This is a genomic window from Klebsiella sp. 141153, assembly GCF_032601995.1.
Classification (GTDB): Bacteria; Pseudomonadota; Gammaproteobacteria; order Enterobacterales; family Enterobacteriaceae; genus Klebsiella; species Klebsiella aerogenes.
The window spans coordinates 57672-115342 of record NZ_JAQIRJ010000006.1 but is presented as its reverse complement, the minus strand read 5'-3'; the positions used below and the strand labels follow the sequence as shown (position 1 = coordinate 115342).

Annotated in this window: 54 protein-coding genes, 3 tRNA genes and 1 other annotated feature (1 of these 58 only partly in view); of the genes, 25 read left to right on the top strand and 32 right to left on the bottom strand. The window is 48.7% G+C overall.

The features are described from left to right. Positions 1-2 precede the first annotated feature (2 nt). Positions 3-935: a nucleoside recognition domain-containing protein gene (locus PGS10_RS13645; protein WP_316423097.1), complete on the top strand. Its 933-nt coding sequence runs from the start codon at positions 3-5 to the stop codon at positions 933-935. Here the strand turns inward: PGS10_RS13645 and PGS10_RS13640 are convergent. After that, entirely contained in the window at positions 846-2423 is a 1578-nt protein-coding gene (locus tag PGS10_RS13640; RefSeq protein WP_316423096.1) for an alpha/beta hydrolase, read from the bottom strand. The two genes, PGS10_RS13645 and PGS10_RS13640, sit on opposite strands and share 90 nt — an antisense overlap. Positions 2424-2571: 148 nt before the next feature. Here PGS10_RS13640 and PGS10_RS13635 point away from each other — a divergent pair, with 148 nt between their 5' ends. Together PGS10_RS13635 and PGS10_RS13630 are read left to right on the top strand one after the other, a co-directional pair. Continuing rightward, positions 2572-2811, top strand: coding sequence for a histidine kinase (locus PGS10_RS13635; protein ID WP_045390193.1), 240 nt, complete (start codon positions 2572-2574; stop codon positions 2809-2811). Between the two features lie 128 nt (positions 2812-2939). Further along, positions 2940-4394 carry an AMP nucleosidase gene (locus PGS10_RS13630; protein ID WP_045390191.1) on the top strand — a complete coding sequence of 485 codons (1455 nt, stop codon included), beginning with the start codon at positions 2940-2942 and terminating at the stop codon, positions 4392-4394. Positions 4395-4486: 92 nt separating this feature from the next. Here PGS10_RS13630 and PGS10_RS13625 read toward each other — a convergent pair. The 3 genes from PGS10_RS13625 to PGS10_RS25105 all read right to left on the bottom strand — a co-directional run bounded on the left by PGS10_RS13625 (position 4487) and on the right by PGS10_RS25105 (position 6313). Further along, positions 4487-4562: transfer RNA gene (locus PGS10_RS13625), tRNA-Asn, on the bottom strand. 123 nt (positions 4563-4685) lie between these two features. Continuing rightward, complete coding sequence (locus PGS10_RS13620) at positions 4686-6125, bottom strand: EmmdR/YeeO family multidrug/toxin efflux MATE transporter (protein ID WP_045390189.1); 1440 nt, start codon at positions 6123-6125, stop codon at positions 4686-4688. Between the two features lie 95 nt (positions 6126-6220). Next, on the bottom strand, positions 6221-6313 hold the full coding sequence (locus PGS10_RS25105) for a DUF5951 family protein (protein ID WP_221694692.1): 93 nt from the start codon (positions 6311-6313) through the stop codon (positions 6221-6223). A gap of 5 nt (positions 6314-6318) precedes the next feature. Between PGS10_RS25105 and PGS10_RS13615 the strand changes: the two genes are divergently transcribed. The 3 genes from PGS10_RS13615 (at position 6319) to PGS10_RS13605 (ending at position 7647) form a co-directional block, all read left to right on the top strand. Further along, positions 6319-6394: transfer RNA gene (locus tag PGS10_RS13615), tRNA-Asn, on the top strand. A gap of 260 nt (positions 6395-6654) precedes the next feature. Continuing rightward, positions 6655-7296 carry a hypothetical protein gene (locus PGS10_RS13610; RefSeq protein ID WP_316423095.1) on the top strand — a complete coding sequence of 214 codons (642 nt, stop codon included), beginning with the start codon at positions 6655-6657 and terminating at the stop codon, positions 7294-7296. A 275-nt stretch (positions 7297-7571) separates the two neighbouring features. Next, positions 7572-7647: transfer RNA gene (locus tag PGS10_RS13605), tRNA-Asn, on the top strand. A 43-nt stretch (positions 7648-7690) separates the two neighbouring features. On the opposite strand, the gene PGS10_RS13600 is transcribed toward PGS10_RS13605, so the two are convergent. The 4 genes from PGS10_RS13600 to PGS10_RS13585 all read right to left on the bottom strand — a co-directional run bounded on the left by PGS10_RS13600 (position 7691) and on the right by PGS10_RS13585 (position 12538). Next, entirely contained in the window at positions 7691-9046 is a 1356-nt protein-coding gene (locus PGS10_RS13600; protein ID WP_047078076.1) for a NosD domain-containing protein, read from the bottom strand. 136 nt (positions 9047-9182) lie between these two features. Further along, on the bottom strand, positions 9183-10589 hold the full coding sequence (locus PGS10_RS13595) for a glycoside-pentoside-hexuronide (GPH):cation symporter (protein WP_047078077.1): 1407 nt from the start codon (positions 10587-10589) through the stop codon (positions 9183-9185). A gap of 94 nt (positions 10590-10683) precedes the next feature. Next, positions 10684-11694 carry a LacI family DNA-binding transcriptional regulator gene (locus PGS10_RS13590; protein ID WP_045391623.1) on the bottom strand — a complete coding sequence of 337 codons (1011 nt, stop codon included), beginning with the start codon at positions 11692-11694 and terminating at the stop codon, positions 10684-10686. Positions 11695-11965: 271 nt separating this feature from the next. Further along, complete coding sequence (locus PGS10_RS13585) at positions 11966-12538, bottom strand: hypothetical protein (RefSeq protein WP_047078078.1); 573 nt, start codon at positions 12536-12538, stop codon at positions 11966-11968. Between the two features lie 131 nt (positions 12539-12669). Here PGS10_RS13585 and PGS10_RS13580 point away from each other — a divergent pair, with 131 nt between their 5' ends. Beyond that, the gene (locus tag PGS10_RS13580; RefSeq protein ID WP_047078079.1) at positions 12670-13560 is read left to right on the top strand and encodes a LysR substrate-binding domain-containing protein; all 891 of its coding nucleotides are present in this window, start codon (positions 12670-12672) and stop codon (positions 13558-13560) included. Between the two features lie 46 nt (positions 13561-13606). On the opposite strand, the gene PGS10_RS13575 is transcribed toward PGS10_RS13580, so the two are convergent. From PGS10_RS13575 to PGS10_RS13560, 4 genes are all read right to left on the bottom strand, one after another. Continuing rightward, positions 13607-13945, bottom strand: coding sequence for a DUF1869 domain-containing protein (locus tag PGS10_RS13575; RefSeq protein WP_047078111.1), 339 nt, complete (start codon positions 13943-13945; stop codon positions 13607-13609). 9 nt (positions 13946-13954) lie between these two features. Further along, positions 13955-14287, bottom strand: coding sequence for a DUF1971 domain-containing protein (locus PGS10_RS13570; RefSeq protein WP_045391632.1), 333 nt, complete (start codon positions 14285-14287; stop codon positions 13955-13957). A gap of 214 nt (positions 14288-14501) precedes the next feature. Then, positions 14502-16418, bottom strand: a complete 1917-nt coding sequence (locus tag PGS10_RS13565) for a putative bifunctional diguanylate cyclase/phosphodiesterase (protein ID WP_045391635.1) — start codon at positions 16416-16418, stop codon at positions 14502-14504. A 10-nt stretch (positions 16419-16428) separates the two neighbouring features. Next, positions 16429-16926: a molybdopterin-dependent oxidoreductase gene (locus PGS10_RS13560; RefSeq protein ID WP_045391638.1), complete on the bottom strand. Its 498-nt coding sequence runs from the start codon at positions 16924-16926 to the stop codon at positions 16429-16431. A 287-nt stretch (positions 16927-17213) separates the two neighbouring features. On the opposite strand from PGS10_RS13560, the gene shiA reads away from it, so the two are divergent. Both shiA and PGS10_RS13550 read left to right on the top strand, forming a co-directional pair. Continuing rightward, the gene (gene shiA / locus PGS10_RS13555) at positions 17214-18533 is read left to right on the top strand and encodes a shikimate transporter (protein WP_316423094.1); all 1320 of its coding nucleotides are present in this window, start codon (positions 17214-17216) and stop codon (positions 18531-18533) included. A 12-nt stretch (positions 18534-18545) separates the two neighbouring features. Beyond that, positions 18546-19286: a lipoyl protein ligase domain-containing protein gene (locus PGS10_RS13550; RefSeq protein ID WP_409977443.1), complete on the top strand. Its 741-nt coding sequence runs from the start codon at positions 18546-18548 to the stop codon at positions 19284-19286. Between the two features lie 8 nt (positions 19287-19294). Here PGS10_RS13550 and PGS10_RS13545 read toward each other — a convergent pair whose 3' ends face one another. Beyond that, on the bottom strand, positions 19295-20029 hold the full coding sequence (locus PGS10_RS13545; RefSeq protein ID WP_047045907.1) for an HPP family protein: 735 nt from the start codon (positions 20027-20029) through the stop codon (positions 19295-19297). Positions 20030-20228: 199 nt separating this feature from the next. Between PGS10_RS13545 and PGS10_RS13540 the strand changes: the two genes are divergently transcribed. Then, positions 20229-21338, top strand: coding sequence for an adenosylhomocysteinase (locus PGS10_RS13540; protein ID WP_047045910.1), 1110 nt, complete (start codon positions 20229-20231; stop codon positions 21336-21338). Between the two features lie 38 nt (positions 21339-21376). Here PGS10_RS13540 and cobT read toward each other — a convergent pair whose 3' ends face one another. The 7 genes from cobT to dacD form a co-directional block, all read right to left on the bottom strand. After that, positions 21377-22435, bottom strand: coding sequence for a nicotinate-nucleotide--dimethylbenzimidazole phosphoribosyltransferase (cobT, locus tag PGS10_RS13535; protein WP_047045913.1), 1059 nt, complete (start codon positions 22433-22435; stop codon positions 21377-21379). Between the two features lie 27 nt (positions 22436-22462). Continuing rightward, on the bottom strand, positions 22463-23203 hold the full coding sequence (gene cobS / locus PGS10_RS13530; RefSeq protein WP_047045915.1) for an adenosylcobinamide-GDP ribazoletransferase: 741 nt from the start codon (positions 23201-23203) through the stop codon (positions 22463-22465). After that, positions 23200-23742, bottom strand: coding sequence for a bifunctional adenosylcobinamide kinase/adenosylcobinamide-phosphate guanylyltransferase (gene cobU / locus PGS10_RS13525; RefSeq protein WP_047045919.1), 543 nt, complete (start codon positions 23740-23742; stop codon positions 23200-23202). Before cobU ends, cobS begins: the two co-directional genes overlap by 4 nt. 172 nt (positions 23743-23914) lie before the next feature. Next, positions 23915-24238 carry a DUF496 family protein gene (locus PGS10_RS13520; protein WP_015365834.1) on the bottom strand — a complete coding sequence of 108 codons (324 nt, stop codon included), beginning with the start codon at positions 24236-24238 and terminating at the stop codon, positions 23915-23917. Between the two features lie 168 nt (positions 24239-24406). Then, positions 24407-25465, bottom strand: coding sequence for an FUSC family protein (locus tag PGS10_RS13515; protein WP_045391654.1), 1059 nt, complete (start codon positions 25463-25465; stop codon positions 24407-24409). Between the two features lie 101 nt (positions 25466-25566). Further along, positions 25567-26037 carry a DNA gyrase inhibitor SbmC gene (sbmC, locus tag PGS10_RS13510; protein ID WP_047036583.1) on the bottom strand — a complete coding sequence of 157 codons (471 nt, stop codon included), beginning with the start codon at positions 26035-26037 and terminating at the stop codon, positions 25567-25569. Positions 26038-26188: 151 nt separating this feature from the next. Next, a complete protein-coding gene (gene dacD / locus PGS10_RS13505) occupies positions 26189-27355 on the bottom strand; it encodes a serine-type D-Ala-D-Ala carboxypeptidase DacD (protein WP_015365831.1) in 1167 nt (388 codons plus the stop codon). Positions 27356-27741: 386 nt separating this feature from the next. Here dacD and PGS10_RS13500 point away from each other — a divergent pair, with 386 nt between their 5' ends. The 4 genes from PGS10_RS13500 (at position 27742) to sbcB (ending at position 33825) form a co-directional block, all read left to right on the top strand. Further along, a complete protein-coding gene (locus PGS10_RS13500; RefSeq protein WP_316423093.1) occupies positions 27742-28890 on the top strand; it encodes an acyltransferase family protein in 1149 nt (382 codons plus the stop codon). 383 nt (positions 28891-29273) lie between these two features. After that, positions 29274-30536 carry an O-antigen ligase family protein gene (locus PGS10_RS13495; protein ID WP_052667984.1) on the top strand — a complete coding sequence of 421 codons (1263 nt, stop codon included), beginning with the start codon at positions 29274-29276 and terminating at the stop codon, positions 30534-30536. Positions 30537-30553: 17 nt separating this feature from the next. Next, the gene (locus tag PGS10_RS13490; RefSeq protein ID WP_155960287.1) at positions 30554-32233 is read left to right on the top strand and encodes a hypothetical protein; all 1680 of its coding nucleotides are present in this window, start codon (positions 30554-30556) and stop codon (positions 32231-32233) included. Between the two features lie 170 nt (positions 32234-32403). Next, positions 32404-33825, top strand: a complete 1422-nt coding sequence (gene sbcB / locus PGS10_RS13485; RefSeq protein ID WP_316423092.1) for an exodeoxyribonuclease I — start codon at positions 32404-32406, stop codon at positions 33823-33825. 38 nt (positions 33826-33863) lie between these two features. Here the strand turns inward: sbcB and fusA are convergent, their stop codons facing one another. Further along, positions 33864-35966 carry an elongation factor G gene (fusA, locus tag PGS10_RS13480; protein ID WP_047045925.1) on the bottom strand — a complete coding sequence of 701 codons (2103 nt, stop codon included), beginning with the start codon at positions 35964-35966 and terminating at the stop codon, positions 33864-33866. Positions 35967-36204: 238 nt separating this feature from the next. Between fusA and PGS10_RS13475 the strand changes: the two genes are divergently transcribed. Further along, the gene (locus PGS10_RS13475) at positions 36205-36516 is read left to right on the top strand and encodes an ArsR/SmtB family transcription factor (protein ID WP_015365828.1); all 312 of its coding nucleotides are present in this window, start codon (positions 36205-36207) and stop codon (positions 36514-36516) included. Between the two features lie 104 nt (positions 36517-36620). On the opposite strand, the gene plaP is transcribed toward PGS10_RS13475, so the two are convergent. The 4 genes from plaP to PGS10_RS13460 form a co-directional block, all read right to left on the bottom strand. Further along, on the bottom strand, positions 36621-37979 hold the full coding sequence (plaP, locus tag PGS10_RS13470; RefSeq protein ID WP_015365827.1) for a putrescine/proton symporter PlaP: 1359 nt from the start codon (positions 37977-37979) through the stop codon (positions 36621-36623). Further along, the gene (gene yoeI / locus PGS10_RS25100; RefSeq protein WP_098949253.1) at positions 37969-38031 is read right to left on the bottom strand and encodes a membrane protein YoeI; all 63 of its coding nucleotides are present in this window, start codon (positions 38029-38031) and stop codon (positions 37969-37971) included. The genes plaP and yoeI overlap by 11 nt, the downstream gene beginning before the upstream one ends. A gap of 236 nt (positions 38032-38267) precedes the next feature. Beyond that, positions 38268-39149, bottom strand: a complete 882-nt coding sequence (locus PGS10_RS13465; protein WP_316423091.1) for a LysR family transcriptional regulator — start codon at positions 39147-39149, stop codon at positions 38268-38270. Positions 39150-39185: 36 nt separating this feature from the next. Continuing rightward, positions 39186-40010 carry an SDR family oxidoreductase gene (locus tag PGS10_RS13460; protein ID WP_316423090.1) on the bottom strand — a complete coding sequence of 275 codons (825 nt, stop codon included), beginning with the start codon at positions 40008-40010 and terminating at the stop codon, positions 39186-39188. A gap of 176 nt (positions 40011-40186) precedes the next feature. Here PGS10_RS13460 and hisL point away from each other — a divergent pair, with 176 nt between their 5' ends. The 9 genes from hisL to hisIE all read left to right on the top strand — a co-directional run bounded on the left by hisL (position 40187) and on the right by hisIE (position 47427). Next, a complete protein-coding gene (hisL, locus tag PGS10_RS13455) occupies positions 40187-40237 on the top strand; it encodes a his operon leader peptide (RefSeq protein WP_009654477.1) in 51 nt (16 codons plus the stop codon). Next, positions 40213-40335: a sequence feature (His leader region), on the top strand. It overlaps the preceding gene by 25 nt. A gap of 48 nt (positions 40336-40383) precedes the next feature. Then, on the top strand, positions 40384-41283 hold the full coding sequence (hisG, locus tag PGS10_RS13450) for an ATP phosphoribosyltransferase (RefSeq protein WP_045379285.1): 900 nt from the start codon (positions 40384-40386) through the stop codon (positions 41281-41283). A 39-nt stretch (positions 41284-41322) separates the two neighbouring features. Then, the gene (gene hisD / locus PGS10_RS13445) at positions 41323-42627 is read left to right on the top strand and encodes a histidinol dehydrogenase (protein ID WP_063414436.1); all 1305 of its coding nucleotides are present in this window, start codon (positions 41323-41325) and stop codon (positions 42625-42627) included. Further along, a complete protein-coding gene (hisC, locus tag PGS10_RS13440) occupies positions 42624-43685 on the top strand; it encodes a histidinol-phosphate transaminase (RefSeq protein WP_316423089.1) in 1062 nt (353 codons plus the stop codon). Before hisD ends, hisC begins: the two co-directional genes overlap by 4 nt. Further along, positions 43682-44749: a bifunctional histidinol-phosphatase/imidazoleglycerol-phosphate dehydratase HisB gene (gene hisB, locus PGS10_RS13435; protein WP_047066723.1), complete on the top strand. Its 1068-nt coding sequence runs from the start codon at positions 43682-43684 to the stop codon at positions 44747-44749. Before hisC ends, hisB begins: the two co-directional genes overlap by 4 nt. Next, positions 44749-45339 carry an imidazole glycerol phosphate synthase subunit HisH gene (gene hisH / locus PGS10_RS13430; protein WP_045391767.1) on the top strand — a complete coding sequence of 197 codons (591 nt, stop codon included), beginning with the start codon at positions 44749-44751 and terminating at the stop codon, positions 45337-45339. Before hisB ends, hisH begins: the two co-directional genes overlap by 1 nt. Next, positions 45339-46076 carry a 1-(5-phosphoribosyl)-5-[(5-phosphoribosylamino)methylideneamino]imidazole-4-carboxamide isomerase gene (gene hisA, locus PGS10_RS13425; protein ID WP_047045942.1) on the top strand — a complete coding sequence of 246 codons (738 nt, stop codon included), beginning with the start codon at positions 45339-45341 and terminating at the stop codon, positions 46074-46076. Before hisH ends, hisA begins: the two co-directional genes overlap by 1 nt. Then, complete coding sequence (gene hisF / locus PGS10_RS13420; protein WP_316423088.1) at positions 46058-46834, top strand: imidazole glycerol phosphate synthase subunit HisF; 777 nt, start codon at positions 46058-46060, stop codon at positions 46832-46834. The genes hisA and hisF overlap by 19 nt, the downstream gene beginning before the upstream one ends. Then, positions 46828-47427, top strand: coding sequence for a bifunctional phosphoribosyl-AMP cyclohydrolase/phosphoribosyl-ATP diphosphatase HisIE (gene hisIE / locus PGS10_RS13415; protein ID WP_045391776.1), 600 nt, complete (start codon positions 46828-46830; stop codon positions 47425-47427). Before hisF ends, hisIE begins: the two co-directional genes overlap by 7 nt. 75 nt (positions 47428-47502) lie before the next feature. Here the strand turns inward: hisIE and PGS10_RS13410 are convergent, their stop codons facing one another. After that, on the bottom strand, positions 47503-49107 hold the full coding sequence (locus PGS10_RS13410; protein WP_063447760.1) for a phosphoethanolamine transferase: 1605 nt from the start codon (positions 49105-49107) through the stop codon (positions 47503-47505). A 295-nt stretch (positions 49108-49402) separates the two neighbouring features. On the opposite strand from PGS10_RS13410, the gene PGS10_RS13405 reads away from it, so the two are divergent. Further along, positions 49403-50581: an acyltransferase family protein gene (locus PGS10_RS13405; protein ID WP_316423087.1), complete on the top strand. Its 1179-nt coding sequence runs from the start codon at positions 49403-49405 to the stop codon at positions 50579-50581. A gap of 51 nt (positions 50582-50632) precedes the next feature. Here PGS10_RS13405 and PGS10_RS13400 read toward each other — a convergent pair whose 3' ends face one another. The 6 genes from PGS10_RS13400 to glf form a co-directional block, all read right to left on the bottom strand. Beyond that, positions 50633-52117: a glycosyltransferase gene (locus PGS10_RS13400; RefSeq protein ID WP_049061320.1), complete on the bottom strand. Its 1485-nt coding sequence runs from the start codon at positions 52115-52117 to the stop codon at positions 50633-50635. A gap of 4 nt (positions 52118-52121) precedes the next feature. Beyond that, positions 52122-53291, bottom strand: a complete 1170-nt coding sequence (locus PGS10_RS13395) for a glycosyltransferase family 2 protein (protein WP_316423086.1) — start codon at positions 53289-53291, stop codon at positions 52122-52124. A 165-nt stretch (positions 53292-53456) separates the two neighbouring features. Further along, positions 53457-55211: a glycosyltransferase family 2 protein gene (locus PGS10_RS13390; protein ID WP_316423085.1), complete on the bottom strand. Its 1755-nt coding sequence runs from the start codon at positions 55209-55211 to the stop codon at positions 53457-53459. A gap of 22 nt (positions 55212-55233) precedes the next feature. After that, positions 55234-56370, bottom strand: a complete 1137-nt coding sequence (locus PGS10_RS13385) for a glycosyltransferase family 4 protein (protein ID WP_045391794.1) — start codon at positions 56368-56370, stop codon at positions 55234-55236. A 6-nt stretch (positions 56371-56376) separates the two neighbouring features. After that, entirely contained in the window at positions 56377-57267 is an 891-nt protein-coding gene (locus PGS10_RS13380; RefSeq protein WP_047045964.1) for a glycosyltransferase, read from the bottom strand. Further along, positions 57264-57671, bottom strand: partial view of a UDP-galactopyranose mutase gene (glf, locus tag PGS10_RS13375; RefSeq protein WP_045391800.1) — the 3' end only. It continues 744 nt past the right edge of the window; 408 of the gene's 1152 nt are visible here — the last part of the coding sequence; its start codon lies off the right edge, out of view; it ends in the stop codon at positions 57264-57266. Before glf ends, PGS10_RS13380 begins: the two co-directional genes overlap by 4 nt.

The window sequence follows — 57671 nt, the reverse complement described above, 5'->3', positions numbered from 1 at the left end:
AAATGGATGTCATCGGCATCATTATGTCAGCGGGGAAATCCTCCGTCGACGTAGCGCTTTATACCTTATTACCCATTATGGTCGTCATGCTGATCATAATGAAATATCTCGAAGTCCGCGGAATTCTCGACATCATCGTGCGCTGGCTGGCGCCGCTGCTAAAGCCCTTTGGACTGACCGGCATGAGCGCCTTCGCGCTGATTCAAATAAATTTCGTCAGCTTTGCCGCCCCGCTCGCCACCCTGGCGATTATGGATAAACGTGGTGTTTCCGACCGACAAATGGCCGCCACCCTGGCGATGGTGTTCGCCATGGGCCAGGGCAACGTTTTCTACCCCTTAACGCCGTTCGGCCTGCACTGGCTGGCCGCAATCACCATTTCGATTGTCGGTGGACTCTGCGCCGCAGCGGTCTGCTGGTACGCCACCGGGCGTAAGTTATCCATTGTCGAGAGCAGCCGGGCAGAAGCGCTCCCGGAAAGCGAACAAAATAATCACGGGCTGATCGCGGTCATCAATAGCGCCGGCGCCGACGCTATCCGCCTGGCGCTTGGCGCCGTGCCGATGCTAATTTTATCATTGACTATCGTCGGACTGATGCAGGCGGCTGGCGTCATCGAGATGCTGCAGCGCGTACTGATGCCGCTGCTGCTATGGCTACATATCCCTGAAAACTTCGTCCTACCCGCGCTGGTGAAATGCGTGGCGGGCGGTACCGCCTATTTTGGGGTTATCTCCGAGCTGGCGCAGCAGGGTAAAGTGACGCTCAGCCAAATTAACGCCTCCGCAGGGCTCCTCATCCAGACCTTCGACCTACCCGGCATCGGCATTTTCCTTGGCGTCAGCTCAAGATTTGTGCGTCTTTTCCGCTTCGTCGCCCCTGCCGCCCTCATCGGTATTGCGCTGCGGACGGTACTGCACATCCTGTGGTTCTGAGAACGACGGCAGACGCTGATTGATCCGCTGCAGCAGATAGGGGAAAAACGGGTTAGAAGTAGCACGCATCAACGTATCAAGGCCGACGCTCAGCGTCGCGGTCTCGCCGCGTAGCGAAATGGTGCCAAGGCTAATACCGCTAAGGTTTTTCTCCGTCGGCTCGCGGCCATACAGCGAATCGGTGATGGGGAATGGCACCGCAATATGCGAAAGCGAGTACATATCCTGCGGCCAGGCCAGATACAGCGCCTGCGTTCTCTCTGCGGTTTGCCCCGCCAGCGTTAGGCGCGCGACGGTATCGAGGGTGTGCTCAGTCGCGTTCGTCACGATAGTCGTAGAGTACGGACGCGGCGCCGGAGGTAACAAGGTATTCACCGCTGAGTAGGTCGCCGGGCGAAACAGCGCCCGCAGGTTCGCCGCCTGATTAATATCGAAAATCACCAATTCGCTGCCGTTGTCCGGCAAATAGCGGTACAACGAATCAACCACCGCCCGGGTGCTGACTGTAGAATCAATCACCGATTGAAAGGTTAACACCGGGGCGAGAGAGGTTAAGCGTTGGCTCTGCGCCGCCGCAAGAATCTGTTTTTGCAAGGCCTGGGTCAGCAACCACGACTGGCGCGCCGCCTTAACCGGAAAGGAATTGTACTTATAGGGGTTAAACTCCGGAACGACGTTTAGCCACGCCGCACGCGCAAAGGCGGGAAACACCGAGGGTAGCCCGGCAAGTCCTGCGAAACGGGCAAAAGCGGTTACGCCAATCATCGGCGATAACAGTATTATCTGCTGCGGCCTGACCAGCGATTTATCGGTCAGTTCATCGAGCGCATACTTCAGCGCCAGCGCGCCGCCGTTAGAATATCCCACCAGATGCAGCGGCACATCCCCACCGGCAAGTCGCGTCGCTTCCCGAACCGCCAGGCGCGTTGTCGCCAGCCACTGTTGCCAATCAACGTGGGTTAATGCCCCCGGGGCGGTACCGTGGCCGGGTAAGCGCGGCGCCACTGCAATAAACCCCTGCCGTTGATACTCTTCCGCCAGATAGCGCACGCTGTAGGGGGAGTCGGTTAAACCATGCAGTAGCACCACCGCACCACGCGGTTTGCCGGATGGCAATAGTATAAAGGAGCGATTCCAGTCAGGCTTAAAGCGTGGTGGATAGACCAGGCTGTCGCGATAAAAGCGGTTTATCGGCGTTTTGTCAGCGGCAGGCAGTTGGTCACTGACCACACGCCGCAAATCGGCGAAAATCTCATCTTCCCGTTTGAGATAGCTGGCAAAACTGGCGCGATCGATTTCATCAGCAGTCATCTCATCGCCAGACCAGGTATGCCAGCGCTGCAATGCAGGTCCACGTTCAGATTCATATATTCGTCCGATGAAAAATACCACCACCACAATAACCGCCGCTGCCAGCGTTTTTTTTGCTAGCGAGACTATTCTTAATCCAGAATAATTCAGAAACTTGTTAAGCCGCATCAAAGCCATAAGCGTTATTTGCCTGTCCCGCTGCATCGCAGAGTTAAGATTTAACAACGTGAGCTAAACGTAAATTAAACCAATGGGTAGTTTCAGTTGTCTTTAAAGCGATAACACGTCAATTATCATGCCGAGTGTATCAAGCCAGGGTGAAAAAATGGAATGGTGGGTAAAAAAAGTACGGAAAAATTCATCTCCAGCAAGAACTTGCGTGGTTCTACAGAGCGGTCAGATCGTGGTGATTGCTGAAATCGAAAGCCGATGCAAACTGCAGGAAGGCGATAAGTTAACGCCTGGTCCTAATGCGCTTTATTACATCAACAATAACAGCGCGGCGACATTAAGAGTGATAAGCGCAAGTAATTTTAGCGCCGAACGCTGGGCACAGACTGCCTGACCCTGCGCGGCTAAGCTTTTATTATCAACGCGTTTGAATATTTACCCGGGACAGTAATTTTCCTTCGCCATTTTCACGCTGTAGCATACTATCGACAGTATCAGCAGACCTGAAACAAGGAGCGAATGATGAACCAGAAGGCCGTCAGTCTAACCCCGGAGCAGGCGCTTTCCCAGCTGGAAGCGCAGTATGAAAGAGCGGTTAACGCGTTGCGTAAGGCCATTGGCGAGTACATTCACCACAATATCCTTCCTGATGAAATAGCCCGTGCTGAAGGCTTATTCGTCTATCCTCAACTGTCTGTTTCATGGGATGGCGCCGAGCACAAAGCCTTAAAAACCCGTGCCTGGGGGCGATTCACCCATTCGGGCTGCTACACCACCACCATTACTAACCCAAAACTCTTTCGCGCTTACCTGCTGGAACAATTAACTCTGCTGTATCAGGATTACGGCGCGCATATTAGCGTTGGCCATTCGCAGCACGAAATTCCCTTTCCTTACGTGATTGATGGCTCAGCCCTGACGCTGGATCGCTCAATGAGCGCTGGATTAACACGTTATTTTCCGACCACCGAACTGTCGCAGATTGGCGATGAAACCGCCGATGGTCTGTTCCACGCTACCGAGTATTATCCGCTGTCGCATTTTGACGCCCGCCGCGTCGATTTTTCGCTGGCACGTCTGAAGCATTATACCGGCACGCCGGTTGAGCACTTCCAGCCGTATGTATTGTTTACCAACTACACTCGTTACGTCGATGAGTTCGTCAGCTGGGGCTGTAGCCAGATCCTCGATCCGGATAGCCCGTACATTGCCCTCTCCTGCGCAGGCGGGATTTGGATCACCGCCGACACGGAGGCCCCGGAAGAGGCGATTTCCGATCTGGCGTGGAAAAAGCACCAGATGCCGGCCTGGCACCTGATCACTAACGACGGTCAGGGCATTACGTTGATCAACATCGGCGTCGGCCCGGCGAATGCAAAAAATATTTGCGATCACCTCGCGGTGCTGCGTCCTGACGTCTGGCTGATGATTGGCCACTGTGGCGGCCTGCGTGAGAGCCAGTCGATAGGCGACTACGTGCTCGCGCACGCCTATTTACGTGATGACCACGTGCTGGATGCGGTGCTGCCGCCGGATATTCCCATCCCGAGCATCGCCGAAGTGCAGCGCGCGCTGTATGACGCCACTAAACAGGTTAGCGGCATGCCGGGCGAAGAGGTCAAACAGCGTCTGCGTACCGGTACGGTGGTGACGACCGATGACCGCAACTGGGAGTTACGTTATTCCGCCTCGGCGCTGCGCTTTAATCTCAGTCGGGCGGTGGCTATTGATATGGAAAGCGCCACTATTGCCGCACAGGGCTACCGTTTCCGCGTTCCTTACGGCACGCTGCTGTGCGTCTCCGATAAACCGCTGCACGGTGAAATCAAACTGCCGGGACAAGCGAACCGCTTTTACGAAGGGGCGATTTCCGAGCATCTGCAGATAGGGATCCGCGCCATCGATCTGCTGCGCGCCGAGGGCGACCACATGCACTCCCGCAAGCTGCGTACCTTCAACGAACCGCCGTTCCGTTAATCCCAGGAGAGCCCTGCGCGCTATGTGCGCAGGGAAAAATTGTATGGATGCAGAAAAGCAAAAAGCCTGCTCGAAAGCAGGCTTTTTAAATTTGGCTCCTCTGACTGGACTCGAACCAGTGACATACGGATTAACAGTCCGCCGTTCTACCGACTGAACTACAGAGGAATCGTGTGAACGGGGCGAATATTAGCGAGCACGCTCAGCCATGTCAAAGATGTTTTTTATAATGGCGATCGTTTGCCTATTTATTCCTCACTTCGTCTAAAAAGTAACGCTTTTTCAGTATATTCATGACTTTTCTTCCAGCCGAGCCTTTAATCGCGGGTACTTCCACAACCAACGCCCGGTGATCATCCGACGATAGAACAACAGGCCGCGCACCGCCCAGTCAAGCACCATACCCAGCCAGACGCCGATAACGCCCATACCCAGCATGATCCCCAGCGTATAGCCAGCAACCACCCGGCAGCCCCACATACCCAGCATCGACACCCACATGGTGTAACGCACGTCGCGTGCGCCTTTAAAGGCACAGGGCAAGGTCCACGAAAGCGACCAAATTGGCATAAACAGGGCATTGAGCCACAATAATTCTTTAACCACTACTTTTACATCTTCTTCGCTGGTATAGAACGAAGCGATCAGGCCGGCGAAAGGTGCGGTGCCCCAGGCGATAAGCGTCAGGATAATGGTCGACAGCCAGAACACGAACCAGGCCTGACGTTCCGCCTGGCCGACTTGCCCTTTCCCCAGACGTTTACCGGTAATAATGGTGGAGGCCGATCCCAGCGCGTTACCCGGCAAGTTAATTAACGAAGCCACCGAGAAGGCAATAAAGTTTCCGGCGATGACGTTGGTCCCCATACCGGCAACAAACATTTGCGTCAGCAGCTTGCCGCCGTTAAACAGTACCGATTCGATGCTCGCCGGGATACCAATACCCATCACTTCCCAGATAATGGCAAAGTTAAACGGCTTAAAGTAACTCTTCAGCGAAATGCGCAGCGCCGGGTTAAAACCTGTCATCAGTACCCAGATTGTTGCCAACGCACCAATATAGCGGGCAATAGTCAGCCCCAGCCCAGCGCCGACAAAGCCGAGCCCCGGCCAGGAAAAGAGGCCGTAAATCAGGATACTGCTGATAATAATATTGAGAATATTCATCCCGCCGTTAATTAGCAGCGGTATTTTGGTGGTTCCCGCGCCGCGAAGCGCGCCGCTACCGATTAAAGCAATGGCCGCCGCCGGATAGCTCAGCACGGTCAGTTCGAGATAGGTTAAGGCCAGCGCTTTAACCTGAACCGTGGCGTCTCCGGCAACGATATCGATAATCTGCTGACCAAAAGCGTGAATAACCGCCGCCAGCACAATCGAGAACAAGGTCATGATCGCCAGCGACTGCCGCGCAGCCGCCCTCGCCCGCTTTCTATCGCGCTTGCCGAGGCTGAAGGCCACCACCACGGTGGTGCCAAGGTCAATCGCGGCAAAGAACGACATAATCACCATATTAAAGCTATCGGCTAAGCCCACCCCGGCCATCGCTTCTTTGCCGAGCCAGCTAACAAGGAAAGTACTCAGCACGCCCATCAATAACACGCAGGCATTTTCCAACAGGATCGGTACGGCAAGGGGACTGATTTCACGCCAGTAGAGCACCCGATAGCTCTTGCGTTTTTTAAACCAGGACGTGCGCGCTACGGCCTGGCGTACTGCTGAAGTGACGTTCAAGGGAGACCTTAGTGAGAAGAGTTGAAACAACATTTCAAATGATGATTGAGAACTGCTAATCCTGCAAAGTATTTTTCCTGATAATTTGTTGGCAATTACGACAATTTGTTGAGAGATGCAGCAAGCGAAGCCCCACCACTGAATTGATATTTGACAAATTTTTTTTCGCCGCTAAGATACCACTCCACACGATTCCTCTGTAGTTCAGTCGGTAGAACGGCGGACTGTTAATCCGTATGTCACTGGTTCGAGTCCAGTCAGAGGAGCCAATTTTAAGAAAAGCAGACGTTCAGCGACGTCTGCTTTTTTGCTTTCCACTCTCTTCTGTTCGTTCGCTTCATCCACAGACATCAAACATAACGACAAAACCTGCTGAGCACAGTCGAAAATGCCTATTCCCTGCTGCGTTTACGCGCCAACAGGAATAGCAAGGTTTACTGTCTTCGTGGTAGCATAGAATCAAGTTAGTATGAAATATTTAGATACTTTGAGAAAATATTTTTAACACACACATACCAGGATTAAATACATGGATAGATCATTATTATTTTTTTATTGCCTGTGTGGGTTTCTCCTGACTTACTTTTTATTTAAATTTGCAAAAGAAAAATATAAATTACAAAGCTTAACATTTATCTTTTCGTTCATAATAAGTTTAGTTATCGCATCTTCTTTTTCGGTTTTATCAACAGGAGAATGGTTTTTAGTAGTAATAGCATCAACGGTTACCCTTTTATTTTTATTAGGATTCTTCACGGCGCTACTAAAACAATTTGTAATGTACCGATACATTCTTCGTTGTGTTGATAATTTGAAACTTCTATCCCCTGCCGAAATGGTTGAATCTTTAATTAACAACCATAATAAAAAACAGTGGTACGTTTTATATTTTCCTGTAGAAGGCGTCATTGAGATTGGCGTTAATTTATTCGCTGAAAACCCTATTATTGGCAGAAGATTATACATTAGAACTATGACAAACCGCCAAATGTACATTATTCCTGAGAACATCTCCAGCACTATAGATTTACAATCTAATATAGCTTGTACGTTACATGAATTTTACACCCTCGCCCCGCAAACTAAGAGTTTAATTGAAGATTATTTAACCAGAATTAAAAATGGTCATTTGCAGCCATGGCGGCTAAATGCAGAACCCGATGAAAAATAATCCATTCACGTCTCAAGTTACACCTGTATTGTAGGCTGGTGTATCCGAATGACGATTGTACTCTCATCGTCTAAATGACTCTTTAATGCAACTGCGGAATAGAGTGTTTTCCGGATCCACTTGTGAGTCTTCCCGCCTTTTTACTGCTTAAATCTTCGCTTAAGTGCTGAAAAAATCGCTGTCATTGATGATTTTACCAGCGAACAATCGCAAATGACGCAATCTCCTTTGACAACCCGTCACTCACTCGTTAACATGCGCCTCGTTCACACGATTCCTCTGTAGTTCAGTCGGTAGAACGGCGGACTGTTAATCCGTATGTCACTGGTTCGAGTCCAGTCAGAGGAGCCAAATTCAGAAAAGCCTGCTTTCGAGCAGGCTTTTTGCTTTTCTATTATGACAAGCCGGGTACCGGCGTTGCTCTAAACGCATTGACCGCTTTATCAAGCACAACCTGATCGTCACTTCCGGAATCAAGTATGGTATTACGTTGAGATGCTGCGTCGACCTGTACGGTCGTCACGTCGAGAACTTCCAACCCCTTTAATGCCAGCAGCGCTCTAACTTGTGTAGAGAAACAAGATTCTGCATGACCTTTTAACGATGATGTATCGGTGGTAGCAACAATATGATTGTCAGAAATATAGTTACTATCTCCTGATGCCAACCGTATTATCACAGGTGTAGCGCCAACGGGAACGATATACTGTTTATCAATCGATTCAGAAATATGGTTAGCAATGATCGAATTATTCTCACCCTCTATATATAGCAACCCATACAAGTCATCTAAACCATTACTATACGCCTGCATAGGTTCCCAAGGTTCATGTTCACGGAAAAAGTGGTTTGCCGTCACCAGGTTTTCTGAACAGCTTTTCTCAAAAACCAACATCCCTGGATAGAATGAATGAAACCTGTTGCCGCTAACTGCAGAACGGACGACACCAGAAAAATGAATACTGCTTTTACCGCGGGGAAAAATGTTGTTTGCTGTAACCAGAAGGCCACCAAAGTTCTCTGCATAAATAGAATATCCTCTATAACCGGCACCTATCAAATTATCAGTTACTTTTGAAGCCTGTCCCGATCCGCGGAGTTCTATACAATTACCGCACTCGGCAATAAAGTTATTATGTATCGCCAATGCATCGGCATTATATATAGTGATGCCGTGTTCAAGATATACAAATCCCATTCCACTAATACGGAATGAGTCCTGTGCACTGGCAATATAAATACCCGTTTTACCATTGAGGTAGGTGTTTTCAGGGTCGTTATTTCCCGAACCATCATCTACAAAATGTAACCCATCAATGCAAAAATCAGCAAACTCAACTGAGCTTATTCTTGGGTCACCGCTACGCTCAATATAAAAAGCCGCCCCTTCCGCTTCCGGAGTCGTAGCTGATGGTGTTATATCAACAAGTATACGGCTACCGCCTGGCCACAATTCATGCCAACTTGCCCACTCATTTTCCGGGGTATTAAAACGGATACTTGAAGAGGTAAACCCATGTCCGTCCCCTTTAATTTTCAAATAACTGACGTCTATTACTACCTGAGTGAGCAAATGATAGTCTCCAGGTGGAATAAAGATCACGGCCCCCGGCTTCCCGCCATCATTAACATCTGTGTCAGTCTGCCGGTTTTTAATATCAGCAATAATACTATTAATCACAAAACCGATATCTTCAAAAGGGTTACCTTCACTCCACTCTGTTACATCATAATAATTATTACTCGACATGCGTTATTTCCCTCTACATTATTAGAATAGGTAGATATTATGGTTCTAGTGACCGTCTGAACATTATAATAAGTAACACCTCCCCTGATTTCTTTCAGAAGAATTTTAACTAATGATTAACCACTGTGGTCGTATCTCACCCGATGTCATGATGCGGTGAAGAACCGTTATTAAGTTCACGCTTAGCGAGTTCCACTTTAATTTGCTCAAGAAAGTGGTTATTCAATTTAAAGTATCTAACTACAAATGCACTAAGAAAATAGGTAATCATTGGCAGTAAAGAAAACATAATAATGATACCTTCGATAGTCTCTGTGTTTTGTTGAGGTTTATTAGCGATGTAACCCGTTAATGATAATATCCACGCAACAATCGCACCAGCAACTGCCAGGCCCATTTTTAACATAAACAAATTACCGGCAAATGAAATACCGGTAAGGCGTTTACCGTATTTCCAGTCACCGTAGTCATCAACGTCGGACATCATAGCCCATAATATTGGGCCTGATTGAATTAAATGCAGGATGTTAATGATGATAAAGAGTGTAAGTAGTGGCAGCAAAGATCTGGGATCGACAAACCATAGAGCTAAAGAAAGGAAGCCAAGAACGATATTAATCGAACGGAACAGCTTAATTTTATCAAAACGATCGGTGAGTGGTTTCGCTATAACACTACCTAACATGTTACATGCAACACCAAGAGCCAAAAAAAACGTAGTAAATCCGACGGAGGCTTGCATAACATAGGTAGCATAATAAATAGTCACTGCACCACGAATAAATGCCGGAAAAACATTAAGGAAAGTAATACATATCATCAACAACCATTGATCGTTTTTGATGATATCTTTTAGATCATTTATTAAAGAGTCATTAACTTTAATTGCAGTAACACGTTCTTTGATACTGGCAAAACAAAAGAAGAACATTAGTGTCGCAGCGCCTCCCATGATTACCATAGTCAACTGAAAACCAGCCGCTCTGTTACCGTTACCTAACCAGTCTGTTAAGGGTAAAATTGAAGAAGAGACAATTAGCGTCGCCAATCCATTGAGGAAAAATCGCCATGACAAACAGCCTAAACGCTCTTTCTGGTTTAGCGTGATCACACCAGCTACTGAGCAATATGGAATATTGATAGCAGTATAAATCAATGACATCACAAGATATGTCACCCAGGCATAAACAATTTTTCCATTCATACTTAAATCGGGCGTTGTGAACATCAGTACTGCTCCCAAACCAAATGGCAATGCCATCCATAATAACCATGGTCGGAATTTACCCCATCGGCTACGAGTACGATCGCAAATCGCCCCCATAACCGGATCGCTAAAGGCATCAAAAATACGAATGACCAGAAACAAGGTACCGACAACACCGGGAGCTAAGCCATAAACATCTGTGTAGAACCATGTTAGATATAACGCCAGTACACTCCAAATCATACAAGAACCAGCATCTCCCATTCCATAACCAATTTTTTCTTTTAAATGCAGTTTGCCGTAAACACCTTGCCTTTCGATTGAGTTTGCAGACATAGAAAACCTCTAAGGTATACAGTCATAAGTGTTCAACAGAGGTTAGTAAACCAATGTTAGTTTATATTTATAAGTTAATAATGGCGTATATAGATTAAAACAAAGTAATATTAATACTCACACTACTCTCCCGAATAATTAACCGAGAGACAATTTCGTGCATTTCAATACTGCCTTGCTTCGTTTCGTTGTTAATCATTTGAAATGCCAGATGGGCGATTTCACTTATCGGTTGCGCCACACTGGTAATTTTTTTAGTTTGTGCCAGTAAAGTATTATCAAAACTAGCGATGGCAATATCTTTAGGCACAGATATTCCTTTTTCTTTTAACCCATCAATAATATAACTAGCAGCCACATCGTTATAAACCCAGAGAGATGAGCAATGATTTATTCTCGCGGCTAGCCTGACAATAATATCATCGAGTATACTAATATGCCCTGACGTTTTCTCACCCTCACCTTTCGCTATCCAAAACTGATTTTCTTTATCTATAGACAATCCCTGGCCGGTAATTCGTTTTGCCCATGAAAAAACCTTTCGGTTATCCGCGCCTTCCTGCGCTACAAATCCAAACGTGGTATGACCGGTCTGAATAAAATGCTCAGCTATAACTTCCGCCCCTTTACTTTGATCGATAGAAACAGAATTGAAAAATCGCGATACCAGCGTAACCACGGCAACGGGGATATTAGTTGCGATGAGCCATTCTGCAAGTTCGCTTTCGGCTTCTGTTGGTACCCATAGCAAACTGTCAATACCCATACTAATAAGCGTATATATTATTTGCTTATCTAGCTGCGGTTGATTCTGATGAGTTTTGACGATAACCGTTTTACCGATGTATCTTGCCTCTTCTTCAAATGTCGCCAGCAGTTCACAAAAATGTGGGTTGACAAGGTTTGGCAGAACAACAGCAATCAGCCCAGAACATTTCCCACTCAATTGAAACGCACTCTTGCTGGGCACATAGCATAAGAAATCCATTGCCTCACGAACTGCTTTGCGAGTTTCTGGAGCCACGCTGGGATGATTATTCAGCACGCGTGAGACCGTAGCGGTGGATACTCCAGCTTTTATTGCTACGTCTTTAATGGATGCCATAGTAAATAACTGCGTCGACCAAGAATGACGTAACTATAAAGTGTGATGAAAGTCAAAAATGTAAGCCACTTCACATGTTGTCACGTTACATAAAACAGCGATTTTTCTCTCAATTCTGCTGTCACCAAAATGACTAAGTGTTCACGACTTATATTTAATGGATTCACTGACAAACAGAGGATAACGGGCACCACGCCAGAACCAAAGTCGTCGTGGTGTTACGCTTGCGTAGATGATAGGTAGGATTTGCCATGGTAAATAACAGGCCGATTTACGACATTTCCTGCTGCCTAATTTTCACCAGCACCGCTCCCAGCAATGCCAGATCCACCAGGACCGCCAGTGCGTAGACAAAACCTCCCTTTCCCGAATCCGCATAGTGATTGGTTAGCAGAGTCGCCAGGATAATAATAACGATACCCGCTATCATCGGGATGTTCGCCATCATGCCCGACGAATATCTTGCTGTAGCATTGTTTTGCCAGACGATGCCCAGACCTAATCCACCAAAGGCGATCCCCGGAATTTGAGATAGCCAACCGTGTCCGCTATTCCACAGCACCAGTAACATTAACCAGCCCATAGCGGACAGCACAAAGGCGTAGCACGATACCCTAACGCTAAAACGTGCTGACCACGGCTGCCAACGCGCGATTGCATAGCCAACGGCAAAAGCTCCCACCAGCGTCAGCAGAGACGCCAGAGTACCGATAGCGCCAATCATGGAGGAAACGCTCAATAGCAGCGCCCCCGCCGCGAATACGCCACTTAGCGCGATAGCTTGCGTGAACGGGACTACGCAAATTGTTGCCCCACCGGCGTGCTGATTAGAATAGATACTCATTATTCACTCCTGATAATGGCAAACGCTGATGAATTAAACTCAGCGTCTATTTCACATATCAGTAGGCTACCGCCTGTATAATGAGTACAGCAAACGCATAGATTTCAGCCATAGATGAGAAAAATTCAGCCATGAGAAAAACCCGCCTTCCTCCGCTGGGCGCGCTGCGCGCCTTTCATGCCGTGGCCCGCTGCCGCAGTTTTAAACGCGCCGCCGATATGCTCGGAGTGAGCGCTACTGCGGTGAGTCATCAGATAAAACTTCTGGAATCTGTGCTGGAGTGCCGGGTCTGTGAACGCAACGCCATGGGCGTCAGCCTGACCGACAGCGGCGAAATCCTCTACGCAGGCACGCAACGCGCCTTTAGCGCGCTGGAAGAAGCGACTACGCAAATTGTTCGCTCACACCAGCCGCCGTCGCTCACCGTCACCACCACCTCCAACTTTTTGACCCACTGGCTGGTACCGCGGCTGGCAGCATTTAAAGCGGAATTTCCCGCCATTGACCTGCGGCTCCATACCAGCGTCGAGCGTGTGGATCTCAACTTGCGCAGCGTCGACGTCGCGATTCGCTATCGTGAAACGCCGGAGCGCGAACTGCACTGCACCTTGCTACATGAAGACCGCTTTATCGTCGTCGCCAGCCCAGCGCTGGGTATTACACGGCTGGAGGATTTGCGTCACGCTACCCTGTTCCACGTTGAACATCGTCACGTTCCGGCAGATTCGCCAGACTGGGAGAACTGGCTGCGCCACTACGGGCCATCACAACTGAATACCGGCGCAGGGTTAACCTTCAGCGACGAGACGCATGCGCTCCAGGCGGCTGTGGCGGGACAAGGCGTGGTTATTGCCAGCGAACTGCTGGCGCGCGATCTGCTGCAACGCCGGGTTCTAGTAGCGCCATTTGAGATGTCCTTACCCGGTGCGAACTATTATCTGGTGGCGACACCAGATATAGCCCAGCGCGGCGATATCAGCGCGTTGCGGAACTGGCTACTGCGGCAGATCGCGCTTAGTTGAAGCCTGTGAAAAGGCAGATATCGGGCGATATCTGCCAGACGGCGTATTACCAGCCGCAGACGTTAGTCTCTTCGTCAGACTCATAGCCGCGCACAATATTGATGAGCTCTTTCACCGCGTCAGCGGCGATCTGCGGGTCCTGTAAGGAGTCAAGCGAGTCAAAGTCTTTATCCACCGACACGCCATTATTATTATTCGTTACCGTCAGACTAACCCCTTTACCCTGTAAATTATCGTTCGAAATCCCAGAGAGTAATTCTGCTACGGCCTGAGCCGCGATATCAGGAACATAGAGCGCCATCGGCTTTAAATAAACTTTCTCATATTTTTCGTGATTGTTGCCATTGACTATCGCTAATGAATAACCTTTATTTTCACTGTTCATAGACATAGCTTATCCCTCAATCAGAATTTTAGGGTCGACGTAAAAATCGACATTAAATACGGTATCGTCAGATAATGCCTCAATGCAGTGCCACTTTTCCGCAGGGAAGACACCAAACTGCCCCGCTTCGATAGTCATCGTTTCAACAGGGTCTGGGCTCGTTTCATCGGCATAACCATAATAGCGTATTGCACCCTGCATCACCGACAGACGCGGATAGACGCCCTGTCGCGTGCCGGCATCAAGATGGCGTTTCCAGATAGACGCGGGTGCGGTCTCTTTGGTCCACATAGGGGTGGAACGGGTCTGAACATAATGGGTAGGTATAATGATTCGCTGCATGATTTGCCTCTCTTTCCGCGCCGTGAAATAACGCCGCGAATGGAACGATATATTGCATATCATATACCCCTTTTAATTGCTAAGGGTATTATTTTTTCGAATCTATTACTTCTACCCCTATTTATACCCATTACGGATTAGCTTTATTTAAAATATAAAAAAGCGCCTGCGATAGTTCACAGGCGCCAGTTTAAAGACCGAAGATGATCTTTTTTCAGTTGTTATTTAACAGCCCCGGCTTCCCGATCAAATATCCCTGGACGAGATCGCAACCTAATTGTTGCAGCGAAGTTAACTGTTCCTCGGTTTCAACGCCTTCGGCGACGATGCGCATATGCAAGCTTTTCCCCATACTGATAATCAGGCGCACAATATCAAGGTCATCTTTTTGCATAGGTATATTGACCACAAACGAGCGATCAATTTTGATCTTATCGAAAGGGAAATAACTCAGCCGCGACAATGACGAATAGCCGGTACCAAAATCGTCAATAGAGATCTGAATCCCCTGCTCGCGCAACTGGCTGAGGATCTCCAGCGAGCGCGTATTTTCGTTAAACACATCAGATTCCGTAATCTCAAGATCAAGGCGTCGCGGGTCGAGTCCGGTCTTCTTTAGTACCGCTGCCACCGTCTCGGTAAGCGAAGTATTAATAAGTTGAATCGGTGAGACGTTAACCGAAACCTTCAGCGGCTGTTCCCAGCGGGCAGCCTCCTCACAGGCAGTTTTCAGCACCCACTCGCCAAGTTGGTTTATCAGGCCGGTTTTCTCCGCCACCGGAATAAACTCAACGGGCGGTACCATACCGCGTAGCGGATGGAACCAGCGTACCAGCGCCTCGTAGCCGTAGATTTCACGCGACACCGTGTCGGCGATTGGCTGGTAGTAAACCTTGAACTGGTCATTTTCCAGCGCATGCAGCAGATCGTCCTCAAAGGATTTGTTTTCCTGTAAACGTTGCAACATGCCAGGACGGAAAATCTCCACGTGGCCCGCGCCAGACTTTTTCGCTTCATACAGCGCCAGATCGGCACATTTGTATAAGTAATCGGTACGACTTTCACCATCGGAGATAACGATGCCGATGCAAGCGCCGATGTTAATCAATGAATCGTAGATATAGTAGGGCTGGCTGATTTTCTCGCGGATCACATCCGCCCGCTCCAGCGCCATTTCTTCGCTCAGATCCTGCGATACCAGGGCAAATTCGTCGCCGCCAAGCCGGTACAGCGTCTCTGATGTTTTACGGAAGAACGACAGGCGGCTGGCGAGCTCCTGCAGCAGTTTGTCACCCGCATCATGTCCCAGGGTATCGTTAACATCTTTAAAATTATCCAGGTCGAACAACATAACCACAGCGCAACCATTATAAGGTTTTACGTGATTAACCACTTCCTGCAGCCTCTGCCAGAAAGAGAGGCGGTTAGGCATGCCTGTTAACGAATCGTGATAAGCGTCATATTGCAAACGGCGGTTTTGTACCTGCAGTTTCTCTTTCGACAGCTGCAAATCGTTAGCTAACAACTTCATGCGCACATGCGCTCGACGCAAGTTATTATTTTGCCGAAGCATCAATAAACCCAGAGAAATACACATCGTAATCAGCAAGATTGAAATCACCGAATAGATGTAATAAAGATGCTGAATCTTATCGTGCGTAAGATTAACGACATCAAAGTCCTGCGCCAGGGTCATGGAGGCCAGTGAGGTCATCGGGCCATCCAACTTACTCATGGTATGCAACAGAGTCACCATCTGCTCAGGCGTCATGGTGTCCAGTTGCCGATCGAGTTGATCGAGGATCTGAATCAGACTGGTAACCGTGGCCTGCCGCTGCTCGCTTTTTCTGATGAACTGGCCAAGATCGCCCTGCTGTAGCAGCTCGATCTGGCTCATCATTATTTCCAGGCGCAGGCGTACCTCATCGCGGTCGGTCCCCTTCACGTTCAGCGCCAGGGCGCTTAAACGAGCCTCAAGACGCATATATTCAGAGACCATCTGGGATACGGACCACGAGTCGGTGTAACGTGTTAATTTTTGCAGCTCACTCTGCCGCTCATGCACCAGATAGGTAATGTATCCGGTGACAATAAAAAGCGACAAAATAATGGCAGTGAGTATTCGATTCAAGATCAGAGCCTTACTCAATTATAATCTTTGAAACCTGCCATGCCGAGCGGGAATAATAGATTTGGTTCTGTAACTCCGCGCTACTATCGTAGGGATAAACAATAAAAAGCGGCCCTTTGTCACGAATGCGCATATATTCGCCATTCATCTTCAGCGCGAGGATCACCGGGAATTTATGAAAATCCTCCACCGGCACCTCGGTTGTATAATCATTCAGAGCCATCACTTTCGCCGTCTTACCTTGCGCACCCACTAAGTCCATAAGTTTGCTAAGTGAAATACCGTCAAAGCGCACTTTTCCTGAATACCAGGGTGTGGTTGTGATCACTGTCTCATTGCCCAATTTTTCTAACGCGGCAACATCAAATACGGCGGTATCGCCTTCGTTTGTATTGGTAATCTTTCCTGAAATGGTTAAAACGGGTTTGCCCGTTGGCGCAGGCAGTTTTTCTGCGAAAGCATTAGGTAAAACTAAAACATAAAATAAAACTGCAAAAATTAGACGCATATCACCCACCATATCCAGCGTTGGAGATAGTAATTGTAAACCATTTACGTGAATTCTTAAAAGCTGTCCCAGTGGGGCGACAAAAATAAAATAGCAGTCATGGTCAACAGTTAACCCGCGCCAGCGGTGGAAATTAAATGTTCGATTTAGACATTTTTTACTTTATTGTCTTTCCTGCAGGTAAAAAACTTTTCAGTTGCGCTTGTGCGCGGTAATCTCCCTAACGGCGCGAAGATAAGAAAACGTCTCATTCAAATAATAACAAATTAGCAACAAACAGGACAGACATGGACTCAACGCTTATTTCACCCGACTCCGGCAAGGGGGTTGGTTCTCTTAATCGCGCTCGTCGCGCGGCATGGGGCAGCTTTGCCGGCGCCGTCGTCGACTGGTACGATTTTCTGTTGTACGGCATCACCGCCGCACTGGTGTTCAACCGCGAATTTTTCCCACAAATTGGCCCGGCGATGGGCACGCTGGCAGCCTTCGCGACTTTCGGCGTCGGCTTCCTCTTCCGCCCGCTCGGCGGCATTATCTTCGGCCATTTTGGCGACCGTTTAGGCCGTAAGCGCATGCTAATGATGACCGTGTGGATGATGGGGATCGCCACCGCTTGTATCGGCCTACTGCCTTCCTTTAACCAGATTGGCTGGTGGGCGCCGGTTTTGCTGGTGATTTTGCGCGCGGTGCAGGGCTTCGCCGTCGGGGGCGAATGGGGCGGCGCGGCGTTGCTGTCGGTTGAAAGCGCGCCGAAAAACAAAAAAGCGTTCTATAGCAGCAGCGTGCAGGTGGGTTACGGCGTCGGTCTGCTGCTCTCTACTGGGCTGGTATCGCTTGTCAGCAGTTTCACCACCGATGAGCAGTTCCTGAGCTGGGGCTGGCGCCTGCCGTTCCTGTTTAGCGTAGTGCTGGTACTGGCGGCACTGTGGATCCGCAACGGCATGGCCGAGTCGGCGGAGTTTGAACAGCAGTTGCAGAAAACGCCCGCCGCGGAGAAAAAACGCCTGCCGGTACTGGAAGCGTTGGTACGCCATCCGGGTGCCTTCTTATTAATCATCGCCCTGCGCCTGTGTGAACTGTTAACGATGTATATCGTGACCGCATTCGCCCTCAACTACTCGACGCAAAACCTCGGCCTGCCGCGTGAACTGTTCCTCAATATCGGGTTGCTGGTGGGCGGTATTAGCTGTTTTACCATTCCCTGCTTTGCGTGGCTGGCGGATAGGTTTGGCCGCCGTCGGATCTATATTACCGGGGCGCTGATCGGGACATTAAGCGGCTTCCCCTTCTTTATGGCGCTGGAGCAGCACTCGCTGTTCTGGATCCTGTTTTTTGCCCTGATGCTGGCCAACATCGCCCATGATATGGTGGTCTGCGTGCAGCAACCGATGTTTACCGAAATGTTTGGCGCCAGCTATCGCTATAGCGGCGCAGGCGTCGGATACCAGGTGGCCAGCGTGGTCGGCGGCGGTTTCACGCCCTTCATCGCCGCCGCGCTGGTCACTTTCTCTGGCGGCTCGTGGCACAGCGTGGCGATTTATCTGACGGTCGGCTGCCTGATCTCTGCCGTCACGGCGATGTTGATGAAAAATCGACATCCGGCATAAAAAGGGGGCTTCGTGATAACAGCACAGAATACGGAATGCTGGCCTGACGGGTTCAACGCCGACGAATTGCCCATTGTCCGCTGCAATGATCCAACGCTCGCCGAACAGCCTTTGTTCGAGCGCGCACGCCGCGGTGAAGCCGTCGCTCAGCTCTGGCAGGCGCCGCAGGGGTTCGTAGTACCCGGCAGTTACCGGAAATTCGCCAATCTGCCCGCGGTCAGCGAAGCCTTTGCCGCCCGCGGCTGGCCGATATGGATCCGTCGCTCCGGCGGCGGGCTGGTGCCGCAGGGGCCGGGGATCCTCAACCTGAGTCTTGCCTGGCCGGTAACCCAGCCGTTAGGCGAAGCCGCCGAACCTATTTATCTGTTGTTGTGTGGAATATTGCAACGCACGCTGGCGACCTTTGGCGTCGAAAGCCAATTTCAGGCCGTCAACGGTTCCTTCTGCGACGGGCGCTATAACCTTGCCTGCGGCGAGGGAGAGAACGCGCGCAAGATTGCCGGTACCGCTCAGTACTGGCGGCCCGTAGCCGAAAGCCAGGGGCACATCGTTCTGGCCCATGCGGTGATATTACTGGATACCGACCTGAAGGCAGCGCATCAGGCGGCCAACAGTATTGAGGCGCAGCTCGGTAGCGGCAAGGTCTATGGCGCGGACAAAACGATTACGCTTGCCGAATTATTGCCGGGTGAAACCGACCTCATCGAGCGATTCAGGCTGGCGCTCGCTAAGACGCTGCAACGAGTGGGTTAACAGCGTCACTAGCGCGCTTTTTGATCGGCGGCAAGACGCAACCGAGCCTGCTGTTCGATATTCTCCAGTAGCTCCTGAACATCGTCCTCATCGATATCGAGGAATTGCCCCTCCAGCAGCGCGGCATGAATATCTGCACGAGTGACTGTAATCCCCATCGGTACCGCATTCGGCTTCACTTCTTCCGCAGCCAGCGGATGCGGGTAGCGGCGACCGACCAGGTTATTGAAGACAATCGCCAGCAGCGCCAGCATCATGGAGTTCAGGAGCACCGGCGTCAGTACAAACTGGTAGCCTTCACTGTGTACGCCGGCGCCGCCAAGAATAGCCGTGAGCGCCACCGCGCCGCCAGGTGGATGCAGGCAACGCAAAAAGTACATCCCGGCGATCGCCAGCGCCGCCGCCAGGCCGCAGGCGATCGCCGTATCCGGCACTAACAGCCCCACCGTGACGCCGATCAGCGCTGAAAGCACGTTGCCGCCAACGATAGACCAGGGCTGAGCAAGCGGGCTGCTGGGCGCGCCAAATAGCAATACCGCCGAGGCGCCCATCGGCGCAATAAACCACAGATTCACCTCGCCAAGCAGCCAGTGGCTGAACATGCTGGTGACGGCAAGACCCGTTCCGGCGCCGATTGAGCCCAATAAAATATGCTTTTTCGCAACGGGTAAAGCGTGGGGTTTTAAACGGCCGAGGAAAATACGCGCGCGGGAAAATAGCGGGCGCTGTAAAACGCGTAACATCGAACGAATCGCTCACATCATAGGAAGAAATTATATTTCATTGTCTTTATTTAACTCTTCATTAACAACCATGTATTTATGATGCCTATTATTTGCAACTTTATCGGGCAGTGCGGGTTATGTGATTTTTACATGCTGCGTTAGAATCATCTTCCCCTCCGGGGTTAAACCCACTCTACGGATTAAAGGTCACAATACGGTGAATAATAAGACAAATTTAACGAAAGAAGTGGCATGGGCCAGCCAGAATATGCCGCGTACCCTGCGCCAGGTGGCGGCCCTTCCCGACCTCAGCCATGTACGCCTGGCCTGCTGTATGCATCTGGATATGAAAATGATCCCGCTGGTGCAGGGGCTCCTGGAGAAAGGGGCGAAAGTCTTTTTGACCACCTGTAACCCAACCACCGTGCAGGATGAGGTCGTCGCCTGGCTAGTAGAACGTGGCGCGGAAGCTTGCGCCTGGCGCAATATGAGCGATGCCGACTGGCAGCAATCATGGGAAAAAGCCATCGCCTGGGGGCCAACTCACCTTTGTGAGATGGGCGCAGATATCACCACCCTGCTCCACCAGCGCGGCGAGTTCGGCAATGTCGTCGCCGGCCTTGAAGCCACCGGCTCCGGCGTCAATCGTCTCGGTGATATCCGCCCCGGCTATCCAATTTTTAACTGGGATGATCTGCCGGTCAAAGAAGGGCTACATAACCGCCATATGGTTGGCCTGACGGCCTGGCACACCTTCTTCCAGACCACTCACCTTACCCTACATGAGAAAAAAGTGCTGGTGATCGGCTACGGCCTGGTCGGGCAAGGCGTCGCGGCGGCGGCAAAAGCCTTCGGCGGCCAGGTCATGGTGGCGGAAATCGATCCGGCGCGCCGTTTACAGGCCGCTTATGACGGCTGGCATGTCGTGGATTTACAGGATGCAATCGCATCAGCCGACGTCGTAGCCACCGCCACCGGCGGCAAGAAAGTGGTCAACAGCCTGGCGCTGGACAGCGCTAAAGATGGCGTGTTTATTCTCAACGTCGGCCACGTGGCGGAAGAGATTGACTGCGAACACCTGCGCCAGTTCCCGCATGAAGAGGTTATGCCCTATATCAACGCTTATCGGCTGCCGGAGAAAACAATCTATCTGATGGCCGATGGCTCAATGCTCAACCTTACCGCCGGTTTTGGCGATAGCCTGAATGCGTTTGATGTCACCCTTGCGGTGATGGCCAGCGGCATTCGTCATATCGTCACCGACGGCATGCAAGCAGAAGCGGATGTTTATCTGCTGCCGCAAAGCGTGTGGCAGCAGACGCTGTAAGCACTATTTTGGGGGGCCGGTCGGCGCCCCGAAGCCGGTTAACGGGTTTCCGGCAGCACGATATTGCTCTCCGCCAGCGTCCCCATATCGTTGAACATTGCCCCTGCCGCCTCGACCAGATGCATCGCTAACGCCGCGCCGCTGCCTTCGCCTAAGCGCATCCCCATATCCAGATAAGGGTTCAACTGCAGATGCTCCAGCGCAATATGTGCCCCCTTCTCCGCCGACAGATGCGACGGGATCAGATACGGATGCAACTGTGGGGCAATCCGGCAGGCCGCCAGTGCCGACGCGTATGATAAGAAACCATCAAGTATCACCGGCAATCCGCAGGAAGCGGCGCCCAGCATGACCCCGGCCATCCCGAGCAAGTCAAAACCGCCCACTTTTGCCAGCACGTCGAGACCATCTTCGGATGAAGGCTGGTTGACCGCTATCGCCCGGCGTACGACTTCCGCCTTGTGCGCCAGCTGCGATACTGGAAGGTTCGCGCCGATGCCCACAACATCGCCGGCATCATGATCGGTCAGCACGCTGACTACTGCCGCAGCGGGGGTCGTGTTAGCCATTCCTAATTCGCCCACGCCGAACAGACGCACGCCCTGCTCCGCAAGCTGACGGGTGTAGCGCATGCTCGCCAGCAGCAGCGTTTCGGCCTGCTCCCGGCTCATCGCCGCGGTGCAGGCAATATTGCCGCTACCGCGCGCCACTTTCATATTCACCAACCCCGGGATCGGTTCGGCGTCAATCCCGACGTCAATCACCTGAACATCAGCCCCCGCCTGCGCTGCCAGCACGCAAACACCGGTATTCTTACGGGTCATATTGACCGCCTGAATCGCGGTCACCGCCTGTGGCGAGACGGTAACGCCTTCATGCCAGACGCCGTGGTCGGCGCACATAACCACAATAGTTTTACGTGGAAAACGTAACGCGCCCTGTAGACCCGGCATGCCTGCCAACTGAATCGCCAGCGATTCCAGACGCCCCAGGCTACCAGGCGGTTTCAACAAGCCGTCAATATGCTCACCTGCGCGCGACATCGCGCTTTCGTCCAGTCGCGGGATGGCTGCTAACCATTCAGTTAATGTATTCATATGCTTCCTGTCAGCGCGGTATATGCTCTATAGCAACGCCAGTAAAAAGATAACTTCGCCCAGTTCAATGGCCGCCCCAAGCGTATCGCCGGTTTGCCCGCCCAGCGTGCGCTTCAGCGCCTGACCAAGCGCCGATATCACCAGCAGCGTTATCACCGCAGCCAGCAGGCCATGCAGGCCCAGCAGCAGCGTTGCCAGCGCCAATGATAGCGCCAGGGTAATGACGGTCTGTCGGAAAGTCACCTTGCCAATAAATACGTTACCAAGCCCCTGCTCCCGGGCATAGCGCTGGCGGTACATCAACAGCACCGACATCCCACGCGCCACGGCGCAGGCGGCAGCCAACGTCGCCAGCATCGAGGTACCGCGCAGCGCCAGTTCGCTAATGACGAAGACCTTCGCCACCAGCACAAAGATCAGCGCTAGTCCGCCGTGCGTCCCCAACCGGCTATCGCGCATGATCTCCAGCATCCGCTCGCGGCGGCGGGCGGAAAAGATCCCATCGCAGGTATCCGCCAGGCCATCAAGATGAAAACCGCCGGTCAGCAGCGCCAGCGCCAGTACGGCAAACAGCGCGGCCAACGGCAGGCCGCACCAGGCATGAAGCGCCAGCATCACCAGCCCGGCAATCGCGCCAAGTAATAACCCCACCAGTGGGAAAGTGACGATCCCGCGCTCATATTGATCGATTTCCAGCCCCTGCGACCAGCGGGCCGGAACCGGCAAGCGGCTCATAAAAGAAAGCGTGGCGAAGAACGATTTAATCATTTGATTTTGACTCCTATCCCTGAAACAACCAGCCACACCTCATCGGCGGCCGCGGCCAGCATCTGATTCACGCGCCCGGCAATATCGCGAAAATGCCGCGCCAGCCGGTTATCCGGCACTATTCCCAGCCCCACTTCATTGGTGACCAACAGCACCGGCGCCGGGCAGGCGCGGCAGGCAGCAATCAGCAGAGTGGTTTCTTGCATGACTATCCTTTCCAGCGCTGCGTAATCCCATTCATCAGGATCCGTTTCCCCACCTTCAGCGAACAGAATATTGGTGACCAGTGTAGTGACGCACTCAAGCAAAATGGCTTCATCGGGTGCATTATCGGGGGTAATAAGTGGCGCCAGGTCACGGCTGCGCTCTGCAGTACGCCAGTGCGCCGGACGGCTATTACGGTGATGTTGAATGCGTGCGGCCATTTCATCGTCAATAACGGCTGAAGTGGCGATATAGAGCACCGACGCGCAGGATTGGAGTAAAGATTCGGCGTGACGGCTTTTGCCGCTACGCGCGCCGCCGGTAATTAGTATCATCGCGGCGGTACCTGAAGCTGGGACTGCATGTGATAAACCCTTCCGGTATCAATAAGTTCACAGCGGCAGTATAACAAACTGTCGGCTTAAAGGGCGATGCTTATACGGAGGTTTAAGGCGGGAAGATGGAGGAATCCGGCGGCCTGCTATGCCGCCGGAAGAAGTGGGTATTTTATTCGCCGACTTTGGCTTCACCCATCACTTTGAGTTTTTTGGAGATATCGCGACGCTCTTTCGACAGCTCGGCGTTTTTGATGATGTAATCGTCAACGCGGTCTTCGTAGTCGGTTTTCATGCTAGCGATGATACCCTGAATGGCTTCAACGCTCATACCCGGCTTGATGTAATCGCTGAGGTTGTCCAGCAGCAGGACACGCTTCTGGTTATCACGGATCTTTTTCTCAACGTCCTGAATTTCACGCTGCAGTTTGTTCTTACGACGGAACAGACGAACAAACTCCAGAACGTCCTGGAAAGAAGGCTTAGTTGTTTCCATTTTTACACCCCTAATATTTGAGATTCGGATTCGCTAAAGCGACTGCCCTATAGGGCTAACATAACTGCTAGCAGTCGCTGATGACAATGTTTTTTCCTTTGCGTTTATCATAACCCTAAATGCTGCTGAATCGAAGCAACCTGTTCACTTCGCGCACGTATCTGCCTTTTATTTGCGCAGCGCGCGGCAAATAAGGTGCGACAGCAGCTCAAGCTGGCGCGCCAGCTCAATGGTCAGCCAAACATAGCCGTGAATCGGCGTTTCCGACAGATTATCGTCCTGATGCTCTTTGATAAGCTGTCGCAACTCGACCACGATCTCGTTGAGCTTCTCGGTGTTGGCGCGAACAGGCTGCGGGTTTCCCTCATACAGGGCATGGGCGATAGTCAGCAACGTTTGCTGGGTCATCCGTTGGGTTTCGCGCAAAGTCTGGGCGTTAAGCATCACAAAATGGCCCTGACGAGAGGCCCAATAAGCGTTGATTTGCAGTTCCAGCATGCATACCAGATTACGGCTGACGGTCTGGATGGCTTCGAAGATTGCTTTCTGAATATGCGTTTCTTTGCTGGCCGGGGTTATCAACCCGCGCATTTTCACCACGTCATTGAGCGCTTTCTGAAGATGTTTTTCCAGCCGCGGGCGCTCAACCAGATTTGGCGAAAAACCGGCCTGATACAGCCGATTAAACGTTGTGACATAATTCGCCATCTGGATGCGCCAGTGCAAAAACGCCCGCTGCGGCCAGATACCGGTAAACAGCATCGCCAACAGTGAACCAAAGATAACATCGCCGCTTCGCCACAACGCGGTGTTCATATCGCCCGGCGGCGCGCCCACCACCACCGCCAGCGTAATGCCGATAAGCAGCGCCTGATAGGGCCGCTTGCCGAGCGCCAGCCAGCCGCAAAGGAACATCGCCACCGCGCACCACAGCACCATGATTGGCAGTGAAATAAGCTCAAGTTTGAGCGCTACCAGCCCCAATACCGAACCAAGGATAGTGCCGCCAATACGTTCGAAGGCCCGCGGCACCACATTGCCCCAGAAAGAGATAGGCCCCATCACCACCACCAGGGTGATCAAAGGCCAGGTGCCCTCCGGCACGTTCAGTAGACGCACCAGCAAGAAGGTCAGAACAAAAGCCAGCGCGATGCGGATACCGTGCACAATTCGGTAATGACGATACAGTCGGATCTCAAATGGCTTAAGTGATTTATCAGCGCGCACGGCCTGCTCCGGCAAACAGAAAAAGCCAATTGTAGCCGCTTTTTTCGCAAGCGCACTGCGCTAGTGTAAGAAACCTTGTCAAAATCAGGGATAAAGGTTTATTAGCCGACGCGATTCACCGCTACGTACATCTCAATATCCCAGTGACCGTCCTGGTTGCCGTCGTTAAGGTAGATTTCAAAACAGGGTTTATCGGCAATTTGAAGATCGCTGCTCTCCAGCAGGCTGTCAAAGAACTGCAGCCACGGCGTGGAGAAATCATGGTTAATGACCCGCGCGCTGGCGCAGGCGTAGTCGCCGCCGGCGATCGCGGTGAGGATGACTCCTTCGCTATTCGGCGGGATGACGTAATCATCCGCCACGGTAACAACGGTGTCACAACGCAGTTTTTCCGCGGGCACCTGCTGCGGATTATCGTAATAAACCGCGACCCACTCCTGCGCCGGCACCTGGTGGTGACTGACCCACGCCGCCAGTTGTTCAAACCCCTGCTTTACGGTCTGCTCCCACGGGCCAACCATATGAAACCCGGCAATCTTGCGGGCGTCGAGAGATTGAATGCTGTAGTTCATAGCGCCTCCAGTGTTGATAGAATACTGTATAAATATACATCAAATTTAGCAGGCGGATGAACAACAGTATGTGCGCGGATTCACAGAGTCGCCACAAGCGCGAAATGAATGAAGCCCGCCGCAGAGCGCGGCGGGCCCATGGGTGCGGAGATTAAATGCCGTGATGCAGATAATCGCTCAGACGGGAAAACATCCCGCCCTTGCCAACGCTTTCAAGCGTCACCAGTGGCCAATGACCGACCACTTTGTCGCCATCGTAAAGCGAGATTTCGCCCACGCGTTGGTTAGCGGCGATAGGCGCTTCCAGATCCTTAGTATCCAGTACATATTTTGCTTTGATACGTGGAACTTCAGATTTCGGGATCGCGAGCCAGAAGTCCTGATCGGTGCCGAGCTTGATCTGCTCTTTGTCGCCATACCAGATATGTTCGACGCCAACCTGCTTACCTTTTTGTAGCACCTGGACGGTGTCAAAATTCTGTTGGCCCCAGTGCAACAGCTTAGCCGCCTGCTCTTCTCGCCCTTTTGGACTATCGGCCCCCATCACCACGGCAATCAAACGACGCTGTCCATCGACCGCAGAGGCAATAAGGTTGAAACCCGCTCCTGAGGTATGGCCGGTTTTCAGACCATCGACATTCATGGTTTTGTCCCACAGCAAACCGTTACGGTTCTGCTGGGTGATACCGTTCCACGTCAGGCTTTTTTCGCTATACATGTGATAGACATCCGGCTCGCCGTGAATAATCGCCCGCGACAACACCGCTAAATCATAGGCGGAGCTATGCTGGCCAGGCGCGTCGAGTCCGTGGACGGTTTCAAAATGGGTGTCTTTCAAATGCAATTTTTCAACGTAGCTATTCATCAACGCGACAAATTGCGGTTGGCCGCCGGCTACATAGTCAGCGAGCGCGACGCAGGCATCGTTACCGGAATCGACGATCAGTCCGCGGCTAAGATCGCGGACGCTAACGCGATCGCCCGCTTTAAGGAACATCAGCGAAGAACCGTTAAACACCGGATTGCCCTTGGCCCAGGCGTCTTTGCCGACGGTGACCATATCATCAAAGGTAATACGATGGCTGTCGATGGCGCGGTCGACGACGTAGCCGGTCATCAGTTTGGTCAGGCTGGCGGGGTTACGCTGTTGGTGTTCGTTACCGGCGGTCAGGATTTGACCGGTAGTGTAGTCCATCAGCACCCAGGAACCGGCCTGGATCGAAGGCGGCGTCACGGTGACGGGCAAATCAGCAGCGGCAAATGCGCAGGAAACGCTCGAAGCGAGCAAAGTTACAGCAAATAAAAAACGGCCTTTCAACGGCATATCCTCAAGATTTACAGATTCGCCGTCCTTTTTACGGAAGTTCGCCTGAGAGATCAGGGTTAAATTGCAAGAAAATATGACATGGTAGATTTATCGATGCTCATAATGAATAAAAAGCATAACAACTAACCTATCTAATAGAACGCCATTTATTTTAACGAGGCTATTAACACCCATAATTAGCATGGGATTTAAAAACACTCAAACACAAAAAGTAATTAAGAAAAAACCTAAAAATGCATGTCATAAAAAATTAATATGAAAAACCTTCATGAGGTTATTCTTAAATACTTTCCATAAACAATTCCTATGTAGACATTTCAACTGATCATATATTATCTATTAACATCTAATTCACAAACATATTCATTGGTGTAACGATGAGCCAGAATAAAAACTGGTCTCCTGAGCTTGATGGCTTACGAGGCTACGCTTCCTTGTGGGTCCTGCTCGGTCACATTTGTATTTTGACACGATGCAACATCCCTATCCTGAGCAACCCGGATTTTGGCGTCGATCTTTTCATTTTGCTGTCCGGTTATCTGATGGCTAAAAATTACATTGAAAGGCAGCATGTCGAACCCTGGATGTCCGTTAAAACGGTAACTTCATTTTGGACAAGGCGCTTTTTCCGAATCGCTCCGCTTTATTATCTCCTTCTAATTGTGGCATTTATTTTCGGTGAAACCTTTGGTCACTACCGGGATGCTATCGCGCTGGCATGGCCTGAAACGCAAACTGAGACCGCGAGATATACCGACTCATCAATGGCGAACGTGTTAACGCACATCTCATTCACCTTTGGTTTCCTTCCTTATTATTCATTCAGGACAGTCCTTCCTGACTGGAGTATTGGGCTTGAAATGCAATACTATGCCCTTTTCCCGTTTATCATGATGCTGGTCATGGGGATTGGTTTCATTAGGACTTGCCTGGCATTGATTGTAATGTGCGTAATGGCTGCATTTATTTTCCCTGGATATTTCGCAGCATTCCCGATGCCCTCGATGATTTTATTCAAGCTACCTTTATTTACATCAGGAATGTTGCTCTATAAAGCCGTAGCAGAGAACCGTAAGATCTACGTTATGGTTGCATTACTTTCTCCACTCGCTGCATTTTTGATGGGTTACTTTACTTCACCTATCCGTATGATCATTGAGGTTATGATAATCCTTGGGATGTCGATTCTTCTGATGCCTCATAGCGATAAATCGCCACTAAAAGGTATTGTCTTCTTTAGCAGAAAGTTACTTTCCGCCCGCTTCAGTCAGTTCCTCGGTGACGTATCATATTCGGTATATCTGTTGCATTTGATGATTGTTATTCCAATTATAGGGATACTTGTCAAGTATAATGAATTTGTTGATTTGGCCGCCCCATTACGTAGTCTACTTGTTGCCGTTATTTCATTACCAATTGTTTACATGATCTCATTAGGTCTTTATCAATACATTGAGAAAAAAGGAATTATGCTTGGAAGAAAAATCATTAATTCCAAAAAAATAACAACAAGTGAAGTAATGTAATTACTTCGAGCACATAATTTTCGCGCGATGTTTATTATTTAAAATAAAATCGCGCTCATTTTATATAATAATACAAGTAAGAGCTTTAAAAACTTAAAACATAAGTATAACTATTGAATTTCATCTAAAAAACAGTTGGCACTATTAACATCTAAATTCTCTCATAAAATCTTGATAGCAAATTGTCCTAAATTTTATCCCAACAAATTTTTGCAGTGGAAAAATGCGCTTACTCTTGAGATACTGAGTATAGCCATATGCCTCTTTAGCTGTGAATTCATACAGCTTAACTTATTACTTAGAAATCATATGGTTATCTTGTAACTACTATTACTTTAGGTGAATTTTACTATGAAATCACAGACTACAGGGAACGCGCAAGTATGATGCTCAAAGTAAAGTATGCATCGTTTATCATGTTCATCTGTGCACTAGGAAGCCAGCTAACTGACGTGAGTGTGGGGGTACTGAAGCTATGGGAGTTGATGGCGATTATCATTTTCCCATTTTTCATGACTAAAATACACAAAAAGACATTACCTTTCGTATTGTTCTTTTTTTCTCTATTAGTGATATCATTAGCTACACAGCTTTTTACAGATGTTTTCTTCTGGAATTATGGCGGCCTAAAACAAAAATATGTAATATCAGTAGTTCGTTTCGCTGAACTTATGCTATGTATCTCAACCGCTATTGTAATGCTCAACGCTGCACGAAAATATAAAGTTGAACTTCCCGAGTTGATTAGTAAATTCATTACTTATAATTTCTATATGACATTATTTGTACTTGGGTTATTAACGATTGATATAGTCGCTGGGACACATATTGTTAGTTATTATCAGATCCATCGATTGAAGGGATTCTATGTTGAAGGTGGACCTTATGGTTTATATTTAGCGTCTCTGATATTTCTTGAGTTTCTTTACAAGAAAAGAAAATTGATGATGTTTACATTTGCAATAGCACTTGCGTTTTCACAGTCGAAAGCAGGAATATGTGCAATTGCGATTTTCCTCTTTGTTAGTTTTATGATGAAAAACAAATACTTAAGTGGATTCCTTAAACCAGGGAACTTCATAAGATTTTCTTTCTTCATAGCACTGAGTATTTCTATTTCGGCATTCGCAATTTTTAAGATTGCATATAACTATATTGATGATTATCAGAATGTATATTCATTAATTAAAGGGCGTGCAGGTGATCCAAGTTTGATTATGGGTCGAATTGCTGCATCCCACATTGGCCCGAAAATTTTCGAAGACAATCCTATATTTGGCGTGGGCCTCGGTGGTTATTCGTTAGTAAGAAATAACTTAGAATACAGGGAAGGTTTCCCCGTTGTATCTGGATGGGATCTAACTGGCCTTGGAGGATTTTTCAATTTAATGATTGAAAATGGTATATTTGGCGTGTTGGGTTTCATTATTATTATTTTATTGACTTACAAAAAAGATCTTCCAGGCATGTGCTTTATGATGCTATTTATTATTCCTTTTATTTTTGGCGCGCAGTTATATATGTTCTATCCTTGGGTATTTCTTGGATTCTACTTTGTATATCGTTATGGCGACCCAAAGTTGAGTGCTGATCAAAAAGCCACTGTCGATAGTGCATTAACGGCTAGTCAGGCAAACTCTAATTAAGAATACTGGAGAAACTGATGATTTTTTCGCGAAGGAATTTTCTAAGATATATACTTCCATCCGCCTTTATCGTGGATGCAACCCTTAACAAATCAGAAGCTTCTCCAGTTGCTATTGCTAACGATAACACTCATTTAGATAATAATGCAGTCCTTTCGGCCTCCCCATTACATTATAAGGCCCAATATAGTAGTCAGCCAGATGATACGGCTGCGGTTCTTACTGCGATTAACGATTGCATTAAAAACAATAAATATCTTGATCTTAGGGGAGGCCCGTGGAAAATATCGAAAACTTTAGATCTGACAGGCGTCAAATCTATTATCACAGACTGGTCAGGTCGGCTGATTATCAATACCGATAATTTTCAAGCAACTAATAATAGTAATTTTGCTGTAATTATCGGAAACCCGGACTCTGATTATAAAACTGATCGAGCAAATTATACAACGGTCAATGGCCTTTTGTGTATTATTGCTGAAGACCGAAAAATACCTTTAAATGGATTGTTTATAAAAGGCTCACTTTTAAGCTTCGATTCTATTCGAGTCATAGGATTTAATGGTTCCGGTATAGTATTATCTTCAGTATGGGATAGTTCTTTTAAAAGTCTGTCAAGCGAGCTTTGTGGCAATGTCCATAAATACCAAATAGCAATAATTAGCGGGGGAGATACCTCAAATTGCCTTTCAATCGATAGGATACAGTCGGAAAGAGCATTTCATAAATGTTTATATATAAACGCGATCCGTTCAACACTAAACACTCTACATGCAGAGAGAACTACGATTTTAACTAGAGATGATGGCTCAAGCCTTTCATCTTCCTTGAAATATACCAATGTTTCTATAACATTGAGTAATTGCGTTCTAAATCAAGTTATTCATGACACGTCCGCAAAAAGCAATGATCTTAGCAAATCAGAGAAAATTGTTGCAGATAAATCATCCGTTGTCTTAAATTTAGTTGATACTATTCTTAATTCTGCTCATTTAAATGGATGTGTTCTATCAACCTCAATGGCAATAAGATCTCAATTTAATTCTGTTTTCTGCGAATCATGGTTCTTTGAGGATATCCAGTCAATAGATAATTCTTCAATCGACTGCTCAAACATTAGTAAAACGCTTGTAATCACTCGAAATCTATTATTACAAAACTCAAATCTGGCATCACTCACTATGCCAGAGAATGCTCATGACATACTTATTGATAAATGTAAAATCAGCAACGTTTCTATAAGTAAAAAAATTACCGGCAATATACTATTTCGTTCCTGCCTATTCCAGCCAGAGATGGAATTATTAGAAACAGGCAGCCAAAGTGATACAACACCACAAATTTCACTTTCAGCAAACATCCCTGTTTCTTTTAATGATTGTATATTCCTTGGCAAGGTTAAAGGAATGCAGAACTCCCAAGCAATTTTTAAAGGGGGGTTTATTAATGATGCAGACATCGCAAGTGGATTTGTTGGTCAATTCTATAATGTGCAAATTAAAAAATTCACTTTCTCTGGAGAAGCGGCCTTTATTACCAATCAATGCATTATTGAGGATGTTATTTCATGGAGTCCTCCTAAGAACTTAATCGCGCCATTAGGTGTAAAATCTGAAATAATGAGTGTTCAAAATGGACATTCTCAATATTACTCGCCCGGAAACAATGGTCAGTGGTTATTAAAACAAAAAGATTAATATTTTAGAGGAAGTGCCATTAGGGAGTCTACCCAAAACTCCCTTTTGAACTTGTATTATGTAAAAACATCATTTAAAAACGCGTCAAAAATGCTATAATCATTAAATTGATATTATCTATTTAATTTTAGATCTTTTCTTTCGGAAGACTATATGGATTTTATGTAACTATGATAGAAAGAGAACAACAATCCTTCCTCTTCCACGACTACGAAACCTTCGGAACCAGCCCTTCGCTCGACCGACCGGCGCAGTTCGCCGCCATCCGCACCGATAGCGATCTGAATGTCATTGGCGAACCGGAAGTCTTCTACTGCAAGCCTGCGGACGACTATCTGCCGCAGCCGCAGGCGGTAATGATTACCGGTATTACGCCACAGGAAGCGCTGGCCAAAGGTGACAACGAGGCCGCTTTCGCCCGCCGCATCAACGATCTGTTCACGGTGCCGAAAACCTGTATCGTCGGCTATAACAATGTCCGCTTTGATGACGAAGTCAGTCGCAATATTTTTTATCGCAACTTTTACGATCCCTATGCCTGGAGCTGGCAGCATGATAATTCGCGCTGGGATCTGCTGGATGTCATGCGCGCCTGCTATGCCCTGCGTCCGGAAGGTATCAACTGGCCGGAAAACGAAGAAGGATTGCCAAGCTTCCGCCTTGAGCATCTGACCGTCGCAAACGGTATTGAGCATAGTAATGCCCACGATGCGATGGCCGATGTGTACGCCACCATCGCGATGGCGAAACTGGTGAAGACCCATCAGCCGCGTCTGTTTGAATATCTGTACAGTCATCGTAATAAACGCAAGCTGGCGACGTTGATCGACGTGCCGCAGTTAAAACCGCTAGTCCACGTTTCCGGTATGTTCGGAGCCGCCCGCGGCAACACCAGCCTGGTCGCGCCGCTAGCCTGGCATCCGGATAACCGCAATGCGGTGATTATGGTTGATCTGGCGGGGGATATGTCGCCGTTGTTGGAGCTCGATGCCGATACACTGCGCGAACGCCTGTATACTCCACGAGATGAACTCGGTGATTTACCGGCAGCGCCAATTAAGCTGGTGCATTTAAATAAATGCCCGGTGCTGGCGCAGGCCAATACGTTGCGCCCGCAGGATGCCGACCGTTTAGGTATTAATATTCAGCGCTGCCTGGAGAACGCCCAACTGCTGCGCGCAAATCCGCAGGTACGCGAAAAGGTAGTCGCGCTGTATGCCGAAGCCGAACCGTTCACGCCATCGGATAATGTTGACGCCCAACTTTACAACGGATTCTTTAGCGATGCCGATCGCGCGGCGATGAAAATTGTGCTGGAAACCGAACCCCGAAATCTGCCGGCGCTGGATATTACCTTTGCTGATAAACGCATTGAACGCCTGCTGTTTAACTACCGCGCGCGTAACTTCCCCGGTACGCTTGATGAAAACGAACAGCAGCGTTGGTTAGAGCACCGCCGTAACGTCTTTACGCCGGAATTTTTGCAGGCCTATGCCGATGAACTGCAGATGCTGTATCAACAGTATGCTGATGATAGTGAAAAACAGGCCCTGTTGAAAGCGCTGTGGCAATATGCGCAGGAAATCGTTTAACCCGGGCCAGGCCGTAACCGTAGCCCGGGAATACTGACTTAACTTTTCGCGCGGCTGGCGATGATATCGTCGGCCACGTTACGCGGCGCTTCCGCGTAATGATGGAACTCCATGCTATAGGTCGCGCGGCCCTGCGACATCGAGCGCAGCGTAGTAGAATAACCGAACATTTCGGCCAGCGGCACATCGGCACGAATAATCTGGCTACCGAAACGCTCCTCCATCCCCTGCACCATCCCGCGACGGGAAGAGAGATCGCCCATAATATTCCCCGCGTACTCTTCCGGCGTCTCCACCTCGACGTGCATCACCGGCTCCAGGATCACCGGGTCCGCTTTTCGCGCCCCTTCCTTGAAGCCGAAAATTGCCGCCATACGGAAAGCCATCTCGGACGAATCGACGTCATGATACGAACCAAACGTCAGAGTCGCTTTAACGTCGACGACCGGATAGCCCGCCAGCACGCCGGCGCCCATCGCTTCACGCAGCCCTTTCTCCACAGAAGGGATGTATTCACGCGGTACCACCCCACCTTTGGTGGCATCTTCAAATACAAAGCCGCTCCCCGCCGCCAATGGCTCCAGTGTCAGCACGACGTGCCCATACTGCCCCTTACCGCCGGACTGACGCACAAATTTACCTTCCACATCCTTCACCGTTTTACGGATGGTTTCCCGATAGGTAACCTGCGGACGGCCAATATTCGCCTCAACGCCAAACTCGCGTTTCATACGGTCGACGATAATCTCCAGATGCAACTCCCCCATCCCGGAGATAATCGTCTGTCCGGACTCTTCATCGGTGTGCAGGCGGAACGACGGATCCTCGGAAGCCAACCGCTGCAGCGCAATGCCCATTTTCTCCTGGTCGGCCTTAGTCTTCGGTTCAATCGCCAGCGAAATGACCGGTTCCGGGAACTCCATGCGCTCGAGAGTGATGACCGCATCCGGATCGCATAGCGTATCGCCCGTCGTGACATCTTTTAGACCAACACAGGCGGCAATATCGCCGGCGTGCAACTCGTCGACTTCGTGGCGATCGTTGGCATGCATCAGCACGATACGCCCGATACGCTCTTTCTTGCCCTTCACCGGGTTAAAAACCGCATCGCCCTTTTTCAACGTCCCGGAATAGACGCGAATGAAGGTCAACTGGCCGACGTAGGGATCGGTCATGAGTTTAAACGCCAGCGCCGACAGCGGCTCATCGTCGCTCGGGTGACGTTCCGCCGGTTGCCCCTTGTCATCAATACCCTGAATAGCCGGAATATCCAGCGGCGACGGCATGAATTCAACGACCGCGTCGAGCATCCTCTGTACGCCTTTATTTTTAAAAGCGCTACCGCAGAGCACCGGCTGGATCTCGCCGCCGACCGTGCGTTTGCGTAGTCCGGCCACAATTTCCGCTTCGCTCAGTTCACCGCTCTCTAGATATTTATCCATCAGCTCATCACTGGCTTCCGCCGCGGCCGAGACCATTTTTTCCCGCCACTGCCGGGCCGTCGCCAGCAGGTCATCAGGTACAGGCGCGTAACTGAACGTCATCCCCTGCGTTGCATCATCCCACTGAATGGCCCGCATCTTTATCAGGTCAACGACGCCGGTGAAATGCTCTTCGGCGCCAATGGGGATCACAATCGGCACCGGATTGGCCTTCAGGCGGTCGATCATCATTTGCACCACGCGGAAGAAATCGGCGCCCGGGCGGTCCATTTTGTTGACGAAAGCCAGTCGCGGTACATGATACTTGTTGGCCTGCCGCCAGACGGTCTCCGACTGCGGCTGCACGCCGCCGACCGAGTCATAGACCATCACCGCGCCGTCCAGCACGCGCATCGAGCGTTCTACTTCGATAGTGAAGTCCACGTGCCCCGGAGTATCAATGATATTAATACGATGGGGCTCAAAGCTGCGGTCCATCCCGGGCCAGAAACAGCTTACCGCTGCGGAAGTAATGGTAATCCCACGTTCCTGCTCCTGCGCCATCCAGTCGGTAGTTGCCGCGCCATCGTGTACTTCACCCAGCTTATGGCTCATTCCGGTGTAAAACAGAATGCGCTCAGTGGTGGTGGTTTTACCGGCATCGATATGCGCGGAGATACCGATGTTGCGATAACGTTCGAGGGGGATGGGTCGGGGCATGATGCGTCCTTAGTCATTTTGACTGTCAAAGAGCGGCTAAATCCGCCGCGGTTAGGTTTACGGCATCTATAATAGTACAACTGTACGAGTATATTCGAACTGTTTTCTCTATCACTGTTATCGGTCAGGTTGCGACGGCGCGCGTGGCGCAAGAAAAGGAGTTTGGGTATATTAGCCGCCAGCCGCCGATACGGACTGCTGTTCGCGTAAACAGCACAACCGCCGACACAGGAATATTATGATCGCCAATCACCCCGAACGTGAACAAATTCGCCTGGAAAATGTCCTTTTTGCCCTGGGTAACCCCTTGCGGCTGGAAATCATTCGCACGCTCTCCGACGGCAGCGAGCAGAGTTGTAACGCGCTACGCAAAGAAGATATCGCTAAATCCACCATGACTCACCACTGGCGGGTACTGCGCGACAGCGGCGTGATCTGGCAACGTCCTCAGGGGCGGGAAAACTTAATTTCGCTACGCCGCGACGATTTGGATGCCCGCTTTCCAGGACTGCTGGATACGCTGCTTAACGTGATGCGACAGGAGAAGTAAGCGCTCCATCCCCTGCCCCCCGGCCGCCACCGGGGATATTCAGCGGACGCCAGAAACAAAAAAGCCGGAGGTTTCCCTCCGGCTTTTGTTAGCATAAAGCGTGATTACGCAACGTCTTCGTATTGCGGTACCGGGTTGCGGAAGCTTTTGGTTACACACGCCAGGTAAATCAGACCGATACCGGCCCAGATCAGACCCAGGATCATCGAGCTCTCTTCCAGGTTAACCCACAGCGCGCCGACAGTCAGAGCGCCGCACATCGGCAGGAACAGATACTGGAAGTGGTCTTTCAGCGTCTTGTTGCGTTTCTCGCGGATCCAGAACTGCGAGATAACCGACAGGTTAACGAAGGTGAACGCCACCAGCGCGCCGAAGTTAATCAGCGCGGTCGCCATTACCAGGTCAAAGTTAATCGCCAGCAGCGCGATCGCGCCAACCAGGATGATGTTCATCGCCGGAGTGCGCCAGGTCGGATGCACGTAGCCGAAGAAGCTTTTCGGGAATACGCCATCGCGGCCCATTACGTACATCAGGCGCGCAACGCCAGCGTGCGCCGCCATACCGGAAGCCAGCACGGTGATAGTGGAGAAGATCAGCGCGCCCACCTGGAAGGCTTTACCTGCCACATACAGCATGATTTCAGGCTGTGAGGCATCCGGATCCTTAAAGCGCGAGATATCCGGGAAGTACAGCTGCAGGAAGTAGGTAGCAAAAATGAAGATCAGGCCGCCAATCAGCGCAGTCAGGAAGATAGCGCGCGGAATAACGCGTTCTGCATCTTTGGTCTCTTCAGACAGATTGCTGATGCCGTCAAAGCCGGTAAATGAGAAGCAGAGTATCGTCGCCCCGGTAATCATCGGGATAACGTGCGCATCGCCGGACCAGAACGGACGGCTGCTGGCCAGCGTACCGGCGCCCTCGCCTTCAAATACGCCATACACCACCATGCCGAGGATCACGGCAATCAGTACCACCTGCAACACCACGATAACGGTATTGAAGTTGGCGACGGACTTGATGCTGCGCAGGTTAAAGGCGGTCATAAACGCGACCAGCGCGATAACAAACACCCACGATGGAATCGAAGGCACCAGCGCTTCAAAGTAGATTTTCGCCAGCAGGATGTTGATCATCGGCGCGAACAGGTAGTCGAGCAGAGAGGACCAACCCACCATGAAGCCAACGGTCGGGCTAATGGATTTCTGGGCGTAGGTATACGCTGAACCCGCGGAAGGATAGCGGCGTACCAGCTTCCCATAGCTCAGCGCAGTAAAAAGAATAGCGATTAACGCAAAGGCGTAGGCCGTCGGCACGTGGCCGTCGGTCATACCAGAGACGATACCGAACGTATCGAACAGCGTCATCGGCTGCATATAGGCCAGGCCCATCATTACAACCGGAACTAACGTAAGGGTTTTACGTAATTCCACGCGAGAGGTATTTGGAGTAGCGTTATGCGACATAGTTATCCCCTTTTACGGCGAAGGCCAGCGCGTAAGCAAAAAATTGCCCCATTTCTTTCTATTCCTCAGCGACAACGACTGTCGGTTTTTAGTAAATATCTATCCGGTACGAAGCCCGGCCTCTTGGTATTGAATGATGTGTCTTTCGACCAAAAAAATAACCGACACTTTAAAAAAAGCGTCGGCTAGTCTCTGGTTTTCAGGCTGCGTATTTTGCAACAACTTCTGGCTTAATGACAAGATGTTGTAAGGTTTATTAATAGGCTAAGAATTCTAACCGCCTAATATTCATACTATTTTAGTATTGTAGATCTGACGAATAGCACTATTTGCTAATATCGCTTGTAACCACCATTGCGCGGCAAGGCCAAAAACGTCTTCATTCCAGCCAATCCATGCCCGATGCAGCCGCGCGGGTGTGGTAATGCGTTTCTCGACCAATTTGCCCTTCTCCAGCCAGGCCCTGGCCAGATAATGCGGCAAGTAGGCCCAGCCCAGCCCGGCGCATACCAGCTCCAACAGGCCGTTCATATCAAAAACCGTCACACTCTCCTGCTTTTCGCTTTGCAGCAAACCAGCATCGCAGATAATCGCCCGATATCGCTGTAACACCCGCAAATTCAGCGGTTCCTTAGCCTGCGCCAGCGGATGATTAATCGCGACCACAAAACACAGATCCAACTCGCCAAGCAGGCTAAAACCATAACCCACCAGCGTCGGCGGCTCGTTAAGCGCGCCCAGCACCATGTCGACCTCGCCTGCCGCCAGAGCATCCCAACCGCCAGCACTGGTGAATTGCAAACGGGTCACGTTGTGCTGTTGATAAAACTGTTCCATGAGTGAAGTTAAAAGAGAGAAAGGAAAAGTCATATCGACGCTGATGGTCAGGGTATTTTCCCAGCCCTGATGTAACCTGATAGCCTGCAGCTCAAGTTCACGAGCGGTATGAAGTAGCTCACGCCCCTTTTCCAACAGCATCTGCCCGGTGCAAGTAAAGCGCGCCCGATGACCGCTACGATCCAGCAGTTGGATATTTAGATCGCTTTCTAGTTTATGGATGGTGTAGCTCAGCGCCGAGGGGGTTTTATAGAGCTTTGCCGAGGCCGCGGCAAAGCTCCCCTCTTTTTCTAAGGCATCAAGAATAACGAGGACATCCAGCAGTGGTTTCATCGCCCCCCCTTACGGTACGCGAATGCCTGCTGGTGGTTACTCCATCGGCATCACCAGCGGATCGGGGTACTGGTATTCAAAGCCAAGCTCATAGCAGATCCGGTTGCCATCAATGATTTTGCCTTTACCGCCTTCCGGGTTATCGGTAAATACCGGTAACGGCAGCCCAAGTTCACGGGCCATCTGCGGATAAAAGACACCTCGCGCCGGATGCATTGGCGCACATATATTATAGATGTGTCCGCCTTTCGGAGCCTGAAGCAATAACTCAATCGCGGCAATAACATCCTGCAGATGCACCAGATTGACCCCGTGCTGGCCATCCGGAGCCGATTTACCGGCAAAGAAACGCCCCGGGTGGCGAGAAGTCCCCACCAGCCCGGCGAGACGCAGAATATCCACCGAGGTACCCGGCAACGCATGCAGCCAGTCCTCCAGCTCTTTCAGAACCCTGCCGCTGGCGGTTTGCGGATCGCGCGGCGAATTTTCCTTCATCGTCCCTTCAGTATTGCCATAAACCGAGGTCGAACTGGTAAAAATAATGCGTGGAATATGACGCGAGAGCGCGGTATCGACAATCTCCTGCACCGCCTGTAGATAAAAATCTTCCCCGGGGCCCGTGCGCCGCGCTGGTAACGTGATGACCAGCGCATCGACGTTCATCATCGCGTCCAGATCCTCAGCATCACAGATCAGCTGGGGGTCAAGACGCAGCGGATATCCTTCAATACCGCACATCCGCGCCGCCTCTACGCCATCCTGCGTCGTTTTACTGCCGGTGACATGCCAACCACGCGCGCGCAATGACAACGCAAGCGGCATGCCCAGCCACCCTAATCCGACAATCGCGACCTTTTTCATACCCTGGCTCCTGACTCATTCGCTGTGCTGATACTAGGCTACGCCAGCCTGCGAGACCTGACAATTTGTTCGACGAATATGAAATGAATTAATGATGGAAAAAAGGGCTTGCTTTATGCGCCGGAACTGGTTTAGGTTAAAAGACATCAAATGCATAGTCATTCAAAGAGAATTTTATGAACAGCGTTCAATTTAAAAACCACCATCATCACCATCATCCTGACTAGTCTTTCAGGCGATGTGTGCTGGAAGACGTTTGGATCTTCCAGTGGTGCATGAACGCAAAGAGAGCCCCCGGAAGATTCACTTCCGGGGGCTTTTTTTTTGGACCGAATTCGGACAGATTCAGACAGGTATTCAGAGGAAAACAACAATGTTAGACAACACCCGTTTACGCATAGCTATTCAGAAATCAGGCCGTTTGAGTGAAGATTCACGCGAACTGCTCGGCCGTTGCGGCATTAAAGTCAACCTGCACACCCAGCGTCTGATCGCCCTTGCGGAAAACATGCCGATCGACATTCTGCGCGTTCGCGATGACGATATTCCGGGGCTGGTGATGGACGGCGTTGTCGACCTTGGCATTATCGGCGAGAACGTGCTGGAAGAAGAGCTGCTGAGCCGCCGCGCGCAGGGCGAAGACCCGCGCTATTTCACCCTGCGCCGTCTCGATTTTGGCGGATGCCGCCTGTCGCTGGCGACACCGGTGGATGAAAACTGGAATGGCCCGGCGGCGCTGGACGGTAAACGCATCGCCACCTCTTACCCGCACCTGTTAAAGCGCTATCTCGATCAGAAAGGTATCTCCTTTAAATCCTGTCTGCTGAACGGCTCCGTCGAAGTCGCCCCACGCGCTGGCCTTGCCGATGCCATCTGCGATCTCGTTTCTACCGGCGCAACCCTCGAAGCCAACGGCCTGCGCGAAGTTGAAGTGATTTATCGTTCCAAAGCCTGCCTGATCCAGCGCGACGGTGAAATGGACGATGCGAAACAGCAGCTGATCGACCGTCTGCTGACCCGTATTCAGGGAGTTATCCAGGCCCGCGAATCGAAATACATCATGATGCACGCGCCGACCGAACGGCTGGAAGAAGTGGTGGCGCTGCTGCCGGGCGCAGAGCGGCCAACTATTCTGCCGCTGGCAGGCGACAAACAGCGGGTAGCGATGCACATGGTCAGCAGCGAAACCCTGTTCTGGGAAACCATGGAAAAACTGAAAGCGCTGGGCGCCAGTTCTATTCTGGTGCTACCGATAGAGAAAATGATGGAGTAATCCAGCAATTCGTTTACGGGACAAACAGGGGAAATGACCATGAGCTTCAATACCATTATCGACTGGAATAGCTGCAGCGCCGCACAACAGCAACAACTATTAACGCGCCCGGCGATTTCAGCTTCCGAGAGCATCAGCAAAACGGTAGCCGGGATCCTCGCTAACGTAAAAGAGAATGGCGATGCCGCCTTACGCGAATATAGCGCCAAATTCGATAAAACCACCGTCACAGCGCTCAAAGTGTCTGACGAAGAGATTGCTGCCGCCGGCGCGCGCCTCAGCGACGAGCTCAAACAAGCGATGGCGGTGGCGGTCAACAATATCGAGATCTTTCACAACGCGCAGCAGTTGCAGGTTGTCGATGTTGAAACCCAACCCGGCGTTCGCTGCCAGCAGCTTACCCGCCCTATCGCCTCCGTCGGCTTATATATTCCGGGCGGTTCGGCGCCGCTGTTTTCAACGGTGCTGATGCTCGCCACACCGGCGCGCATTGCCGGCTGTCAGGAAGTGGTACTGTGCTCGCCGCCGCCGATTGCCGATGAAATCCTTTATGCGGCGCAGCTTTGCGGCGTGCGTAATATCTTTAACGTCGGCGGCGCGCAGGCTATCGCGGCAATGGCCTTCGGCACGGAATCGGTGGCGAAAGTCGCTAAAATCTTTGGCCCTGGCAACGCCTTCGTCACCGAGGCCAAACGCCAGGTCAGCCAGCGCCTTGACGGCGCGGCTATCGATATGCCCGCTGGCCCGTCGGAAGTTCTGGTGATTGCCGACAGCGGCGCGACGCCGGATTTCGTCGCCTCCGATCTGCTCTCGCAGGCGGAACATGGCCCGGATTCCCAGGTTATCTTGCTGACCCCGGACGCCGACATAGGCTCCCGGGTCGCCGCAGCGGTTGAACGTCAGCTAGCGGCCCTGCCGCGTGCCGAAACCGCGCGTGAAGCGCTTTCCGCCAGCCGTATTATTGTCGCCCGCGATCTCGCCCAATGTGTAGAGATCTCAAATCAGTACGGACCGGAGCACCTGATTATCCAGACCCGTAACGCCCGTGAACTGGTTGACGGTATCACCAGCGCCGGTTCGGTATTCCTCGGCGACTGGTCGCCAGAATCGGCAGGTGATTACGCCTCTGGTACCAACCACGTGCTGCCGACCTACGGCTACACCGCGACCTGTTCCAGCCTCGGTCTGGCGGATTTTCAAAAGCGCATGACCGTACAGGAACTGACGCGTGAAGGCTTCGCCGCCCTCGCCCCGACTATCGAGATCCTGGCCGCAGCCGAACTGCTGACCGCCCACAAAAACGCCGTAACGCTGCGCGTAGCCGCCCTTAAGGAGCAAGCATGAGCATTGAAGACTTAGCCCGCGCCAATATCCGCGCGCTGACGCCGTATCAATCCGCCCGCCGTCTTGGGGGGAAAGGCGACGTGTGGCTGAACGCCAACGAATTCCCCACCGCCGTGGAATTTCAGTTGACCGAACAGACATTAAACCGCTATCCAGAACCACAGCCGAAGGCGGTTATCGAAAACTACGCGCAATATGCCGGCGTAAAACCAGAACAGGTACTGGTGAGCCGCGGTGCTGACGAAGGCATCGAGTTGCTGATCCGCGCCTTTTGCGAACCGGGCGAGGACGCTGTCCTTTATTGCCCGCCAACCTACGGCATGTACAGCGTCAGCGCCGAAACCATCGGCGTTGAGTGCCGTACGGTGCCGACGCTCGCCGACTGGCAGCTCGATTTGCCGGGTATCGAAGCGAATCTCACCGGCGTGAAAGTGGTTTTTGTCTGCAGCCCCAATAATCCGACCGGGCAGATAATCAATCCGCAAGATTTCCGCGCCCTGCTGGAAATGACGCGCGGTAAAGCAATCGTGGTAGCGGATGAAGCCTATATTGAGTTCTGCCCCCAGGCATCTCTGGCGAACTGGCTGAGCGAGTACCCGCACCTGGCTATCCTGCGCACTTTATCGAAAGCCTTTGCGCTGGCCGGGCTGCGCTGCGGTTTTACGCTGGCTAACGCAGAGGTGATTAATGTACTGCTGAAAGTCATCGCGCCTTATCCGCTCTCGACGCCGGTCGCCGATATCGCCGCCCAGGCATTAAGCCCGGCTGGCATTGCCGCTATGCGCGCGCGTGTGGCGCAGATCCTGGATGAACGCGCATACCTGGTCAATGCGCTGCGCGGCATCGCCTGCGTCGAGCAGGTTTTCGATTCCGAGACCAACTACCTGCTGGCGCGGATAACCGCCTCCAGCGCGGTGTTTAAATCTTTGTGGGATCAGGGCATTATCTTACGTGACCAAAATAAACAACCCTCATTAAGCGGCTGTTTGCGTATCACTATCGGTACCCGTGCAGAGAGCCAGCGCGTGATTGACGCTTTGACTGCGGAGAATGTATGACCCAGAAGTTTCTCTTTATTGACCGTGACGGTACGCTTATCTCTGAACCGCCGGTTGATTTTCAGGTAGACCGGTTTGAAAAACTGGCCTTCGAACCGCAGGTGATCCCGGCGCTGCTTAAGCTACAGCAGGAAGGCTATAAGCTGGTGATGATCACCAACCAGGATGGCCTTGGTACCGATAGCCTGCCGCAGGAGGAATTCGACGGCCCGCACAACCTGATGATGCAGGTCTTCTCCTCGCAGGGCGTTAACTTTGAATCCGTGCTGATTTGCCCGCACATGCCTGGTGATAACTGCGACTGTCGTAAGCCGAAGACCCAACTGGTATTGCCGTGGCTGGAAGAGGGCGTAATGGATAAAGCCCACAGTTACGTCATCGGCGACCGCGCCACCGATATAGAGTTAGCGGATAACATGGGCATCATCGGCCTGCGCTATAACAGTGAAACGCTGAACTGGCCGACCATCTGCGAACAGCTGACCCGTCGCGACCGCTACGCTCACGTTGAGCGCATCACCAAAGAGACCCAGGTTGACGTTAAAGTCTGGCTGGATCGTGAAGGCGGCAGCAAGATCCACACCGGCGTGGGTTTCTTCGACCACATGCTCGATCAGATTGCCACCCACGGCGGCTTTCGCCTGGAGATTAACGTCGGCGGCGATCTTTACATCGACGATCACCACACCGTAGAAGATACCGGCCTGGCGTTAGGCGAAGCGCTGAAGCTGGCGCTGGGCGATAAGCGCGGCATTAACCGCTTTGGCTTCGTGTTGCCGATGGATGAATGCCTGGCGCGCTGTGCGCTGGATATCTCAGGTCGCCCACACCTCGAATATAAAGCTGACTTCACCTATCAGCGCGTCGGCGACCTGAGCACCGAGATGGTCGAACACTTCTTCCGCTCGCTCTCCTATACCATGGCGGTGACGCTGCACCTGAAAACCAAAGGTAAGAACGATCACCACCGCGTCGAGAGCCTGTTCAAGGCCTTTGGCCGTACGCTGCGCCAGGCCATTCGGGTCCAGGGCGACACGTTGCCATCTTCAAAAGGGGTATTGTGATGAACGTGGTGATCCTCGATACCGGGTGCGCCAACCTCAACTCGGTGAAATCTGCAGTGAGCCGCCATGGCTATGAGCCAGTGGTCAGCCGCGAGCCGGATGTTGTTCTGCGTGCCGATAAACTTTTTCTGCCCGGCGTCGGCACCGCGCAGGCTGCGATGGATCAGCTGCGCGAACGCGAGCTCATTGACTTGATTAAAGCCTGTACCCAGCCGGTGCTGGGGATTTGTCTCGGCATGCAGTTACTCGGTGCGCGCAGCGAAGAGAATAACGGTGTTGAGCTACTGGGCATTATTGATGAAGAAGTGCCGAAAATGACCGACCACGGACTGCCGCTGCCGCATATGGGATGGAACCGGGTCTATGCCAAAGCCGGCGATCGCCTGTTCCGCGGCATTGAAGAAGGCGCTTATTTCTATTTCGTCCATAGCTACGCCATGCAGGTCAATCCGTACACTATCGCCCAATGCAACTACGGCGAGGCCTTCACCGCGGCGGTACAGAAAGATAACTTCTTTGGCGTACAGTTCCACCCTGAGCGCTCAGGTAGCGCCGGTGCGCAGCTGCTGAAAAATTTCCTGGAGATGTAATGATCATTCCAGCTTTAGATTTAATTGACGGTACCGTGGTGCGCCTGCATCAGGGCGACTATGGCCAGCAGCGCGACTATGGCAACGATCCGTTACCGCGCCTGCAATCCTATGCGGATCAGGGCGCAGAAGTATTGCATCTGGTTGATCTGACTGGGGCGAAAGATCCGGCAAAACGCCAGATTCCGCTGCTTAAGACCTTAGTTGCCGGCGTTACGGTACCTGTGCAGGTCGGCGGCGGCGTACGTACGCAAGAAGACGTTGCCGCACTGCTTGATGCCGGCGTGGCGCGCGTGGTGGTCGGTTCAACGGCAGTGAAATCGCCGGAGGAGGTCAAAGGCTGGTTTAAACGCTTTGGCCCCGAGCATCTGGTGCTGGCGCTGGATGTACGCATTGATGCCGAGGGTCATAAACAGGTGGCGGTGAGCGGCTGGCAGGAAAACTCTGGCGTCACTCTGGAAGAGCTGGTGGAAAGCTATCTGCCGGTCGGCTTGCAACATGTGCTGTGTACTGATATCTCCCGTGACGGTACTCTGGCGGGTTCCAACGTCTCTCTATATGAAGAGGTCTGCGCGCGTTATCCGCAGGTGGCGTTCCAGTCTTCCGGCGGGATCGGCGGTCTCAGCGATATCGCCGCGCTGCGCGGAACCGGCGTTCGCGGGGTGATCGTCGGCCGCGCGCTACTGGAAGGTAAATTCAACGTAACGGAGGCCATTCAATGCTGGCAAAACGGATAATCCCCTGCCTGGACGTCCGCGACGGTCAGGTAGTAAAAGGCGTGCAGTTTCGCAACCACGAAATTATCGGTGATATCGTTCCGCTGGCAAAACGCTATGCCGATGAAGGCGCGGATGAACTGGTGTTCTACGATATTACCGCCTCCAGCGATGGCCGGGTAGTCGATAAAAGTTGGGTATCGCGCGTAGCGGAAGTGATTGATATTCCGTTCTGCGTAGCCGGTGGAATTAAGTCGCTGGAAGACGCGGCGCAGATCCTCTCCTTCGGCGCCGACAAAATTTCAATTAACTCGCCTGCGCTTGCGGATCCAACGTTAATCACCCGTCTCGCCGATCGCTTTGGCGTGCAGTGCATCGTGGTAGGGATTGATACCTGGTTTGATGAACAGACCGGAAAATATCACGTTAATCAGTACACCGGCGATGAGAGCCGAACTCGCGTCACCCAATGGGAGACGCTGGATTGGGTACAGGAAGTACAAAAGCGCGGAGCGGGAGAAATTGTTCTCAACATGATGAACCAGGACGGCGTGCGCAACGGTTACGATCTGGATCAGCTCAGAAAGGTCCGTGAAGTGTGTAACGTTCCGCTGATTGCCTCCGGCGGCGCCGGTACCATGGAGCACTTCCTTGAGGCATTCCGCGACGCCAACGTCGATGGCGCCCTCGCCGCTTCCGTGTTCCATAAACAAATTATTAATATTGGCGAATTAAAAACGTTCCTGTCAGCCCAGGGCGTGGAGGTCAGGGTATGTTGAGTGAACAGCTGGATTGGCAAAAAACCGACGGCATGATGCCGGCCATCATACAGCACGCTGAATCTGGCGAAGTGTTAATGCTGGGATATATGAATGAGGACGCGCTGGCGAAAACGCAAGAAAGCGGCAAAGTAACCTTCTACTCGCGCACCAAACAGCGCCTGTGGACAAAGGGTGAAACCTCCGGCAACTTTCTTAATGTGGTCAGCATCACCCCGGATTGCGATAACGATACCTTGTTAGTGTTGGTCAACCCGATAGGCCCGACCTGCCACAAAGGAACTTCAAGCTGCTTTGGGGAAACCGGACACCAGTGGCTGTTCCTCTATCAACTGGAACAACTGCTGGCCGAGCGCAAACATGCAGACCCGGAGAGCTCATACACTGCGAAACTGTATGCCAGCGGCACCAAACGTATTGCGCAAAAAGTTGGGGAAGAAGGCGTAGAGACCGCCCTGGCCGCGACGGTAAATGACAAGTTTGAACTGAAGAATGAAGCGTCAGACCTGATGTATCACCTGCTGGTACTACTTCAGGACCAGGGGCTGGATTTAGGGGATATTATCGATAATCTTAAGTCCAGACATAAGTAAATCGAAACATGCATTGAAGGGACTCTGGTTTAATATGATCATCCTTTAAACCAGAGTCTATGTATTAACCGCCGATTAAGGATGTTGCGGTAAGGGCACATCCCTTAATTCAGAGAAACGAATAGCGTCTTCTTTTTCATTCAGCACGAAATCAGAATTTTTTACCGCGTCTTTCATATGCTCATCAGAAACAGCATAACCCATCATTTCTAACACCAGGAATTTGGTTAAATCAGATGAGAAGTAGTGGTTGTTGTTGCGCAATTGTTCAGCCTTCGCACACCAGGACGCATCATTCATCAGCAATGGAATTTTATACATTTCATTATCACTGGATGGAAAACCATGTCCCTGCCCCACAACTTCCCCATGGTCTGATACATAAACCAACTTGTAATCTTTAAGATAGGTATCAGCAAGGGTAAAAATACTCTTTAAGGTATCATCGACGTTATAAATAGACGCATCATAATCATCAACCATCGGGTTGTCCGCTTCCCCTCTACGGTCAGAATAAGGCAAATGGTTACCCATCAGATGAATGACGTAAAAATTTCTCTCTTGCGATTGCTTAAAATAATGCTTGATTGCCGGTAATAACTTTTCGTCCTGCCCCTCGTTAACTGGGAAACGGGTATTATTATCTTCCGGAGTTTGCAGAACTTCAGCATATTTTGCCAGATAACCGAAAGGCTTGTTCCACATGTTGTTTTGCATCTGAGAGTCGAACCAGTACGTATGGTAGCCCTGCAATTGTGCCATCTCGATAAGATTCTTAAATTTAAACAAGTTGCCACGCTGCAAGGGCGTTTCAAAAGAAACCAGCATCGGTACAGCAAGTCGTGTTTGCGCAGCCGGTGAGTGAACGTTATTAACGACACATATTTGTCCATCTCTATCCATCTGCGATAAGTTTGGCGTAGTATCTTTTCCATAGCCGTAAATACCATAGCGGCCAGGGTTAGATGATTCGCCAATCACATAAATAATGTTCTGGCTGCCTTCAGTCTCTTTTTTAATATAATCAGGATATTCTTTATGCTCTATCTTTTTGTATTTAACATCATCAACTATATTTTCAGCGATAATCGACACTGAGGAAACAAGAGGTCCAAAAAAAATCTTGTACTGATCGATGTATGGCTGAGAAATAAAAGTTGGTGAGTATTCGATATTATTGATAAAGAATTTAGTCCCCCAAAAACTAACACCATCTATCACAGGCTTTGAAAGAATAAGGATAAGACTAATAGTCAAAATAACACGTTCTTTAACAGAATAGCGTGCCTTTGGTATTTTAATCGATAACAACGAAAGCGCAAAAAGTATGAAAAGAAAACCTACCAGAAATTTTAGGCCAAAGGTTTGTACGGTACCTAATGAAACGGAAAGGCCAACCCCGAAGGTTGACATGACCATACTGGTTGAGAGTCCACCATATTTCTGATAGATAAAGTAAGTCAAAAACGTGATCAATGAAACAAAAACCACCAGACTATTTCTGATTATTTTATTACGAATACAAAAAATCAAACGCAAGAAAATAAAAACAGAGAAAAAAGTGGTAAAAAATATATTTGTAGGTTCAAACCAACACAACACAAGGGACAGAAAAAACAGTATAAAATATAAAAAACGTCTGGTTTTTAAATACTCTAAACATCTAAAAAAAACGCTCATGCAAACTCCGAAATAAAGCAACTTATTATTGTGAATTGTAATGTTGCTATTTTAACACACTGAATCTCACTGACAAATATCACTCCATTGATCCTGGATAATGAAAGCGTTTAAAAATAATTTATTCGGCATGATGAAAACGGCACTCCAGGCTTAATTTCGCATACTTAAGCAAATTTAATGTTAAATCCATTATCGTGAAACCGATCACAACAACAAAAAAATAACTACCAGTTAACATCAGTGTGGTAATATAAACAAATACCGTCAGGTTCTGCTTCTTGACGCGTTGGTTATGGAACACAACAAAAATAAAGCCAAACAGGCTACGGGGTCTCACTTGCAACATTATAAACATCTCGACGGACTCCGCGGAGTCGCGTCGCTTGTCGTCGTGCTTTACCATATGGATGTATTTATGGGGGTGCTGGTATCGCCAAATGGATTATATTCGCAAAACTCAGTATGGTGGCAGATATATCGAAGAATTTTGGATGGGAACTTCTCAGTTTGTCTATTTTTCGTAATGAGTGGTTATGTGTTGCTCATTGGCTTTTATAAGCGGCAAAACGACCTTTCTTATCTTAAAGAAAGCTTTATAAAAAGATACTTTAGACTTACCCCACTGGTACTCGCTTCAGTCATTCTGGCTGTTGTTTTACAAAATACGATAGGCTTCCATAATGCCGAAATGGCGGCGATCGTAGGTGGACACGAGTGGTTAAAATCTAACTATCAATCAGAACTCACACTAACTGGAGCCATATACAATGGTCTGTATTCTGCTTACATAGGCGATACCTCCTATAATGGCCCACTCTGGACGATTAAAATAGAGTTAATGGGGTCGCTTTTTCTGTATCTCTATGCCGCATTATTTTTTGTCAAAAAAAACGGTGCCCACATCATTATATCAGCAATACTTATCTATCTGATTGAACCGACACTTGGCTGCTATTTGATACTATTTATCATTGGCGGTACTATTTTGGTATATAACATAAAACTTGAACCTAAGTTTATTCTTCCAGCCAGTATATTAACAGTTTTTCTTGCAACAGAGAATCCATGGACAATTGAAATTAACTTCTTAAATGAACTCACAGGTTTTAGTAAAGAAGGTTTAGCCACGTTCTGTCACTCAATCGCAGCAGTAGTTTTATTATTAATAGCGAATACATCGTCAAAACTTTCAAATTACCTGTCCAGACCTGTATTTACTTTTCTGGGTAAGGTCTCATTTTCCTTATATGTATTTCATATCCCTATCATCATGAGTATTGGAACGTCATTATTTGTTTATTTACATGATGCAGGTATTACTAACCAATTTGCTAGTATAATAAGCACATTAGTCAGTTTATTATTTTGTGTGCTTATCTCATGGTTTGGCTATACATTCATTGATAAACCATCTACAAAAATTGCATCTTTAGTAGGCGACAAGCTGAATATGAGAGCCAGCCAATTATAAAAAAAAAAGCCGCGAAAGAAATCTTTCGCGGCTTGTAATAAGGTAGAAGAGTTAGAATGTTTTGGCTTTTAGTAGCTTTAAATAAAACATAAATCTTTCTCTTCCTTTATTTTTGGCTATTACCAGCATATCAAATTTAGACAAAATCTTCTTAGATGCAAAAATTTGTGCCAGGACCTGCTTAAAATATTCATCCTTGAATTTCGCTTCAATGACACTCCAGGCCCAGAAGTGGACATCGAGTTCTAACTCAAATAATTTACGTTCTTCATCATAGTTGAACGTATCCGAGTTACGACTGTAGATCCAATCAAAAATAGGGAAATGAACATAAAGTCGGTCATCGCGCACAGAAATATCCTGACCTAAGCGCCCTTGACGATAATAGTAATAATCAAAAGGTATATTAGCAATAATCTTGGCGTTTAAAAAAGTCTCGAACTGGAAAGGTAAATCATCAAACCGACGAATATGCTCAGGGAAAGAAATTCCTTTGTTTTTCAGCATGTCAGCAGAGTAAATACGACGCCACATTGTTGGGCGCTCGCGTAGTAAATCCAGACGGCTGAGATTAATGTCCAGGGGGAATTTAACTATTTCACCAGTCTCATAAGCTTCTTTATAGCCACACTGGGAAATGTCAGCATTTTTCATCACCGCGGCACGGAACAAATCTTCATACATCTGAAGATCGCACCAATCATCGCCGTCAACAAAACCAATATATTGCCCTTTGGCCTGGCTAACGCCGGCATTTCGTGCCGTCGCGCACCCACCATTGGCTTTATGGATAACTTTCACTCTACCTGGGTATCTCGCAGCCCAGGCGTCAGCTTTCTCACCGGAATCATCCGGTGTACCATCATCGACGACTAAAATCTCTATACTTTCAATAGACTGATTCGCCAGGGACTCAATGCACTGGTCGATATAGGCGCTGATATTGTATGCGGGTACGACCACTGAAACTTCATACTCATACTTCTGGCGACTACCCGTGAGAGGTTGGTGTTGATCCTGAATGCGCCAGTAAAAAGTATCCGCCGCGCGCGCGCATTGACGATAAACAATTAATGGATCAACATCGTACTGATTGAATTCACCACAAATATGGTCAAGTTTCCACTGTGCAGTCACATACTCCAGAGCTGCCCGGGTAAATGCAGGAAGAGAAATACGAACGCTAACGTGACGCTCACCAATCAACTCATTAATTTCAGGATTGGAGAAATTATCAAACAGATAGACGCGTTCTTTCAATTCAGGATTTTTATTTAATAGTTCCTGAATACGTTTAAACTTGCTTGCATTAGATTCAACAACAATTATCGCGCGCGGCTTGCTGTTATAAAATGCAACCAGAAGCTCCAGACCGGTATAAGTACCGACAAAAGCCAAAACATCACTTTCGCAAGAAAACAAATCTACGCCAAAAAAGCTTCGCTCGATGATATGCTTATGTTGTGCTAACTCATCATGGCTAATTGCTGAAGGTAGTTTATTTAGATATGCATTCAATTGTGTTCTATTGATCATTTTATTAACCTACTACCCGTTTTCCGAACTTATTTTTTGCAAAACGCAAAGCTTTTTTGAAGATCAATTTATTGACATCAATGTTTGCAGTAGAAATAGCCTTCAACAGTTTAAATTTTGTTGATAGCGTTTGCTTACCAGTACTGTACTCTGTAAGAAAATCCGTTGCGCCATTGAAAAATGCCAACATGAGAATAAACTCTCTGTTACGCTCCGCAAAACCTAAGGAAGTTTTTAAGCGCGAACGCACGCCCGGATTTGATACAGAAAACAGATCCACACCTTGCTGGAAGTAACGACGTCGATCACTCAGAGTTGTATATCTACCACACCAGAAAATCATTTTAAATATTAGCGACATTACGCAATATTGCTGATATGCATTGAGACCTTTAACTTCAGGCTTCTGCAATAACTCTTTCGCGGTCTTAATTATATCAAATCGCTTTTCGCTTTTTTGATCCGTAATCTTCCCTTCACGATTAACTCGGTAAAAATAGCCGACAGTATCTATCATGCCAATTTTTGTTGCGTTAACCAGACTTACAATATGAGGAGTAACGTCTTCAAAATGAATCCCTACCGGGAAGATAGTTATATACTTGTCAAAAAAATCTTTCTTAAGGATTCGGTTGTTGGTATTAGGTTCAAGACTGAGGATTTGCGGATATGCTGCAATATTTACTGTCTTCTTCAGCTCACCACCTAAAATGTGATCCCAAGTCGCTGCATCATAGAACGGATAAGAATCTTTTGTTTGGTTGTCGTAAACGTATGAACGATATAAGACAATATCAAGATCGTCAGACTCGGCAAATTCCAGGGAATCAAGAACAGCTTTTTCGTTCAACCAGTCATCACTATCACAGAAAGAAATATATTGGCCATTCGCGTAGCGTAAGGCCGTGTTTCTGGCCTCTGATAGCCCTTTATTTTCCTGTGATACGAAAATTGCGTTACCTTTATAGGTATCAAGCCATTGCTGAACAACTTCGACACTATTATCAGTACTGCCATCATTTACAATGATAAGTTCTATTTGATCATTACCATTTTTATCAAATGAAGATAAAGTCTTCTCCACAAAACCAGAAGTATTATAGACTGGTACTATAATAGACAATTTTGGTATAATCTTTGATTGTCGAGTATCACAAACTATCATGTCGCTCATTACTGTCTCTTGTATAAATATATTTAACTTCAGACTAGATTGTAGAAACTAGCCAAATCAAAATGTGTATCTTCCGTATAAATAAATATCCTAAACCCTATCCGCAAGAGAAATATTTAACTATGACAATATTATCATTACGAATAAAGAACAAGCCATCAATATTTAAATAAAATATTTCTTCCAAAAGTTCTCAGACGTTAAGTACGAGATCTTCTTTCCATACACTTCTGCAACAGCATTATAGGTAAAGAACCCTTTGCTAATGGCCCACAATGTTTTGATGATCAACTTAGCACAGCGTAATTTATCCTGCTTCAGTACGATAAAACTACCCTCAGTAGTTTCATAGTAAACTTCAGCATTCAAAAAAACCTGTTTTGTCGGATGAATTTCTGTGTTAGGGATTCGTACCCTATTTCCAGCCGTAATAAACCCAGGAACCAGATGACCATTGAGAAGAAACAGCCTGATTATCTTCGCCCATTTGGACTCAGGACTATCACGGTCAGTTTTTTTCACGTCGTTACCCTGCTCGACTTCACATGGCAATTCATCTTTCGACAGCTCACTAATCCGTCTACGCGCTTTTTGCGCATCCACATCATCAATCCAGAAATCAGGGCCTTGCATAACATCTGAATAAGCTTCAATGATAGCCTCAGCCGAAGAATAACGGTATGAAAAGCATAGCAAAAGTACTTTTGCTAATATCCAAAAAGCTATCTGTCTTCTTTTCTGTGATGACGGGTATACAAATGCAGGAACCAACAGACCTCTAACGCTCAAATATTCAACTAATGCGCTATATTTTTGATTAAAATTCATCTGCCACGACGCAATGCCATTGAGAGTAACGATCGGGTAAGCATGCATTATCCCGAATAAAATGTCATCGCCGCGGACGAAGAAAGGAAAAGCATAGTATTTTATCGCTGATACTTTGAAAGCGCAGAACCACCATGCTGCGTAATTGGCTTGTTCGTCCTCTTTATTAAACACATCCAGGCCACTTGGTGTTGAGACATCAACACCATTTTTTAAAGGCCGCATTCGTATCTGTTTATAAGGATAAATAGCACCTGCCTCGTAAACCGTTTGAGGTTTATCCTCATATAGCATACTGCCTGCTATCATCTGTTCATCGTTTTTTGAAAAACACATGAACCAATATGCTCTTTTAATACTTTCGATTTCACAGGATGCGTCATCATCCATAAAGATACAATAAGTTTCTTTATTGTTCTTTTTGACCTCAAATAAACCACGAGTGAAACCACCAGCCCCCCCCATGTTTTTATTTTTTATATAAGTAACATTAGGTCTTGGCTCTAAATCTAAATTGCATCCATTATCAATAACATATACATGAAATTTTGATTGACCAACACTGTCGGAAAATAAGTTTTTCTCAAATCTCGACAATGTCGATAATAATGCTACCTGTCGATTATAAGTAGTGATGACAATCGCTAGCTTACCAAAATCCTCTACTGCCCCATATGTAGTAAAAGAAAAACTCCTGATCTCACTATCATCAATTGACGACCAGTAAAAATAAATTCTACCGTCACGACATTCATTTAATTCTAAATTATCTAGCGTGAATGCCCCTTCAATTTCGCGTTGAAATACTTTCTTTAATATATCATTCGTTTTTAAGAAAATTGTGGCGATACCTCTGCCAACAACATCAACTTTGAACCCAATCTGTTTAACTGTTGTGTATTTCGACCACTTATGGAGATCAAATGAATTATAAAAAGTATCAAAGCAAATGTCATGATTCCTCGATACTCTGACGTACCCTGCATCACTATAGCATGTAGATACATTATCAGATAAAAAATACAGAGCGCTAATTTCACGGTGGTGTATATCCGGGAATACTGATGACTGTAATGCAATATTATTATTCATAACCTAACCGCATGAGTATTTTTCAGCGCTGAAACAGCTCTTCATATACTTGTAATGTTTTATCAATAACAATTTCTGATGTATAATGATTGACAATATTTTCCCTGGCATTGATACCCATTTTTTGTCTGTCATCATCTTCATTTATCAATGCTTTAATTCTCGCGGCCAGTTCTTTGACATTTTTGCGTTCAACTATATAACCATTATAGCCGTCTTTAATTAGTGAATTGCACCCACCATTATCATAGACAACACAAGCTCTACCCACAGCACCAGCCTCAAGCAGAATTCGCGGTACACCTTCGGGATATACAGAAGGAAGAGCAACAATATTTGCCCCAGCAATCAATTCTCTAATATCATCTCGAGTACCTAACCAGACGATATCACCTGCTGCGTGCCATTTTTCTATTTGCCCCAAGGTAATTCCATCGTCATCATTCTCAACAATGATACCTGCTACCTGAATAGTACAATCTATCCCTTCTAACTTCAGGATCCTTTTTGCTTTAATGAGATCAAGTAATCCTTTACTATGTAGCATACGACTGGCAAAAAGTATTATTCCATGAGTCAATTTCGGTTCTTGCTGGTATGAAAAATAACTGATATTAACCCCGGCGCCATCAATGACCTTTGCTTTCTCTTCTTTGACTCCCAGCAGAGAAAGTATTTTTCTTTTATCTTCTCGATGTTCAAATATTATTTTACAATCAACATTTGAGAACAAATATCGATACAACCTGAGGACAAGCCAACGTAATATTTTAAAAATGAGTTGCTCACTCTCAAACACTCGCCCTAGCCCTACAAAACTATAAACAAGTTTAGTTTTGTGATATTTGGCCCACAGACAACTTATGATCCCAGGTTTAATCGTAATGCAATGAAGGATATCAGGATTAATGCCTTTCAATATCCTCGAGGCATTAATAAAGCCTTTGATAAAAGCAAAAGGATTGATGCTTTTCTCATTAATTTGACTATTAACGCAGTGAAATCCTAATGCGGTGAGTCTGTTTGAAATTGCATCATCTACAAAATTTGCAATAACATAGACATCATATCCATTATTTAATGCAGCAATTCCTCTTTCGAGCCAATGAAGTTCAAAATACCAGGCAGAGTTAACAAAATAGCATAATTTCTTTTTCATAGCGGATTATGCACCTCTACCTTTTGGCTTCCAGAAACCATCCTTGATTCCATTATAGACATTAATCATACATTCTTTCCGCTTTTCATGCTTCAGTGCTGTAAATATATACTTCAACAACCTTAATGAAACATCAAATAAGGTGAAAGGCGAATTGTCCTGGAATATTTTACGGGACAAGATAAGGTTTCTACTTAAATAATATAGTTTCCACGGGGCTATTAATTGATTAGTAGTATCAATATCATGGACAATACATAATTCAGGAAGGTAAATAATAGGCGTACGCTGCAGGACCAGATGATGACCAAAATAAACATCGTCAAAATAGATAAAAAGCTCATCATATATAAACGATATAGATTTCTTTAGTGTCTCCTGACTTATCAACATTCCTACAAATGAAACGCTCACCACGGTCTCTTGCTGGCTTCCGTCAGGAATAAAACGTGCAGGATTAACTCTGTAAGCGATATTTCCCCAAAAACCATTAGGAATTTTCTTCCAGGGTATATTCATCTTGCAGCATTTGTCTGATGTATCCACCACCGTGCAGACATAGACATTTTCACTCGATAAATCAAGTGACTGAAAAGCTACGCCAAAATCTTTCTTCGGATACGCATCATCATCGTAAAATAGAACCCAATTAGTGTTCAAATTTTGCGTTATCCATTGCGCTCCATATTTAAAACCGCCAGCCCCGCCATCATTCATCTCCCGATGTAAAACTATAACTCGTTCATCGCAAACAGAATTAAGATAGGCTTGAGTGTCGTCGGTTGATGCATTGTTAACCACAACTATATATTGAAAAGGCAACGCCAGCGTTGCCTCTATTGTTGTTTTTAACTTTTCTAACCGATTATAAGTGACGATTAGAGCAGCTACATTCATCTGACTTTGACCGTGAACACAGGCATCACAGAATTCTGTTCTAATGACTTAAGATAAGTTCGCCCAGTTTCCAGAGCTTCAGCAATAGTTACATCCATATCAAGATAGCGGTATGTACCCAGACGACCAACAAAGGTAATATTCGCTTCTTTTTCGGCGCGATCGAGATAGTTTTGCAGCATAGCCATCTCCCCTACCTGACGAATTGGGTAATACGGAATATCCTCAGGCTCACATGAGCGACTAAACTCGCGATAGCAGATTGATTTTTCATGACTTTCCCATGGTGCAAAGTACTTATGCTCAGTAATACGAGTATAAGGCACTTTTTGCTCACCATAATTCATTACCGCACATCCCTGATAATCACCGTCGGTTCGGAATGCATCGAAATCCAGGGTGCG

Coding starts and splice junctions, on each gene's coding strand:
- hisD (WP_063414436.1), top strand. CDS start 41,323: ATGAGCTTCAATACCATTATCGACTGGAATAGCTGCAGCGCCGCACAA.
- PGS10_RS13610 (WP_316423095.1), top strand. CDS start 6,655: ATGGATAGATCATTATTATTTTTTTATTGCCTGTGTGGGTTTCTCCTG.
- PGS10_RS13475 (WP_015365828.1), top strand. CDS start 36,205: ATGATCGCCAATCACCCCGAACGTGAACAAATTCGCCTGGAAAATGTC.
- PGS10_RS13390 (WP_316423085.1), bottom strand. CDS start 55,211: ATGAATAATAATATTGCATTACAGTCATCAGTATTCCCGGATATACAC.
- plaP (WP_015365827.1), bottom strand. CDS start 37,979: ATGTCGCATAACGCTACTCCAAATACCTCTCGCGTGGAATTACGTAAA.
- PGS10_RS13575 (WP_047078111.1), bottom strand. CDS start 13,945: ATGAACAGTGAAAATAAAGGTTATTCATTAGCGATAGTCAATGGCAAC.
- hisG (WP_045379285.1), top strand. CDS start 40,384: ATGTTAGACAACACCCGTTTACGCATAGCTATTCAGAAATCAGGCCGT.
- PGS10_RS13580 (WP_047078079.1), top strand. CDS start 12,670: ATGAGAAAAACCCGCCTTCCTCCGCTGGGCGCGCTGCGCGCCTTTCAT.
- hisF (WP_316423088.1), top strand. CDS start 46,058: ATGCTGGCAAAACGGATAATCCCCTGCCTGGACGTCCGCGACGGTCAG.
- hisH (WP_045391767.1), top strand. CDS start 44,749: ATGAACGTGGTGATCCTCGATACCGGGTGCGCCAACCTCAACTCGGTG.
- PGS10_RS13600 (WP_047078076.1), bottom strand. CDS start 9,046: ATGTCGAGTAATAATTATTATGATGTAACAGAGTGGAGTGAAGGTAAC.
- PGS10_RS13410 (WP_063447760.1), bottom strand. CDS start 49,107: ATGAGCGTTTTTTTTAGATGTTTAGAGTATTTAAAAACCAGACGTTTT.
- PGS10_RS13590 (WP_045391623.1), bottom strand. CDS start 11,694: ATGGCATCCATTAAAGACGTAGCAATAAAAGCTGGAGTATCCACCGCT.
- PGS10_RS13645 (WP_316423097.1), top strand. CDS start 3: ATGGATGTCATCGGCATCATTATGTCAGCGGGGAAATCCTCCGTCGAC.
- PGS10_RS13595 (WP_047078077.1), bottom strand. CDS start 10,589: ATGTCTGCAAACTCAATCGAAAGGCAAGGTGTTTACGGCAAACTGCAT.
- cobU (WP_047045919.1), bottom strand. CDS start 23,742: ATGATACTAATTACCGGCGGCGCGCGTAGCGGCAAAAGCCGTCACGCC.
- hisA (WP_047045942.1), top strand. CDS start 45,339: ATGATCATTCCAGCTTTAGATTTAATTGACGGTACCGTGGTGCGCCTG.
- PGS10_RS13520 (WP_015365834.1), bottom strand. CDS start 24,238: ATGGAAACAACTAAGCCTTCTTTCCAGGACGTTCTGGAGTTTGTTCGT.
- shiA (WP_316423094.1), top strand. CDS start 17,214: ATGGACTCAACGCTTATTTCACCCGACTCCGGCAAGGGGGTTGGTTCT.
- cobT (WP_047045913.1), bottom strand. CDS start 22,435: ATGAATACATTAACTGAATGGTTAGCAGCCATCCCGCGACTGGACGAA.
- fusA (WP_047045925.1), bottom strand. CDS start 35,966: ATGCCCCGACCCATCCCCCTCGAACGTTATCGCAACATCGGTATCTCC.
- PGS10_RS13490 (WP_155960287.1), top strand. CDS start 30,554: ATGATTTTTTCGCGAAGGAATTTTCTAAGATATATACTTCCATCCGCC.
- hisC (WP_316423089.1), top strand. CDS start 42,624: ATGAGCATTGAAGACTTAGCCCGCGCCAATATCCGCGCGCTGACGCCG.
- PGS10_RS13630 (WP_045390191.1), top strand. CDS start 2,940: ATGAACCAGAAGGCCGTCAGTCTAACCCCGGAGCAGGCGCTTTCCCAG.
- cobS (WP_047045915.1), bottom strand. CDS start 23,203: ATGATTAAATCGTTCTTCGCCACGCTTTCTTTTATGAGCCGCTTGCCG.
- PGS10_RS13465 (WP_316423091.1), bottom strand. CDS start 39,149: ATGAAACCACTGCTGGATGTCCTCGTTATTCTTGATGCCTTAGAAAAA.
- PGS10_RS13545 (WP_047045907.1), bottom strand. CDS start 20,029: ATGTTACGCGTTTTACAGCGCCCGCTATTTTCCCGCGCGCGTATTTTC.
- sbmC (WP_047036583.1), bottom strand. CDS start 26,037: ATGAACTACAGCATTCAATCTCTCGACGCCCGCAAGATTGCCGGGTTT.
- PGS10_RS13460 (WP_316423090.1), bottom strand. CDS start 40,010: ATGAAAAAGGTCGCGATTGTCGGATTAGGGTGGCTGGGCATGCCGCTT.
- sbcB (WP_316423092.1), top strand. CDS start 32,404: ATGATAGAAAGAGAACAACAATCCTTCCTCTTCCACGACTACGAAACC.
- PGS10_RS13560 (WP_045391638.1), bottom strand. CDS start 16,926: ATGCGTCTAATTTTTGCAGTTTTATTTTATGTTTTAGTTTTACCTAAT.
- PGS10_RS13640 (WP_316423096.1), bottom strand. CDS start 2,423: ATGGCTTTGATGCGGCTTAACAAGTTTCTGAATTATTCTGGATTAAGA.
- PGS10_RS13570 (WP_045391632.1), bottom strand. CDS start 14,287: ATGCAGCGAATCATTATACCTACCCATTATGTTCAGACCCGTTCCACC.
- hisIE (WP_045391776.1), top strand. CDS start 46,828: ATGTTGAGTGAACAGCTGGATTGGCAAAAAACCGACGGCATGATGCCG.
- hisB (WP_047066723.1), top strand. CDS start 43,682: ATGACCCAGAAGTTTCTCTTTATTGACCGTGACGGTACGCTTATCTCT.
- PGS10_RS13585 (WP_047078078.1), bottom strand. CDS start 12,538: ATGAGTATCTATTCTAATCAGCACGCCGGTGGGGCAACAATTTGCGTA.
- PGS10_RS13495 (WP_052667984.1), top strand. CDS start 29,274: ATGATGCTCAAAGTAAAGTATGCATCGTTTATCATGTTCATCTGTGCA.
- PGS10_RS13380 (WP_047045964.1), bottom strand. CDS start 57,267: ATGAATGTAGCTGCTCTAATCGTCACTTATAATCGGTTAGAAAAGTTA.
- PGS10_RS13500 (WP_316423093.1), top strand. CDS start 27,742: ATGAGCCAGAATAAAAACTGGTCTCCTGAGCTTGATGGCTTACGAGGC.
- PGS10_RS13635 (WP_045390193.1), top strand. CDS start 2,572: ATGGAATGGTGGGTAAAAAAAGTACGGAAAAATTCATCTCCAGCAAGA.
- PGS10_RS13395 (WP_316423086.1), bottom strand. CDS start 53,291: ATGAGCGACATGATAGTTTGTGATACTCGACAATCAAAGATTATACCA.
- PGS10_RS13400 (WP_049061320.1), bottom strand. CDS start 52,117: ATGATCAATAGAACACAATTGAATGCATATCTAAATAAACTACCTTCA.
- PGS10_RS13385 (WP_045391794.1), bottom strand. CDS start 56,370: ATGAAAAAGAAATTATGCTATTTTGTTAACTCTGCCTGGTATTTTGAA.
- PGS10_RS13405 (WP_316423087.1), top strand. CDS start 49,403: ATGGAACACAACAAAAATAAAGCCAAACAGGCTACGGGGTCTCACTTG.